Genomic DNA, 41,277 nt, shown 5'->3' with positions numbered 1-41,277 from the left:
CAGAAGTAATGGATCAGAGGTCTTGACGGGAAAACCGCCGGACTCCGCCTCCCGACGCCATCCTGCAAGCGTTCACAACCCTCAGGGCCTGTACGGCTGTATGCCTCCGCCGACGTAGATCTGGGTCACCGAACCGTCGGCGCCGGTCGAATAGCGCACCGACGCGTTGGCCGGAATGTCGGTCACCTTGGCGGCACGGCGTACGTTGCCGCGGCCGTCGTCGATGAAGATGACGGTCCGGGCATTCACCCGATAGCGCTTGCCGCCGATCGACACTGCGCCGGTGGCGCTATCGACCGGACCTGCAATACCCTGTTCTTCATACAGCGAAGGATTGGCGATCGGCGACAGCGGTTCCGCCGCCAGCGCCGGCCAGGCGGCCAACAGGCAGGCCGTGAAGAGTCCAGGATTCTTCATTGTGTGTTCCATCAGTCCCTGACAATTTCTTTCCACGATACCCGGCCGGAGCGCAGGCCGTCTGACACGATGCGCGTATGCGCGGTGCCGTCCGAACCGCCGACGACCTGCTGCTTGCCAATCTGCAGCGGACTGCCCGGAAGGCTGTCGGTGCTGTAACCGCTGCCCACCGTTTTGCGGCTGGTGCCGTCGCCGTTGGACAGATTGACCTGGTCGCCCGAATCGACGCTGCCGTCGCGGTTGAAATCGAATACGTCGAATTCCTGCCGCCCGCCGGTGAAGGGATTGACGCCCATCACCCACCCTCGCCCGCCCGGTACGCACGGATCGCTGCTCGGAATGAGCGAATTGACGAACAGCGTACTGCTCGCCAGCACCGGCGGATGGATGATGCGTTCGCCTTCGGCACCCGAGACCGGTGAGGTCAGATCGATGTACCAGCCGCGCTTGGTGCCCATGGCGGCACCGCCGGAACTGTCTCCGGGCTTGGACACGACCCGGTAGGAATCACCGGCGCCGGTCGGGCTTTCCTGCAGGATGAGGCGCTGGGCCAGATCGCTGCGGCTGGCAATCGCGCTGCCGGTGTCATTGAGGCCGTACCAGGTCTGGGTCGCGGTGGTCGACAGATCGGCGGTGGACAGATAGCGCCCGGTACCGAAGAACACCCACAGTTTGCGGTCCTTGGGATTGAAACCGACGCTGACGCCACCGGTGATCGGCTGCACCACGCCGCCGCTGCTGGTGGCGGAGAACAGCGGTGCCGGGGCGGCGGCGGTGCCGTAAGCCACTTTCCATTGCGCCGCCGTAGTGGCGCTCAGGTCGAACTTCCAGAGGTTGCCGAGCAGATCGCCGGCGTAGAAATAATCCATGTCGCCGTCCCGGTCGACGTCCACCCCTTCGGCCACCGCCATCCCGTTCGGCGTGGTGGATGATCCGCGCAGCGTGTCGATGCGCGCGATCAGCGCTCCAGTGGCCAGATTGATCACGAACAGTTCGGCGCGCTCGTTGCCGCTGTTGTAACCATTGCCGACGATGGCGGCCCAGTTGCCGTCATTCAGCCGGGCGATCACCGGCGGGCCGACGATCTGGCCTAGGCTGGCATGTGAAAACTCCCACATGATCTTGTTGGTCGCGAAACTGTCCGGATTGGTCACGTCCAGCGCGTACAGGCTCTTGCCGCCGCGGCCCTGGGCGCCGACCAGCAGCGTGCGCCAGGCGCCATTGACATAGGCCTCGGCCACCACCGGCGTGCCATCGTTGATGAATTTGTGAGCGTAGTCGCGGCTGGTCAGCGTTTTCATCGTGGCCAGCGCAGCGCTGGGTACGAAGGCGAAGCGCTCGTTGCCGCTGCGTGCATCGAAACCGTGCAGCATGCCGTCGTTCGCGGCCACATAGACCATTTCGCGGCGCGAGGCGACCGCGGTGCGATGGGTCTGATAAGTGTCGGCACCGGTCCAGCTGAAGCGGTCAAGGCGCAGGTCTGTGACCGGACCGACATAGACCGGGGACGAATTGACGATGTCACCGAGGATGGATGCGCGGTTGCGCAAGGTGCCGCCGTTGCGCAGTTCGCCGGAGGTGTCGCCCCGCAGGTAGGACAGCGTGGCGGAGCTGCCCAGCGTGGTCTGCTGGGCAGCGGTCAGATTGGCCCACTGGAAGGGAATGCCGGCGGTACCCGACCAGGTGTAGATGGCGCGGCTGGCCGCAACCGGAATCCGCTCGCCCGCCTTCCAGCTCGGCGTGGTGGCCAGCGTTCCGTCGCTATTGAAGCGGGTGGCCCACAGATCGCCGGTCCAGTCGTTGCCGACGAAGCGCGCCTGGAACAGCAGGGTGTTGGTACTGATCGACGTGCTGGTTGCCGCCACCGCCCCATTGGATGCGACCCGCTCGCCGATGTCGGCCAGCATGGACGAAAGACCGTCGACGAATTCGGTCGGATCGTTCGCGTTGACGAAGGCGCCGCGTCCGTTCAGCGAGGCATGCCAGAGATCGTCCAGCTTGGCCGGCGAACTGGCGGTCGGGTCCGGCCAGCTTTTGGTGCCCGCGGTGAGTGCGGCCAGATCAGTGTCCGGGTTCAGTGTGCCCTGGGTGCCGAGCGACAGGCCGAAAGTCACCATGTGCTGCCAGTTTGCGCTGTCCTTCGGCGAGGTGGGTACGTTGTTGGCGATGCCGGTACGCAGGTCGCGCTTGTAGTAGTACATCGCGACGTCGGCCAGCGTGTTGCTGTAAGTGTCACGATATGGGCGCGCAGCGGTGCCGTCAGCGTTCTGGTCGGCCGGCAGCACGAACACGTCACCCCAGTAGCCGTCAGTGGTCAGGATGGTGAAGGACTGGCGGCAGGCCAGCGGCTGGGCGTACGCACTGTCTCGCCACGGATCGTCGGTACCGCTCTTGGTTTCGTAGTAGTTGCCGGCCCAGGCCAGTGCGGTGCGCAAGGGCGTTCCGAGCGCCGGCACCGGCGTATTGAACAGCCGGTCGAACCAGGTCGAACGGTTGGTGCCGGTGAAGGTGCCGGTCGTCGGAATGAGCAGTTCTCCATTGCCGTTGATGGTCCTGAAACCGACCCGGTAATTGGTGCCCAGCTGACCGAAAGCGATGGAGGCCCCTGCCCTCGCCGCCAGCGTACGGCTGCGGTAGTAGCTGAACCAGTTGGCGAAGTTCTGGGTTTCCTGCGTCACGTTCCGGGTCGTGCCGTTCGGCCAGGCGAAACTGGTGATCTCGACTTCCGCAGCGGTGACCGGATCTCTCTTGTAGGCGCGCGTTCCGCGAATCTGGTACTTGACGTAGTTGGCGGCACTCAGGCGTGAGCCGGTGCCTTTGTAGACGAAATAGGTGATGGGCTGAAAGATCTGGTTGCAGGGCGGGATGCAGGCGTAGCTGGCGCTGTTCTGGTCGGTATTCGAGGTATTGGTGAACCAGAAGGCCGCCTGGGTCGCCGCGGCGGTCAGATTCAGCGTACCCCGGGTCGCATCGGCCGGATTGTAGGGGGCGGCCGTCGGCGACACGTCGCCGAACGATTCTCCGGTCGCGCGTATCCACGGCTTGTAGGTGTTCTGCGGATTGTAGAAAACCTGATTATTGGCCGACGAGCGCCCGTAGAAATTGTGGATGTTGTTGTCCTGGAAGGTCGGCACCTGCGAGGTGTAGACCCCCGCGCCATAGAGCAGCCCGGGAACCGGAAACAGGTAGTAGGAGTAATAGAGGTTTTCATCCGGCATCACCTCCCACTGCATCGAGCCGGAATCGTCCAGCAGGAACATGATGTTGGGTGCCACAGCGGTGCCGACCATGATGGGCGAATCGGATATATCGACCACCGCCCGGGCCGGCAGCACACACGCGGTGAGCTGGATGAGCAAGATTGCAAGCAGGCGCTTGTACATGGCGGACCTCAGGGGCGATAGGTTGTCTGCAGCAGCACCGTCGGCCGGCCGGCAACTTGCGCGCTGCGCGCGGTAATGCGGTAGCGCGGCTTGAGACAGTCAGACGTGATGGTGGTCACGGTGTCGCAGTCCGGCGTCGACGGCCACATTCCGAGATCCTCGATGATGTACTGCGGCGTTCCAGCGGCCCGGGCCCGGGTACCGGCATCGGCCGCCGCCCACCAGACCGTTGCACCTGCCCACACGGTCGCGCTGTTTTCCCAGCGGTTCTCGAAGCCGCTGCCGGACGGATTGGGTTTGCCGAACAGTCCGGTGATGCTGCCGTCGAAAGGCCCGGCCGTGCCCGAACTGAGCAGCGTTTCGGCTTCGCGCAGGGCGGACTCCGCAGCCTGAAAGGCGATCGCGCGGTCGTACAGGTTGGCGCTCATGCGCTCCTGCATGCCGGTGCCGCGCATGCTGGCCAGACCGAGCAGCGTAACCGCGATCAGCAGCATCAGGGCCACCACCAGCGTGACGCCCCGCTGGCGCTTCGGAGCGTGCCTGATCATGACATGCGGTTCCGCAGCGTGACCACGTGGGTCATGGTACGTCTCACCCGGTCGGTCACCGCGGCCGGGCGGTCCGGCTCCTCGATCTGCAGCCGGATGCGCACACCGGTGACCGCATTCCAGTTGGTGACCGACGCTGCCGCCACATAGGCAGTGGTGCCCTCGAGCAGATAGTCCAGCTGCAGGTCGATCACGCCTTCAAGTACCTCCTCCGCCACCAGCGTCAGCGTGCCGGCATTGTTCTGCGGCGCCACCCGGAACAGCGAACGGGCCGTGGTGCCGCTGCGACCGGTGTTCCCTACATACCAGGCCAGCGATTCGAGCTTCATCAGTACCGCATTGGCTTCGAAGCGGTAGGTCTGTCCGTTCGTGCTGCAATCGGGCGGATCGGCAAAGCCGAGGCCGCGACTGCAGTTGCCCGGTGTGCCGCCGGTGTCGTGCGACACCGTCGTGGCGTTTGCTGCCGACACCTGGAACAGGCTGGCCTGGCTGAAGTTGCAGGCAATGGCCAGATCGCCCGCCGCCAGCACGTCATTGCCCGGACTGAGGGTGAAGGTGCGGGTGCCGGTATCGTGCGCGGCCACCGTCTGCGGCTGGCTGCCGCTGCGCATCACGTGCAGCGCGGCGGTACCACTCACCCGCTGGCCGGCAGCGCTGCCGATGGGCGCACCGGAAAACACCTCGGTACCACCGTAACCACGCACGCCGCCATTCCACTGGGTCCACCAGAGCGAGGTCGGGTTGTTGAGCACATTGACGAACTGCAGCGCACCGCCACAGGAATTGAGACCGGCCTCGCGCACGTCGCGAGCGAGCAGTTCGAAGGCCATGCGCGCCGACTCCTGGATCCGCGAAAGCCCTTCTGTGGTGTCATAGGTCTGACGATTGCCGAGCATGAGACCGATGGCCGCGGCCGTGATGAACAGGCCGATGGCCAGCGCGATCATCAGTTCGACCAGCGTGCTGCCGGCCTGCCCCGGCCGCCTCACAGCCGCGCCTCGATCGAGAAGGTCTGATTGGTCAGGCCTCCGCGTACCCGGCTGTCGTCCCAGCGCACCCTGATGACGCAGGTCGCGGTCGCGCCGGCGGTACAGGTGACGCCACCGCACGCCGACGAGCCCATGCTGGTCTGCAGCTCGGTCAACCAGGCGGCCAGCTGGGTCGCCGGAAAAGTGCTCCCGGACGGCGTGGCGCAGGCGTTGTTCACCAGCGCAAGGTTGTAGCTGCCGGCACGTGCGGCAGTGGCGTCGGCCCGCAGACGGTCGATCATGGTGTACGCGGCGAGCACTGCTGCGCTGCGTTCATAGGAACTCTGGTTGGAACGCAGCGATGCCATCTGCAGGCCGGCCATGCCGAGAAGGCCAATGGCCAGCACGAATACCGCCACCATGACCTCGATCAGCGAAATGCCTGCCTGTGTGCGCTGCATCGCCATCAGCTGTCTCCCGGCACAGTGCAGGTTGCAGCGGTCATGCGGCTGACGCTGAGCCGGCTGCCGCCACCTATCCGGACATCTCTTGCGTTCTGCTGCATCGAAGTCGACGGCTCGCAGATGCGCAGGGTGGCGGTCTGCAGCGTGGTCTGGCCCGCCGCCCTCGCCAGCCCGTCCGGTCTGAATACGATGCGATTGCCCGCACCGGCAAAGCCTGCACTGGGGGTAATCCGCAACTGGGTACCGTTGAACACGTGGGCACGCACCATCACTTCTTCCGGATTGGTGGCGGCATTCGGGTTGTAGCTGCCGCTGTCGTCGGCATCGACGAAAACCATCCAGCCGGCCCAGCTGTCGCTGCCCGCCACGCAGCCACCGGCAGCGTTCACCTGGCCGGAAGCCACCGAAGCGCGGCACAGCACCGTACGGCGATTCAGACGGATGGCCTCGGTACGCGCCTGACCAAGGCCAGCAAGCAGTTCGTTGGCTTCGCTGGAGAGCCGGTTGAGCGAAATCAGTGACTGGAAGGACGGAACGGCAAAAGCCGCGATCACCGACAGGATGGCGACCACGATCATCAGTTCCAGCAGCGAGAAGCCCGCCAAGGTTCGAGGGCCGGTCATGAACAGCGCTTTCAGGGTGGATCAACGGTTTACGGCCGTACCACCTTGCAGCTTGAGCGCCCCCTCGGCTGCCCGGCGGGTGAAATAGTGTGTCGGATCAGGCACTGCGGACATCACTTCCAGCAGGCCGTGACTCCGGCTGCGCTGGCACAGCTGGCCGCACTTCCGCTCGCGCCCTTGGTACCGGCCTGATCCAGCGCAAGCGAACATCCGCATTTCCGGTCATTGCTCTGCTGTCTGCTTTGCGGTGCAGCGGTAATCGCGAACTGCCGGGGTGTGGCGTTGGCGATCACCACGCCAAACGTGTAGAAACCGGCCAGATCGGTCACGCACTGCAATTCGTTCAAATCACGGGTGCCGTTTGCGTTGGCGTCGCCGTCACCGCCGACGTAGGTCAGATTGGTGGTGAAGAAACGCTCGAGCATCTGCCCCTGCTGAGTCAGGCAGGCCGCAGCACTGGCCCGTCTGCTGTCGATGACGTACTGCGTGTAATTGGGATAGGCGATCGCGGACAGGATGCCGATGATGGCGACAACCACCAGCAGTTCGATCAGCGTGAAGCCCTGCTGCAGGCGCGCGGTGCGGGAGTGGTTCATGTGTGCTTTCCGTTACGGTCCGGGATCAGTCCGAAATCAGTTCGCGCCAGGAAATGCGGCCGAAGCGGTCCGGCAGGTTCAGGCGCTCGCGCAGGATACCGAGATCGGATGTATTGACCAACGCATCCGAACGGCCCACGACGCCGCCGGACGAATTGCTTCCGGTGCTGCCGCCGGTCGATCCACCGGTATCGGTGCCGGTGTTGCCCGAATTGCCGGTGCTGCCACCGGTGGTCGTACCGCCGGTGCCCTCGTTGCGCACAAGGATGGGGCTGGACGGCATGGAACCGGTACTGACCGCACTCACATAGTAACGACTGGACGTTTCACCCGAGGTGATCGTGACCTGCGCACGGTTGGCGAACAGATCGGCGCCCAGCCGGCCGCCGGTGTAGGGATTGATACCCATCAGCCAGCCTGAGCCGCCCGGCGTGCAGGGATCGTCCGCCGGGATGGCCGAGGTCGCGAACAGCGCACCACCGAAGGCCTGTACGCCGTAGATCATGCGCTCGCCGGCTGCGGTACGCGATTCGGGCAGCAGATCCAGATACCAGCCCTTGCGGATGTAGGCGCCATCGGCGTCAGTCACGGCCTGCCCGCCCACGTCGTCGCCCGGTGCCGAAATGACCCGCACGCTCACCGTGGTCGCGGTATCGCCAGTGCCGGTGGTCTGGGTCGTTTCCTTGATCACCCGACGTTCGGCGAGATTGGTCCGTCCGACCACGGGGCTGGTCGCAGCACCCGTCAGATAGTTGTCATACATGCCGTACCAGGACTGGACGGCGTGACTGGTACGGTCGGTGGTGCTCAGGAACTGGCCGGTGCCGAAGGACACCCAGCGCACACCGGTAGACGGATCCAGCATCACCTCGACGCGCGAAGTGATCGGCTGCGGCGTACCGGCAGAATCCACTGCGCGGAACAGCGGCAGCGGGCTGGCGGCGGTACCGAACGATGCCTTCCACTCGGACGGCACCGAGGACGTCATGTCGAACCGCCACAGATTGCCGCGCAGATCACCGGCATATACATAATCGACGTCGCCGTCGTCGTCGTCGTCCCAGGTCGTGATCTCGGCCAGCCCGTTGCTCAGGCAGGGCGAATCGGTGGTCGCGCAGGCGCCGGTATCTATGGTCGAAATCAGGGCGCCGGTCAGCGCGTTGATCACGAACAGATAACCCTTGTACTGGTCACTGTTGTAACCGTTGCCGACGATGACCGCCCATACGCCGTTGTTCATTCGCGCCACCACCGGCCGGCCGGTGAAGCGGCCAAAGTCGCTGTGCGAGAACTCCCACTTCACCCGCGCCCCGGCCGCTCCGCTGGCCGGCACCGTCGGATCGCTCACGTCGAGCGCATAAAGCTGACGCCCGCCCCGACCGGTGGAGCTGAACAGCAGGCTGCGCCAGACACCGGCGCTGCCGCTGGCGTCGTATACATCGGCCACATTGATGGAGCCGTCGTTGATGAACTGGTGGCTGTAGTTGGGCTGCGTCAGCGTATTCATCTGCGCCAGCGCCGACGACGGCACGTAGGCGAACACTTCGGCACCGGTATTGGCATTGAAGCCATGCGTCATGCCGTCATTGGCGTTCACGTACAGCATGGGCGTACGGTTGGCGCGCAGGGAGCGGAAATCCTGATAGGTCGAGGCGCCGTCCCAGGAGTAGCGCTCGTACCCGAAATTGTCCGGTGCACCGACGAACACCGGCGACGAATGCACGATGTCACCAATCAGCAGATTGCGGTTGCGGAAAGTGCCGCCTTCGGCAGCCTCGCCGGTACGCACGCCCCTCAGATAATCGAGCACCGCACTGCTGTTGCCGAGCGCGGCCTTCTGCGTGTCACTCAGGTTGCTCCAGGTGAAATCGACCGCAGTCGTACCGTTGCGGGTGTAGATATTGCGCGCCGACGGCCCCGGAATCTGTTCCGATGCCTTCCAGTTTGCGGTGCTCGCAATATTGCCATCGGAGCCGACCTGGAAAGCCCAAATGTCACCAGTCCACACCTCGCTGGTGAAGCGGGCCTGGTATACGCGGCTGCCCTGGCGCAGCTGGGCGGACGATACGCCGAGGTTGGACGACGACGCGGTGCGGGCAACGATGGTGTCGAGCGCCGCCTTCAGACCACTGGCGAATTCGGTCGGATCCGCCGCACTGACGAAGCGCCCGCGGCCGTTCACGGTGGCGTGCCAGAGATCATCGAGCTTCGCAGTATCGTTGGTGGTGGGATCAGGCCACGACTTCGTGCCCGCGGTCAGCGCCGGAAGATCGGTCGCCGGATCCAGCGTGCCCTTCAGGCCGAAAGCCACGGCGAAGGTATTCATGTGCTGGCGGTTGTTCGGGTCTTCGCCGCTGGTGGGCACCTTGTCCGGGATTGTGGACTGCAGATCGGTGTCGTAATAATGCATCGCGATATCGGCCAGCGTCAGCGAATAGGTGTCGGCGTAGGGCCGACCCTTGCTGCGGTCCGCGTTGCCGATCGCGCTGTTGACCGCCGTGATGTCTCTGTCACTGGTCGAGTTGTAGTACCCGTCCGTGGTCATGATGGTGAAGGCTTGACGGCAGCCGAGCGGAGCACCGGCCACGTCCGGTCCCCACGGAGCCGACGTCTTGAAATACTCACCCGCATCCAGCAGCGATTTGCGCAGCGGTGTCAACCCCGAAGGCGACGCTGCGAACAGCTTGTCGAAGAAGTTGGTGCGGTTGGTGTCGGAAAAGGTGCCGGTGGTTGGAATGCTGAGCCAGCCGGAAGTGCCATTGATGGTGCGGAAACCCACGCGGTAATTCTGCCCCAGCGTCGAGAAGGCCGAGCTCACCCCGCCCTTGGCCGAATTCATCCGGGTCCGGCCATAGGTGTACCAGTTCGCGAAGTTGCGCGTCTCCTGATCCACGGTACGAGTGATGCCATTGGACCAGGTCAGGCTGGAGACCGTCACTTCGGTACCGTCCGCAAGGTCTTTCCGGTAGGCGGTCGTGCCCTGGATGCGATAGCGGTAGTAATTGGCACGCGAGTAGATGGAACCCGTACCCTTGTGCACGAAATAGGTGATCGGCCAGAAGGTCATCGAACAGTTGTCCGCACCGCCTGCGCAGGCATTGTTGCGGGTAATCGCCGACGAACTGAATGAGAAGGTGGTGACCGAGGTGTTCTTGCGCCACTTGAAGCTGCGACTGATCTGGCTGGTCAGGTCGACCAGCGTGGTCGATCCGGGTGCGGCCGGTGCCGCGGTCGGCGTCGACGCCGGATAGGCGGTGCCGTCGGCCTTGGTCCAAGGTTTGTAAGTGACGGTGGGGTCGTAGTACACCCGGTTCAGCCAGGCCGAGCGCCCCGCCACGTTCAGGATGTTCAGATCGTCATAGTCCGGCACCACTTCGTTGGTATCGGACGCCGGCTTCAGCACGAAGTCGATCGAGAATTCGTTGAAGAAGTCATCGGGCAGGGTTTCCGACGCCATCGACCCGGAATTGTCCAGAATCATCAGCACGTTCGGTGCAGCGGTGACGTTCAGCACCAGAGGCTGATTCGATATGTCGGTCGCCGCCTGCACCGGCAGCGTTGTCGAGAATGCCACGAGCAGCGCGGCATGCAGCCGGCGGCGGGCACTGCCTGCGAATTTGCGTGTGTGCGTCATGCTGGTGTGCTCCGAAATGATCAGGGCCGGAAGCTGGTCTGAAGAACCACGTTGGGCAGGCCATCGACCGGCGGGATGCGGGCGGTCACCCGGTAGCGCGGTCCACGGCAGCTGGTTTCGTTGCGGCGGCCGCAGCCGGTGCCGTCTTCCGATTCGCCCATGTACTCGATGATGTATTCCGGCCGGCGGTTGGTGCCGCCCAGACGCGCTTTCATCGAACTGTCCACGCTGTTCCACCAGGTCGAGGCAGCAGCCCACTGCGTGGTGCCATCCTTCCAGCGTTCGACGAAGGTGACTTCGGGCGCACCGGTGGGCGAGGTCGCGCCCTCTGCCGGCGTGCTCTGGGTGGCTGACGGACCGGGTATCGCACATGAGGGCGGCACGCCATTGGGCGGGCAGTACAGCCCGCTCGCATTGGTTACGGCGGTGTTGATGGTGATCGTGCCCTCCGCCTCGCGCAGCGCCGACTCGACCGCCTGAAAAGCCAGGCTGCGATCATAGAGGTTGGCGCCCATGCGTTCCTGCATGCTGGTACTGCGTATGCTGGACAGGCCGAGCAGCGTCATCACCACCAGCAGCACCAGGGCGATCAGCAGCGTGGCGCCGCGCTGCCGGCTGAAGTGCGGGAAATGTTGGGCTTTCATGGCACCCGGTTCCTCAGATTGACCATGTGGATGAGCGTGCGGGTAAGCCGGTTTGTCGCCGCACCAGATGTGGTGCCGCTTTCCGGCGACTCGATCACCAGCTGTATCTCGACGCCGGTCACCAGTTCCCAGTTAGGAATCGAGGTGATCTGGTTGGCCGTCAGGTACTGCGTTCCAAGCACATAGGTCACCTGCATGTCGCGCACGCCTTCGACCACCTCTTCCACCACCGGAGCAGCAGTGCCAGTGCCATTGCCGCGCACGCTGATGCGGTAGAGGGAGGTTGGGCTGCTCTGCGTGCCGGTACGCCCGTTGTTGCCGACGAACCACGCGACCGGCTCGAAGCGCATGACCGACGAACCGGGTACGAAGGCCCGCACCGGTGCTGCGGCACAACTGCTGCCGAAGCCCATCTTGATGCCGCAGTTGCCGGGCGAACCGGTGTTTGCCGCGTGTGCGACCGAATTCGATGCCGCATCGATGGCCGACACCTGGAAAATCGTCGTGTCCTCGTAGTCGCACACCACCAGCAGATCGCCCGGCGCAAAGGCATGCGCCTGGCCATTCGGGCGCTCCAGCGCGATCGAGGTTGCCGGGACGCTCAGGCTGCCGATGGTGGCCGACGCGGCAGTCGAGTTATGGGCCCGCACCGGCAACGCATCCGATGCACCGCGCATGATCTGTATCACGTCGGTATTGTTTACGCGCTGCCCCACTGCAGTACCGATGGCGACCGCACCGGCGGCATCGGTGTCATTGAATCCGCGCAGGCCGCCGGTCCAGTCAGACCACCAGCGGGTGGTCGGCGTGTTCAGCAGATTCATCACCCGCACGCCACCGCTGCAGGCATTGATGCCGGCGGACCGCAGATCGCGCGACATCAGGTCGAAGGCGACACGGGTGGTTTCCTGCACCCGCGCCAGCGACTCGGTGGTCCGATAGGCCTGGCGGTTGCCCATCACGACAGAAATGGCGCCGACCGATATCACCAGTCCAAGCGCCAGTGCGACCAGCACTTCGACCAGCGACACGCCGGTCTGGCTGCGAACGGTACGCTTCATATCCGCACGTCCACTTCAAAGGTTTGCGAAGCGCCGCCGTTGGCCACCCGGCTGTCGTCCCAGCGCAAGGTGATGCGGCAGGCCGCCGGCGTTCCGGCGCAGTTGATGGCGCCGCAGGCGCCGCTGCCGGCCAGGTTCTGGTTCAGTTCGCCCAGCCATCTCTGGATATCCGTCGACACCCGGTCGGTGCCGGAGGGCGCGGTGCATGCACCGGTCGGCATGGTGCGGTTATAGCTGCCGCTGCGTGCTGCGGCCTGGTTGCTGCGCATGCGCTCGGCAATCGAATTGGCGGAAATGACCACCGCGTTGCGCTCGAACGCACTCTGGTTGGCTTTCATCGCCATGGTCTGCATGCCGGCGATGCCGAGCATGCCGAACGCCAGCACGAACAGCGCCACCAGTACCTCGATCAGCGAAACGCCCTGTTGCGTATCGCGCCCGCACTCGGTCCGCCCTGTCCTCATATCGTGCTCTCCGTCGATGACGTCGCCGGCTCGGGCACGACGCCGCAGTTGCTGATCGTCGCCCGCGTGACCGCCACCCGGCTGCCGGACTGCAGAGCCACCATGCGTGCGTTCTCGCCGGCCAGTACGCCACTGCTGTCGCACACCGTAATCTGGGCTGCCTGCAATGCCACGGCATCCACGGCCCTGGCCAGCCCGTCCGGTCTGAACACGATGCGGTTGCCGGCAGTGCCCAGGCCGGCGTCCGACGCAAATACCAACCCGTTCGCGGTAATCGTCTGCGTGCGCAGAATGGTTTCGCCGACGTCGTAAGCGCCGTCCGAATCGTTGTCCACGAACACCGCCCAGCCCTGCCAGGGCGCACCGTCCGCGGTGGTCACGCAGCCGGAGGTTGAGGTGAGACCCGCTGTGGCGACCCGGCACAGGATGACGCGCCGCTGGATGCGCACCGCTTCGGAGCGGGCCAGGTTGAGGCCGGCCAGCATTTCATTCGACTCAGCGGTCAGACGGTTCGACGCGATGAAACCCTGGAATGACGGCATGGCCATCGCGGCGAGGATGGCGAGCAGCGCAACCACGATGAGCAGTTCGATCAGCGAAAAGCCCTGCTGTGAGGTCCTAGCGTCTGTCATGGAAGTGAACGCGGTTCAGGGAATTATGTAAATCGAGGTTAAATCAATGCCCGTTCAATCTCGACCCATGCAGGACGAACGGCGGGCATCAGCCGGCGGACGGCAGCTGCAACCGGGCAGGGCGTGAATTCCGTCACGCCCGCTGTCGCAGTGCCCGAAGCACGCCTGCCTCCTGCACAATGAAGGTTCTTACTTTCATTCACCCGGTCGCTTCATGTCGTCGTCCACGCCCGCCCCCACGCACCGCCCGGTCGAACACCCGCTGCGCTACAAGCTGAACAACGAGGTGCACGCCCGGCCGCCGGTTCCGGTCAGCCATCCGCAACTGGTGTCCTATGTCGCGCTGATGCACGACGGTCTGAGCGAGGACGACGAACTGCGCCACCTGCAAGCGCTGGCCGACGCCTACGCGCGCCCGCTGCCGCAGTCCGACGGCGGGCACCTGCAGCTGGACGTGGGCGACTTCCGGCTCAAGTGGGAGCGCCACAACGAGTTCTCGAGCTACGCCTTCTTCCGCGCGCCGGCTGCAGACGAGGACTGCAGTCGTGGTGCGCTGGCCGCTGTACCCACCGTCTGGTTCGACGCCCTGCCCGGTCAGCTCATGGTGGCTACGCACATCGAACTGCGTTCGACCGCCGACCTGCCGCCGCGCGTGGTGATGGACCGTCTGGTCGCCAGCGGTCGCCAGGCGGTCGGTGCCCAGGTGTCCGACGGCGCAGCGTGGGTCTTCACCGACTTCGTGCTGACCGACGGCTGGTCGCGCTACACGGTGCTGGACGAGCGGCTCACGCCGCGTCAGGCCGGCCGTACCGTGCAGCGCCTGCTCGAAATCGAGACTTACCGCGTAATCGCCCTGCTCGCCTTCCCCGTAGCCAAGGACGTCGGCCGCCTGCTCGGCCGCGCCGAAGGCGAACTGGCCAACCTGATGGACGGCATGGGCAATGCATCGAGCGCCGAGGACGAGCGCAGCGTGCTGTCACACCTGACCCGCCTGGCCGCCGAAGTCGAACATTCGGTGGCGCGCACCACCTACCGCTTCGGCGCGGCCCAGGCCTATTACCGCCTGGTACGCAGTCGCATCGCCGAACTGCGCGAGCAGCGCATCGAAGGCTTTCCGACCATGGGTGAATTCATGGACCGGCGACTCACGCCAGCAATCTCGACCTGCGAGGCGATCGCCCGCCGACAGGAAGACCTGTCCGGCCGTGTGGCCCGTAATTCGCAGCTGCTGCGCACCCGGGTGGACATCGAACTGCAGCGGCAGAACCAGGAACTGCTGGCGCAGATGAACCGCCGCGCCAAACTGCAGCTGCGGCTGCAGGAAACGGTGGAAGGCCTGTCCATCGTCGCAATCACCTACTACGCTTCGCAACTGGTGCAGTACCTGGCCAAGGGCGCCAAGTACGCGCTGCCGCTGAATCCGGAAATACTGACGGCGGTGTCCATCCCGCTTATCGCCGGCCTGGCAGCGCTCGGCCTGCGCAGGATGCGGCACAAGCTGGCAGCGGAAGAAGGCGCCCACTGACGCGTGTAGGACGGCGCCGACAGCGACCCGGCGCTTCGCCTGTCATGATCCGCATCCAGAAGGGGAGTAGCTCCACGCCGCCTGTCGTCATTACGAAGCATCAGCTTCCGGCATGCGGGTCCGCACAATGCGGATGAGCAAGACCTTTGCCGTGACGGCAAGGTCGACTCCGGACAAAGGAAGGCCTTGTGTGCGCGCGGACACAAGGCCTTTTTTCTTTGATCCGACGGAGATTCGATCTGATGGAAACCGTTGCAACCGGCTGGATGTGGGCGGCCTTTTCGGCCGTCGTTCTGGGCATGCTGTTCATCGACCTCTTCCTGGTCGGCGGCGGCAAGAAACATGTGGTGAGCTTTCGCGAGGCCGGCGTCTGGTCCCTCATCTGGGTCAGCGTGGCCATGCTGTTTGCCACCTTCCTGTGGTGGACGCTGGACGGTCAGCTGGGTCGCGAAGCCGCCAATGAACGCACGCTTGAATTCATTACCGGCTACCTGATCGAGAAATCGCTGGCGGTCGATAACGTATTCGTGTGGCTGATGCTGTTCAGCTACTTCGCCATCCCGGCGGAGCTGCAGAAGCGGGTGCTCATCTACGGCGTGATCGGTGCCATCGTGATGCGGGCCGGCATGATTTTCGGCGGTGCCTGGCTGATCGAGCGCTTCCACTGGGTGCTCTACCTGTTCGGCGCCTTCCTGCTGGTGACCGGCATCAAGATGGCGTGGTTCGCCGATCACGCGCCTGATCTGGAAAAGAACCCGGTGCTGCGCTGGCTGCGCGGTCACATGAAAGTGACGCCGGAGCTTGAGGGCGAGCGCTTCTTCGTGCTGCGTGACGGTGTGCGCTACGCCACCCCGCTGTTCCTGGTGCTGGTGCTGGTTGAACTGTCGGACGTGGTGTTCGCGGTGGATTCGATTCCGGCCATCTTCGCCATCACCACCGACCCCTTCATCGTGCTCACGTCGAACGTGTTCGCGATACTGGGCCTGCGTGCGATGTACTTCCTGCTGTCCGGCATGGCTGACCGCTTCTCGCTGCTGAAATACGGTCTGGCCGCGGTGCTCGTCTTCATCGGCAGCAAGATGCTGCTGATCGATCTGGTGAAGATTCCGATCTGGCTGTCGCTGCTGGTGGTGGCTGCGCTGATCGGTGGCTCGGTGTGGCTGTCGCTGCGCAGAACAGCGCGTGCGGAGCACCCGGCGCCCAGGGGCTGATCTGAATGCGCGGCGGGCCCGAGCGGGCCTGCCGCAGCGGCCTCAGTCCAGTTCGCGCAGCCGCGCGAACGCTTCTTCGATGCGCTCGACCGGAATGACGGTAAGACCGTCGATCGCCTGTTTGGGCGCATTCGCCTTCGGGATCAGCGCGTGGGTGAAACCGAGCTTGGCGGCTTCCTTCAGTCTTTCCTGTCCGCGCGGTGCCGGACGGATTTCCCCGGCCAGACCGACTTCGCCGAAGGCCACCAGCTTGGCCGGCAGCGGCCGGTTCTTCAGCGAGGACACGATGGCCAGCAGCACCGCCAGATCACCGGCCGGCTCGCCGATCTTCACCCCGCCCACCGCATTGACGAACACGTCCTGATCGGCGCATGTCACGCCGGCGTGCCGGTGCAGCACCGCCAGCAGCATGGCCAGCCGCGCCGAATCCAGACCGACGGTGAGCCGGCGCGGATTACCGTGGGCGCTGTCGACCAGCGCCTGTATTTCCACCAGCAGCGGGCGTGTGCCTTCCTGAGTCACCAGCACGCAGGCACCGGGCACCGGCTGCGCATGCTGCGACAGGAACAGCGCCGACGGGTTGGACACGCCGCGCAGACCGCGCTCGGTCATCGCGAACACGCCCAGTTCATTGACCGCGCCGTAGCGGTTCTTGAATGCGCGCACCAGACGGAAGCTGGAGCCGGTTTCGCCCTCGAAATACAGCACGGTATCGACGATGTGTTCCAGCACACGCGGCCCGGCCAGCGTGCCTTCCTTGGTCACGTGGCCGACCAGGATGAGGCTGTGCCCGGCCTGCTTGGCGGCTCGCGTGAGCTGGGCCGCGCATTCGCGCACCTGGGCGACCGAACCGGGCGCCGAGGTGAGCTGTTCGGAATAGACGGTCTGGATGGAATCGATCACCACCACGCGCGGTCGCGTGTCGTTCAGCGCGGCACCGATCTTTTCCAGATTGATTTCGGCCAGCAGCTGCAGCCCGGCTGGGTCGAGCGCCAAACGCTGCGCGCGCAGCGCCACCTGTTCGCCCGATTCCTCGCCGGTGACGTAGAGCGCCGGTACCCGCGGCGCGAGCTGGGCCAGTGCCTGCAGCAGCAGCGTCGACTTGCCGATGCCCGGGTCGCCGCCTATGAGTACCACCCCGCCGGGCACCAGACCGCCGCCGAGCACGCGGTCAAATTCGTCCAGCCCGGTCGGCAGGCGCGGTTCCTCGCGCGGCCGGATGTCGGCCAGCGACTGCACCTTGGCGGTCCCGGCCAGCGAAGCGAAACGGTGGCCGCCACCGCCCTGCTCCGGCACGGTTTCGACCAGCGAATTCCAGGCCTTGCAGTCGGCGCACTGGCCAGCCCACTTCGGGCTGACCGCGCCGCACTCGTTGCAGACGTACTGGGTTTTCGCCTTCGCCACGTCAGCGTGCCAGAGCGACTGCCGGCTGCGGCTCGGCTTCGGACAGGTCGGCCACGCCCACCTCGACCGCCGGCACCCGCAGTGCCAGCGCGCACACCAGCTCGTAATTGACGGTGCCAGCGCGCTGCGCGACCTCGTCCAGCGACACGTGTTCGCCCCACAGTTCGACCACGCTGCCCAGGCCGGCCTGCGGAATATCGGTCAGGTCCACCGCGATCATGTCCATCGATACCCGGCCGACCAGCCGGCTGCGTACGCCATCCACCGCCACCGGCGTGCCGCTGGGCGCGTGCCGCGGATAACCGTCGGCATAACCGCAGGCCACGGTGCCGATGCGCATCGAGCGCTCGGCGGCGAACAGGCCGCCGTAGCCAACCCGGTCACCCGGCTGCAGCTGCTGCACCGCGATGACCCGGGCCTCGAAACGCATGACCGGCTTCAGACCGATGTCAGAGGCGGTCATGTGTGCGGTCGCCGGGCTGGCGCCGTACAGCAGGATGCCAGGCCGCACCCAGTCCGCATGAGTCTGCGGAAAGCGCAGCAGCGCGGCCGAATTGGCCATCGATACCGGGCCGTCGAACTGCGCGGCCAGCGGCGCGAAGCGCGCCAGCTGCGATTCCACGCCGCGCTCGCCGTCGGCGTCGGCGAAATGCGTCATCAGCCCGATCTGTCCGGCGTGCGGCCAGGCGCGCAATCGGGCCAGCGCAGCCGGCACCTGGGCCGGCGTAATGCCCAGCCGGTTCATGCCGGTATTCACTTTCAGGAACAGCGGTATGCGCGCGCCAGCCGGCAACTGCGCGGATTCCAGCCAGTCGAGCTGTTCCGCGGTGTGCACTACGGTCGAGAGATGGCGAGCCGCGATTTCCGGCAGGTCACGCGCACTGAAGAAACCTTCGAGCAGCAGGATGGGCTGGCTGATGCCGGCTTCACGCAGGCGGACCGCGTCTTCCAGATCGAGCAGCGCGAAGCCATCGGCCAGCGTGGCCAGTCCGCGCGCGATGCGCATGATGCCGTGACCGTAGGCATTGGCCTTGATCACTGCCCACATCTTCGCGCCACCGGCCAGATCGCGGGTGCGCAGGTAGTTGTGGCGCAGCGCATCGAAATCGATGCGTGCGTGGATGGGACGGAACAGCGGAAAGGATTCGGTGAAGGACGGGCGCGACATGAAGGGGCTTCGGGGGAACTGCTGGCTGCGAAGCCCCGGATTGTACTATCTGGGCTGCGACAGCCGCTCCGCGGCGAACTGTCCGAACTGTTTCGCCATGTAGGTACGGAAGCGTTCGGACGGGTACAGCAGCGTCATGTGCCGGATCAGCCGCGGCCGCAGCGGCACCGCGACCAGCAGGCCCAGACTGGTTTCATGACGAATGGCTGCTCGCGACAGGATGGCGTACGCCAGGCCACGCTCCAGTACACCTTTCACCGATGACAGCCGGTCCAGTTCGAACGCCAGCGGCAGCTTGGCCGGGTCGACGCCGCCGCGCGAAAGGTAGTTCTCCAGCAGAGCTCGCACGCTGCCGGCGTCGCGACCTGCACAGGGGTGCTGCAGCAGGTGTTCCGGCGTCACTTCCTTGTGCTGGGCCAGCGGGAAATCCGGCGAACACACCATCACCAGTTCGTCCTCGGCGCAGTGCTCCACCATCACCTGCGAACCACCGCGCCCCAGACCTTCGACGATACCGATGTCGAGCACCCGCTCGTCCACCATGTCCTCGATCACGTCCGGGTTATCGACCGTGAGCCGCGGTACCACGTTCGGATGCGCGATGCGGAATTCGGCCAGCACCGGCGGCAAGTGATACTCGGCCACGGTAGGCGTGGCACCGATCAGCAGGTGGCCGCGCAGGTCGGTGGCCATGGCCTGCAGTTCGTTCTCCAGGCTGGCGAACAGGTCGAGGATGCGCGTGGCGTAATCCTTCACCCTGTCGCCTTCGGGCGTCAGCGATACGCGGCCGTGGGCGCGCTCGAACAGGCGGGTGCCGAAATGCTCTTCCAGCTGCTTGATCTGGAAAGTGACCGCGGGCTGGGTCATCTGCAGCAGTTCGGCCGCGCGCGTGAACGACAGCTGGCTTGCCGCTGCGTGAAACACCTCCAGCCTCCGGTCGGGCATTTTTCCCTCTTTATAAGTGACACCTGCCCTCGTGGTTATAGACCAAGTCGGGCTTCAACGGTGAACGAAAATGCGGCGAGTCTAAGCCGCATTCCGCGTGTTTTCGCATGCTGCGGCGCGACAAGATACGCTTTGTCAAAGCCCGTCGGGCGCCTGACGGGGCGTCACGGGGTTCGTGGTATAAAAGCGGACTTTTTTCGCCCGGCCGGCTTGCAGCTCCGGCCGCAGACGTTCGATGCCTTTCGGCTTCTACATCATCATGGCGGCGCAGTTCTTCTCCGCGCTCGCCGACAATGCCCTGCTGGTCGTCGCCATCTACGTGCTGAAGGACATGCAGGCTCCGGGCTGGCAGATTCCGCTGCTCAAGCTGTTCTTCACGATTTCCTACGTGGTGCTGGCGGCCTTCGTCGGCGCTTTCGCCGATTCCATGCCCAAGCGGCGGGTCATGTTCATCAGCAACCTGATCAAGGTAGGCGGCTGTGCGCTGATGTTCGGCTGGGCTCATCCGCTGCTGGCCTACGCAGTGGTCGGGTTGGGTGCCGCTGCCTACTCGCCCGCGAAGTACGGCATTCTGACCGAATATCTGCCGCACAGGCTGCTGGTGGTGGCCAATGGCTGGATCGAAGGCCTGACTGTCGGCGCCATCATTCTCGGCGTGCTGATGGGCGGCCTGCTGATCGACCCGGCTATCAGCGCCCGCCTGCTGGCCATCGACCTGCCTGTGCTCGATACCGGCCTGGACACCACGGTGGAAGTCAGTCTGGTTATCGTCGGCGGGCTGTACGCGCTGGCTGCGCTGTTCAACCTCTACATTCCCGACACCGGCGTTCCGCTCCGGCCGATGAAAACCCGCCCGGGCGTGGTGCTGTCCGATTTCGGCCGCTGCTTCACCGGTCTGTGGAAAGACAAGCTGGGGCAGATTTCGCTGGCGGTGACCACGCTGTTCTGGGGGGCCGGTGCGACGCTGCAGTTCATCGTGATCGACTGGGCCGACCGTGCGTTGGGCATGGGCCTGTCCCAGGCATCCAAGCTTCAGGGCGTGGTCGCGGTCGGTATCGCGATCGGCGCCATCATGGCGGCACGCCGCATTTCACTGCGGGCGTCGGTGCGGGTGATTCCGCTGGGCATCGCGATGGGGGTGCTGGTGCCGCTGATGGTGCTGGTGGGCAATCTGTGGCTGGCGGTGCCGCTGCTGGTGCTGATCGGCGCCTGTGCCGGCTTCTTCGTGGTGCCGATGAATGCGCTGCTGCAGCACCGAGGCCACATGCTGATGGGTGCCGGCAATTCGATCGCGGTGCAGAACTTCAACGAGAACCTGTCCATCCTCATCATGACCGGTCTGTACGCGGCACTGCTGGCGGCCGGTCTGTCGGTCTATGCGGTGATGGTCATGTTCGGCCTGTTCGTCGCCGGCACGATGTGGCTGGTGCGACGCTGGCACCTGGCCAACCAGCGCCGGCATGACGACGTCGCCCAGCTGGACGACGGCGCCATCCACTGATCAGCCGCGCGGCACCCAGGCGCCGTCGTCACGGCGGCAGGCGGTGCCCTTCGTGCTGTCACTGCGGCCATTCGCTTCGCCGCGCAGCGTGTAACTGCGGCAGCTGCTGCCCTTGGTCTTGCCCGGAATGACGGTGTAGGTCACGCCGTCGGACACCCATTTCACCTGCCGGCCGCCTTCAGCCAGCTCCAGCGCATGGCCTATGCAGGCGCGGTCGGTTTCATCCAGATCGCGCCCGATCTTGGCACCGATCAGCGCGCCGATGGCTGAACCGAGCACGATGGCCACCGTGCGGTTGTCACCGTCGCTCACCGCCGAACCGGCCAGTCCGCCCACCACACCGCCCAGCGCCGCCCCAACCGCTTCGCGGTTGCAGCGCCCGGCCCGTATGCCGAAGTCGTCCTGCCATGTGCGGCCGGTGTAACCGACGTAGTACGGATCGTTTTTTTTGCGCCAGCCGTGCGCCGGCGCGTGTGCGGGTGGGTCGGCCAGCAGCGGGGCCGACATCGCAGCCAGACTGGCGGCGATCACCAGCTTCTTGACGAAATTCAACTCGGGACTCCGGAACAGGGACGCGCGATGCTAGCGCCGGTCACCGGCGCCCGCTGTCAGACGATGCTGGCACGCGCAAAGCACAGATCTTCCCATGCCTTGGCCTTGTCCTGCGGGTTGCGCAGCAGATAGGCCGGGTGATAGGTCACCACCACCGGAATACCATTGCGGTCGAACAGACGGCCGCGCGCCGCGGCGATCTTCACCTCGCCGCCGAGCAGGGTCTGCGCCGCCGGCCGGCCGAGCGCGACGATGATGCGCGGCTGTATTAGCGCGATCTGGCGTTCCAGATAGGGCTGGCAGGTCGCCATTTCATCGGCTTCAGGCGTACGGTTGCCAGGCGGGCGGCACTTGACCGCGTTGGCGATATAGACGTTCTGACCGCGTTTCAATCCGATCGCCGCCAGCATGGCATCCAGCAGCTTGCCGGCCTGACCGACGAAAGGCTCGCCGCGCTGGTCCTCTTCCGCACCCGGGCCTTCGCCAACGATCAGCCAGTCCGCCTCTCGATCACCCACGCCGGGTACCGCCTGGGTACGCCGTTCGCACAGCACGCAGGCCCGGCAGTCGCGGATCTGCCGTTCCAGTGCCTCCCAGCCCAGTCCGGATACGTCGGGCACCGCCTGTACGGGTGCCGCAGGCGCAGCCGCAGCAGATACAGCGGCCGGTCTTGGCCGGGCAGCCGTGACGGCGGGGCGTAAATCCGGCGCGGCGGGCTGTGCCGGTGCCGGCGGAGATTCCGCCGGCTGCCCGACCACGGGCGCCTCGGCGTGTTCGGCCGGATTAGCCGACGCGCGCAGCCGCCACAGCGGCGCCAGCCCCATTTCCCGCAGCAGCGACGTGTGGCGGCTCATTTCAGCCACTCCGCATCGATGTCGGCACTCATCACGATGGCGTCCTCGCGGCCGTCCAGCGCCGGATAGTAGGCCGGACGGCGCCCGATCGCCAGAAAGCCGGCCCGCTGGTACATCGCACGACCAGCCTCGTTGCTCGGTCGCACTTCGAGAAACATGCGGGCCGCGCCGTGGCCGGCGGCCTCACGTCCGAGATGACCGAGCAGCCGCCAGCCCAGTCCGCGCCGCTGAAACGCCCCGGCCACGCTGATGTTCAGCAGATGAGCTTCATCGAGCACGCACATCATGACCGCGTAGCCGGCCAGTGCCCTGCCCTGCCACAGCACCCGGCACAGATAGCCCGCAGCCAGAGAATCGGAAAAATTGGTGCGGGTCCAGGGAAAGTCGAACAGCGTGCGTTCGATGCGCGCCACCTCATCCAGATCCTGCTCGCGCATCGGCGCGAACGCAGTCACCGCCGTCGTGGCCAGGCCGGCATCGGTCACGCGCGGCCTCCCGCGGCCAGCCTTTCGGCGGTGGTCTGGGCCACCTTGTCGCGGACGTAAAGCGGCGCCGCCAGCGCGGCATCCACCGTGCGCCCGGCGTCAAGCATGCGGGCACCGAGCCGCGCCACGTCACGCGCATGCGGTGCGGCCGATGCATCGACTGCGGCCAGGGCCTGCAGCCAGGGCAGCGCCTGTGCATCGGGCAGTGCAAAGCCGCTGCCGCAGGCCTGCCAGGCCGACAGTTCTCCCGGTGGTGGCGGCAGTGCGCCCGGAGCGCCGACCCGCGCCTCGCCGCGTACGATCACCGTGCCGCCGCTCACCTCGCAGGCTTGGCTGTAAACCTCGCTCATGCGTGCGTCCATGCAGCACAGGTGCAGACCGTCTCCGCGGCCATAAGCCAGCGCCTCCAGCGTCGGTACCGCGATCAGCGGGATGCCGGTGGCTACCGCCAGCCCCTGTGCGACCGACACCGCCAGCCTCAAGCCGGTAAAGCTGCCGGGGCCGGCGCTGAAGGCGATGCCGTCGACGTCGTTCAGTGAGCACCCAGCCTCGGCCAGCAGAGCCTCGACCCAGCCAAGCACGAAGCAGGCGTGGGTACCGGGCGTGCCGCCCTCGCGGTGCAGCAGATGGCCACCGGTCAGCAGGGCGACCGAGGCGGTTTCGGCGGATGTTTCGAGCGCAAGCAGCTTCATGCGGCGGAAAGATGGCGGTTCAGGCCGGGATTGTAGGGGCTTACGTGATCCGGTGGTTCGGAAGGACACTTCAAGTTCACCGGCGGATGCGCCGTTAGACCGCTCTGTTTCTCTCATCCAAGGTGCTTCCCTGCCCATGTTCCTGCCGACCGAAGTCCTCGACAAGATGCGCGTGGTCATTGCGGACGCCAATCAGGTGGTCCGCACCTGGGTGCGCACGCAGCTGTCGCAGGCCGGGGTCAAGCATGTGGCGATGGCCGGCACATCTGCCGATCTGCTGCGCCAGTGTTCCGCGGTCACACCCGACGTAGTGCTGTGCGACTACAACTTCGGCGAGAAGCAGGACGGCCTGCGGGTACTTGAAGAACTTCGGCTGAACGACATCCTGCCGCTGTCATCGGTATTCATGATCGTGACCGGTGAGCGGGTGCGCAAACGTGTGGTGTCGGCTGCCGAATTCGCCCCCGACGACTACCTGCTCAAACCCTTCACCTCAGGTCAGCTGGGCGAGCGTCTGGTGAAGGCGGTGGAAAAAAAGCATGCGCTCAAGTCCATCTACGAACAGATGGCGGCCCGCAATCTGGAAGGCGTGCTGGTCGAATGCGACCGCGTACTCAGCAGCGTGCCACGCTACTCGATGGACGCGCTGCGCATCCGCGCCGAAGCGCTGATCGCGCTCACCCGGCTGGACGAGGCGGCGGAAATCTACAAGGCAGTGATGGCGCGCAACACCGTGCCCTGGGCACGCATCGGCTACGCCATGGTGCTGCGCGAACGCGGCGAAACGTCGGAAGCCGTCCGCCACGCAGCCGAGATCAATCAGGAATTCCCTGAATTCATGGGTGTGTACGACTTTCTCGGCGAGCTTCACGAGAAGGCCGGCGAGCTGGATCAGGCACGCAGCTACTACGAACGTGCCGATTCGATCGCGCCAGACAATCTGCGCCGTCTGCGCAATATCGGCGAAATCTGTCTCGAAGCCGGCGATGCGGAAGAAGCGGCCAAGGTGATGCGGCGCGTGCTCGAACGCACCGAAGGTACGTCGCTGGCCAGCGCGGAAGACCACCTCACGCTGATCAAGAGCCTGATCGAACTGCCCGACGCCGGCAGCGAACTGAATCAGCGGCTGAACGAAATGAAGCCGCTGCTGCAGGGCAGCGCGTCAGCCACAGTGCTGGCCGACGCGCTGGAAGCGCGGGTAAAGGCTCAGCAGGGCGACGAAAACGGCGCACGCGCAGCGATCGAACGTGCGCTCAAAGCGCACTCGGAACTGCAGAAGCAGGACGCACTGGCCACGACCGAACTGGCCGACGCCTGTTTCAGGACGAATAACGACGAGGCGGCCACTGGGCTGGTCGAGCAGCTTGAAGCCAGCGGCACTGCACCGAACCGCCTGAAACGGCAGAACGCACGTTCAGCCCGCGAACGCGCTCAGGCCGCGGCCGCCCAGCTGGAAGCCGAAACCGGATCCGGCCCTGACCTCGACCATATTGAAGCCGAACTGAGCCGGCTGGCCGATGTGATCAAGCGGCTCGATCCGAAGTGGAACGATGCACTGGCCGAAGAGGCGCGCAACATTCTGATCGACGTATTCACGCTGGCGCCGCGCGAACGCCGGGTGATCGACGCGCACATCCATTACAACCGCGTGGCCCAGAAACACGGCTACGACCGGCACAAGCCGACCGCTCGCTCGAGCGGCGAAGACTGAACCCAGTCAGCGCTAGGCAGTCAGCGCAAACGGCAGCACCGGCAGATCTGAGCCCAGCGCGGCCGCACTGACTCCCAGCCACTGCTCGGCAAGTGCCGAGTGAAGCGAGCGGAAATCCAGCGTGGCCGGCAATCCGCCCCGCGCATCCAGCGCTTCGAGATCGGCGGCCGCGCCGCGCAGCCCGCCCGCCACCCGGCCACCGGCGATCAGCTGCACGCTGGCGTTGCCGTGATCGGTGCCGGCACTGAGATTTTCGTTGGCCAGCCGGCCGAATTCGCTGCGCGTCAGCACCAGCGTGTCCTGCCAGCGCCCCATCGCGGTCAGCGCATTGCGCAGCGCAGCCAGCGAACGGGCGAGCGAATCAAGCAGTCGCGCGTGGGTGGTTGGCTGGTCTTCGTGGGTATCGAAACCGTCGAGCGCCACCCGAATCACCGTGGCGTCGGAACCTGCGGCCAGTTCGGCACAGGCACGCGCCAGCGCATCACCCAGCGCATCTGCCGGAAAACCGAAGCGCGCGGTCAGCGCCTCGCCATCGGCGCAGGCCAGGCTGCGACAGCGCGGCAGGCCGTGCAGCGGCCCGGGCAGATCAGAGGTGACCACCAGTGCCTGCGTGGCAGCCCGGCGGCTCGGCTCATGCATTGCCAGGCAGCGGGCCAGCCAGCCCGGCTGCAGCGGGCTGTCGTCAAGCCGGCCGCTGTCCATGATTTCGGTGGCGCGGTGATGCGACAGACTGCCGTCGGCGCAGCCCACACCCTGCAGCAATGCGAGCTGGCCGTCCTGCCACAGCGGCATCAGCGGACGCAGTGCCGGATGCAGCCCCTGCCCGTCCGCCACCGGCAACAGCGCCCGGCGGTCCAGCGCGATGGTCGGGCGAAGCCGGTAGTAGGCGGCCTGACCGTAGGGCACCAGCGTGTTGAGACCGTCGTTGCCGCCGACCATATCCACCAGCACCAGCAGACGGCCGGCGGGGGCTGCTGCGACCTGGCCGAGGGGCGCCAGCGCAAGCGAGGCGCTGCCGGCTGTGAGCAAGAAATGCCTGCGGTCCATTCAGACTCCGTCAGGGAAGAAAGCGCCGCTGCAACGCGACAGCGGCACGGGGACGAGCGGAATGCTGCGGGAAATCAGGGGCCGGGCGCGTCGCGGTACAGTTCGCGTGCCGCGTCACGGATGTCACGCCGCAGCTGGCGGCGCTCTTCGGGCGTCATGCGGTTGCTGCGCGTATCGCCGTAATCAAGGCGGCGCACCGGGCCGGCTTCATCATCGAAGCGACGCATCGGCTGCATCGTCGCGCCAGCCGGAATCACACGTTCGAGGCGCTGCGGCTCGGCAAAGTCGCGACGACCGCCCGGCTCACCTGCCAGCACCGGTACCGACGCAAACAGGGCAGCCCCGACGCACGAGCCGGCGATCAGGCCGTACAGTCGCGAACCGGCAAGCTCTGCACACTTCATCCGCTGTTGCTCCTTCACTGCGCCACGTGTCCGAGGGTGTCCGCCTCTGCGGGAACGCCGGCCATGAGCAGCCCGGCGGCCGGATTGTAGAGTGAGCGACTGGCCCGGTGTAGTAAGTACTGCAGCTGTAGATGCGTATCCGCAACACTTTCGGAATCCGCTGGGGCCGTCACCTTGCCGCCGTCGAATGGATGCATTGCCCTCGGCGCTTCGGCCGGTGCCCCGGCCGCGCCGACTGGCGAAGGTGCTGCCATCAGGCTGCCGGACAGCGCAAGAAGGGATACGAGCAGGCTTGTTCTCATCGACGTTTTCATCGGCGACTCCGCGGTCAGCAGACCGTAAATGCACCGCAAACCGGTACTGGACCGATGCTGAGCGGCCGCTGTAAGCGTTCTGTGTAGCCTGCCCCGGGCTTTGTAAGCATGGGTAACCAGGGCACCGCCGGGTAACATCCGCTCACGGCGCAATTGAACTGGCCGGAGCCGCTCGGGTAGCATCGCCGCATGGAAGAAAAAAAACGCAAGATCCTTGTCGTCGATGACGACGCCCGCCTGCGCGCTCTGCTGGAGCGCTACCTCGGCGAACAGGGCTTCACCGTCAAGTCAGTGGCCGACAGCGGCCAGATGGACAGGGCGCTGGCACGCGAACTGTACGACCTGATGGTGCTCGACCTGATGCTGCCGGGCGAAGACGGTCTGGCGATCTGTCGCCGGCTGCGCGCCCAGGACAACGCGATTCCGGTGGTCATGCTGACCGCCAAGGGCGACGAGGTCGACCGCATCGTCGGTCTGGAAATGGGTGCTGACGACTACCTGCCCAAGCCCTTCAACCCGCGCGAACTGGTGGCCCGCATCAATGCGGTGCTGCGCCGGCAGGCGCCCAAGCCGCCACCGGGCGCCCCCACGCTGGACGAACGCGTGGTGCACTTCGGTCAGGTCGAGGTCAATCTGGCGGCCCGCACGCTGACCCGCGACGGTCAGGAACAGGTGCTGACCACCGGCGAATTTTCGCTGCTCAAGGTGCTGCTCGAATCGCCACGCGTACCGCTGTCGCGCGACAAGCTGATGGAGCTGGCGCGCGGCCGCGAATACGACGCTTTCGACCGCTCGATTGACGTGCAGATGTCCCGCCTGCGCAAGCTGGTCGAGGACGATCCGGCCAAGCCGCGCTACCTGCAGACGGTATGGGGCTTCGGTTACGTGTTCGTGCCGGACGGCACCCGGCATGGCTGACACCCGCTGGCGGTTCGCCTTCTCGTGGTGAAACGCAGCCGCCGGCGCGGCAGTCTTGCGCGCTGGACAGGCCAGACCCTCGCCCGCCCGATGCGCCGCTTCACGCTGCTGCCGCGCTCGCTGCTCGCCCGCACCTTCCTGCTGCTGGCTGCGCTGCTCACTGCTTCGGTGCTCGCCTGGTCCGGCATCTACAGCTGGCTGGAACAGGGCCCGCGCGCGCAGCAGGCGGCGCAGATCATCATCAGCGTGATCAACCTCACCCGCGCGTCGCTGGTGAGCGCTGACCCGCAGCGCCGGCTTGAGCTGCTGACCGAACTGTCGATGCGCGAAGGCCTGCGCATCTACCCGGACGGCGACATTCCCGGCTTCGAACCGATGGCCGGCGACCGCTCGCTGGCCACCATCGAGCAGGAACTGCGCCGCCGGCTCGACCCGCGCACCCGCATCGTCGTGTCCAAGGGGCTGCAGAGCGGCCTGTTCGTCAGTTTCAGCATTGCTGACGAAGAAGGCGTGGATGATTACTGGCTCATGCTGCCGCGCAGCCGGATCGAGCGACCGCTGGCGCTGGAAGTGATCGGCTGGGGCACGGCCGCGCTCATTCTGGCGCTGGGCGGCGCCTATCTGATCGTGCGTCGGGTGACTCGCCCGCTGGCAGCGATGAAACGCGCCGCGCGCGCCATTGGTCGTGGCGAGCGCCCTGCCCCGCTGCCGGTTCAGGGCGCTGAAGAACTGGCCGAAGTCGCCAGCGCCTTCAACCAGATGGCCGACGATCTCGCACGCAACGAGGACGAACGCGCGCTCATTCTGGCCGGCATTTCACACGATCTGCGTACGCCGCTCACCCGGCTGCGGCTGGACATGGAACTGGCCGGACTGGACCCGGACACGGTGCGCGACATGAGTGCCGACATCGACGACATGGACAAGATCATCGGCCAGTTCCTCGATTTCGCACGCATCACGACCGGCGAGGAGCCGGTCGAAGGCGATCTGGCCAGTCTGGTGCTGGAAGCCTCTCAGGCCTACGCCCGGCACGACAAGCCGGTGCAGCTCGGCCGGGTCGACCCGCTGCCGGCACTGCGCTTCCGGCCGCTGGCGATACGCCGCTGCCTGAACAACCTGATCGACAATGCGCTGCGCCACGCTGGCGAAGACAGGCCGATCGATCTGCTGTGCCGGCTTGAGGGCGGGGAGGCGTGGATAGAGGTGTGTGACCGCGGGCCGGGCATACCGCCGGAGCAGGTCGATCGGCTCAAGCGGCCCTTCACCCGGCTCGATTCGTCGCGCACCGGCCAGAGCGGCGCCGGGCTCGGCCTGGCCATCGTCGACCGCACGCTGCGCGCGCACGGCGGCCGCTTCGACCTGCTGCCGCGCGAGGGCGGCGGCCTGATCGCGCGGCTGAGCCTGCCGCTGCCGGCAGGCTCGCCCGTGAAACACTGATCAGTGCTTCGTCGCCTCGACGGCTTCTTCCGCCGGCGGGGTTTCGGCTGCGCCGCGGGTTGCGGTCCGGTCCAGCAGAATGCGCAGGTGACCCAGCGACAGCAGCTGGGCATAGACCAGCCCCATCCAGCCGCGGCGGAACAGGTCGACCGCCGCCGCTGCGGACAGTGCCTGCAGCTTGGCTTCGTCGATCACCCACAGGCCATCGAGGCGGAACTTGCGGCCGTCGTTCAGTTCGGCCATTGCGCTCATTTCGTTGAGCAGGCCCAGCTGTTCGATCTCACGGCAGAATTCTGCGGTGCGCTGCGCCTCGTTCTGGTAGCCCTGCACGAAAGCCAGTGCATTCTTCAGGTAGTCGGTTTCCGCGCCGTTCTCGTCGAACAGGCGCTCGCCCTCTTCCGCATTGAAGCCCGGGAACTTGTCGTCCATGCACACCAGCAGTTTGTCCGGTGCGTTGTTGTCCTGCACCGCGACGAAGGGGTAGCGGCGCACGAAGGCCGGCACATAGCGCGCGTCCCATTTGCCTTCCGGCGTGACATAGAGGTTTTCCGCGTCGCGCAGGCCGAGCAGCGCCACCGGCACCAGGCCGCCGGGCAGGCGGGCGAACACGATGGGGTACTCGCGGGCAACATCGCCGAACTCGACCAGGGCCAGCGGCACGCAGTTGGTTTCCGCGGCGAACTTCAGGTTGTCCTGGGGCTTCAGGCGCAGGTCGCGGTGGGTGTCGCGGTTGAGCACGACCACATTGTCGTAGAACAGCAGGGTTTTCATGGCACTCCTCGGTTCGGTGTAAGCGTGCAGCGCCCGGATTCTATGCTGCGGGCGATGACGGCCCTGCGAAAAAGGTCCGCCGCCGGTGCAATGAAGAAGCCCGCCTGCACGATAAAATCACGGATTCACGCAGGACATTACCGATATGAGCACCCCAACCTTTTACGACTACATCGGTGGCGAAGACACCGTCCGCCGCCTGGTCGACCGCTTCTACGACCTGATGGACACGCTGCCGGAGGCCTACGGCATCCGCAAGCTGCACCCGGCCGACCTGTCCGGTTCGAACCAGAAACTGTTCATGTACCTGTCCGGCTGGCTGGGCGGCCCGCAGCTGTTCGTGCAGGCCTACGGTCACCCGCGACTGCGCGCCCGTCACCTGCCCTTCGCCATCGGAGAAGCCGAGCGCGACCAGTGGCTGATGTGCATGCGACTGGCGGTGGATGAGGTGTTGCCGCCGGACGAGGCGAACGCACAGCTGCTGAAAGCGATCGAGGATCTGGCCGACCACATGCGCAACCGGGAAGGCTGACGCCGCCGATTCAGCCCAGATCGCGGGTGACCGACTGCAGGCGCAGCTGACGTGCGTGGGCGTGGCGTGCGCGCAGCCTAGGGTCGGCGGCGACGATGCTGGCAGTTTCGCCGATCACCATCACCACGCCCAGCACCGGAAGCACCAGCAGCAGGCCGGCCACGCCGGCCACCGCGCCGCCGACGAAAATCATCAGTACGGTGACCAGCGGGTGCATCTTCAGGCTGCGGCCTATGGTCAGCGGCATGAACACGAAGTCATCCAGCAGCCGTACGAATACGAACAGCCCGACTGCAGCGTAGGCCACGCCGGGCGATCCGGGGAAGTCGGTCGCCGCCACCATCACCACGACCGCACAGCCCAGAATGGAGCCGACATAGGGCACCCAGGCCAGCACGGCGGTGATCAGGCCCAGCATGAGCGGCGACGACAGCCCGATCAGCCACAGGCCGAAAGCCAGACACAGTGCATCGAGAACGGTGAGCTTGATCAGGCCCTGGAAGTAGGCGCGCGCAGTGCGGTCAACCTCGTACAGCAGATGCAGCGTGCGCTCGAAATAGGCGTTGGGCATCGCCCGTGCGAGAAAACGCTGGAAGCGGCGCCCATCGCGCAGGAAAAAATAGGCGAGAAAGGGCGCCAGCAGGAAGGACGGCAACCAGGCCGCCACGCCCATCATCAGCCCAGGCAGGCGCTCCTGTGCAAACCCTTCGCCAGCTGCCGCGATATGGGAGGACACCGCATCGGCCACATGGGCATCACGCATGAAACGGGACTGGGTTTCCAGCGCGCGCAATGTTTCATCGAGCAGGGCCAGCCCGCCCTGCAGATAGCGCTGGCCGGTGTCCTGCACGCTGACCGCATGGGCAGCGAACCAGGGCAGCATCAGCGCGAAGCATGCGATCAGCAGCACCGCGAAGGCACCGACCGTGATGTTGGCGGCCGCCTCCTGCGAAAAGCCGGCGAACACCAGACGCTGCACCGGCGGATACAGGAAGTAGTAGGCGATCAGCCCGAACAGGAAAGGCAGCACCAGCCACAGCAGGTGCTGGAACAGGAACAGTGCCAGCGTGGTGGCGAGCAGGATGCCGCACCAGGCCAGCGGCCCGGCGCCGGACGGCTGCAGCCGCCTCACAGATGACCTTCCTGGCGGGCGCCGGCATTGGCCTGGCGCAGCCGCCCTCCGAGATGGCGGGCCAGAGACAGCGCGATCTTGGACGCGATCTTGGGGTGGGTTTCCAGCAGGCTCATGAAATCCGCGCGAAAAAACACCACCAGCCGGCAGTCGCTGTGCGCGCGGGCCTGGGCTGCGCGCGGGGCCTGATCCAGCAGCGCCAGTTCGCCGAACACCTCGCCCGGCGCCAGCAGCGCCAGCCGGTGCGGGCTTCCGCCGTCCGCGCGCAGGATTTCCACCTCGCCCTCGACGATGGCGTAGATCGCCTGGCCTTCATCGCCCTGGTCGAACACGATTTCGCCCGCCAGATACTGACGTTCGTGGCGCAGCCCGTGCACCACCTTCAGTTCGCGCGCGCTCAGCGACGAAAAAAGCTTGATCTGGCGCAGCGGCTGCAGCGCGGCAGGTTCATCGTCGCGGCCGAAAAAACGCACGTGGTGCTCCGGTGGGCGTGGGGTGAGGGTCAGCGCGCAAGCATACCGGCTTTCGCCGCCCGCTTTTGCGGCGCATTTGTTGAATTCCCCCTATCCTTGCCGGTCACAGGCGCGATCGCCACAACAAGAACAGACCATGACATCACGACTGCTGCGCTGGATCGATCAGAACATCCTGTCCCTCGGGCGCGAAATGCGCCTTTCCTACCTGCCGCCGCTGATGGTCTATATGGCGGCTGGCATTCAGGGCCTGACCGGCATCGTCGGCACTTTCTTCGTCAAGGACTATCTCGGGCTGTCGGCCGAATTCCTGGCCGCACTCGGTTTCTGGGTAGGCATACCGTGGGCGCTGAAAATGCCGATCGGCCATCTGGTCGATCTGCTGTGGCGTTTCAAGAGCCTGCTCATCTATCTGGGCGCCACGCTGATCGCCGCCAGCCTGCTCATCATGGCCGGCCTGATCGCCGAGCGCGAGGCGATGGCGGCGCTGCTGCCGGTCAATACCTGGTTCGTGATCAGCACGCTGCTCAGCCCCATCGGCTACGTGCTGCAGGACGCGGTGGCCGACGCGATGACGGTCGAGGCGGTCCCGCAGATCGATGAGCAGGGCCGGCCGGTGCCGCCGGAACAGCTCAAGCTGATGCACACCACGATGCAGACGCTGGGCCGGGTCGCCATCATCGGCGGCAGCGTGCTGGTGGCACTGATCAACCTGTATGTGTTCGCTGGCACCGAAAAGCTGCCGGAAGCGCAGAAGGTGCTGATCTACCGTGACATCTACCTGATGGCGCTGGTCATTCCGCTGGTGTCGGTGGCCGGCGTGGCCTTCGCCGCCTGGCTCCGGCGCGGCGCCCTCTCCGCCCACATGTCGCGCGGCCTGTCGCGTGCCGAGGCGGCCGCCCTGCTGCGCGACCCGGACAGCCATACCGCCCCCAACTGGTGGATTCTCGGCGGCAGCCTGGTGTTCGTGGTGTTCACGCTGGGCATGGGCCTGTCCGACCTGAAGTGGAACCAGGAAATCATTTTCGCCGGTTCGTTCGCCATCATCGCCTTCCTGATGACCAAGCTCACCCGCGAACTGGAACCCGCCGCGCGCAACACGCTGATCGGTACCGCGCTGGTCATCTTCATGTTCCGCGCCACCCCGGGCACCGGCCCCGGCGTGTCGTGGTGGACCATAGACGTGCTCGGTTTCGACCAGGCCTTCTTTTCGGTGCTGTCGCTGATCGGCAGCGCGCTGACGCTGGCCGGCATGTTCATGTTCCGCCGTTTCATGGCGGAACGCTCGATCACCTATGTGGTGGGCTGGCTCACCGCGGCCGGCTTCATCCTGTCGATGCCGACGCTGGGCATGAGCCTGGGCCTGCACGAATGGACCGCCCGCATGACCGGCGGCGTGGTGGACGCCCGCTTCATCGCGGTAATCGACACCGCGCTGGAATCGCCGCTGGGCCAGATTTCGATGATTCCGATGCTGGCCTGGATCGCCAATTCGGCACCGGCCCACCTGAAAGCCACCTTCTTCGCGGTGATGGCCTCCTTCACCAACCTCGCGCTGTCGGCCAGCCAGCTCGGCACCAAGTACCTGAACCAGATCTACGTGCTGTCACGCGAGGTGAAGGACCCGGCGACCGGCGCGGTCATGACCGCCGCGCACTACGGCGACCTGACCCCGCTGCTGCTCACCGTGGTGGCCATCGCGGTCATCATGCCGGTCGGCGCCATCCTGATCGCACGCGCGCTCGGCCTGCGCAGCGCCTGAACCCGGCTGCGGGGAGCGCCGTCCCCGCAGCGTCCTGCTAGGCCAGCCAGCGCTCGACCAGCCGCGTCCAGTAGGTCACGCCCAGCGGGATGATGCGGTCGTTGAAGTCGTAGCGCGGGTTGTGCAGCATGCAGCCGCCGCCCTCGGCATGCGCCGGGTCGGACGCCGCGTCCGGGCCCCCGCCGTTGCCCAGCCAGACATAGCAGCCCGGCCGTTCCTGCAGCATGTAGGCGAAATCCTCTGCGCCCATGCTGGGCGGATAGTTCACATGAACCTTGCTGTCGCCGAACACCTCGCGTGCGACCGCAGCGCAGAAGTCCGCCTCGCTTGCGGTATTGATGGTCGGCGGGTAGCCACGGCGATAGGTCGCCTTCGCGCTCACGCCGTGTGCGGCCGCCACCCCCTGCACCACGCGCTGGATGCCGCTTTCCAGCTGGTCGCGCACTTCCGGCGTGAACGCGCGCGCGGTGCCGCCCAGCCGGGCCGACTCGGGAATCACGTTGTAGGCCTCGCCGGCGTGAAACTGGGTCACGCTCACCACGCCGCATTCGACCGGCGGCAGGTTGCGCGACACGATGGACTGCAGCGCCTGCACCATGGCCGCGCCCGCCAGCACCGGATCGGCGCCCAGATGAGGCATGGCCGCGTGGGCGCCGCGGCCCGCGATGTCGATGTCGATCGAATCACTGCACGCCATCGCAGGGCCGGTATGCACCGCCATCTGTCCCACCGGCAGGCCGGGCCAGTTGTGCAGGCCGAACACTGCCTGCATCGGGAAACGTTCGAACAGGCCGTCGGCAATCATGGCCGGCGCACCACCCGCGCCCTCCTCTGCCGGCTGGAAGATGAAATACACGGTGCCGTCGAAGCCGCGGGTTTCCGCCAGATATTCGGCGGCGGCCAGCAGCATCGCGGTGTGGCCGTCGTGGCCGCAACCGTGCATGCGCCCGGGGTGGGTGGAACGATGGGCGAAGGTGTTCTGCTCGGTCATCGGCAGCGCGTCCATGTCGGCGCGCAGGCCGATGGCTCCGCTGCCGTTTCCGTTGCGCAGCACGCCCACCACACCGGTGCGGCCGATGCCCTCATGTACCTCGATGCCGGCTTCGCGCAGCACGCGCGCCACCACCTTCGCGGTCCGGTTTTCCTCGAACGCCAGTTCGGGATGCGCATGCAGGTCGCGCCGCAGTGCGGTCCAGCGCGCGACGCGGGCATCCAGCGCGTCGACCAGCGGATGCAGTGCGTTCATGAAAGCTCCTCGATATCCGAAAACAGGGCCGCCTGCCCGCGCAGCACGCCGGCCTCGTCGATCACGTTCCACACGGTGGCGCGGCGGATGCGGAACAGCCGGCCGTCCGCCCTCACCCGCACCCCGCTGTAATCCGGAATGTAGCCGTCGCGGCTCACCTGCTCCAGCAGCCGGGCGCGCTCGTCGCGCTCCGGTGCGCGGGCCGACAGGCGGGAGGGCAGCGTGACGAAGGTGGCCCAGTCGTAGCCGAACACCTGCTGTGCGTGCCGGTTGGCGTAGTTGAACACCGGATCCGCTTCGGTGCCGTGCGACACCAGCGCGAACGGCGCGTCGTAAAGGGCGTCCGGCGGGACGCCAAGGTCATGGCCCACCAGGCGGCGGTGACTGTCGGCAAGCAGCGCGCCGTGTGCGCGCAAGAACTTCGGGTCGGGCATTGCGGTCATGCTCCCGAAGATACCATCGTCCCCATGCGCACCGACCTGATCACGCTGCGACCGGAAGGCCTGTACTGCGCCGCCGGCGACTTCCATATCGACCCCTGGCGTCCGGTGGCACGCGCGGTCATCACGCACGCCCACTCGGACCATGCGCGCACCGGTCACGCGGCCTATCTGGCCAGCCGCGAAGGCGAGCGGGTGCTGCGCGCCCGCCTCGGCGACATCGCGCTGCAGACCCTGGACTACGGCGAGCGGCTGCGCATCGGCGACGCCACCGTGTCGCTGCACCCGGCCGGCCACGTGCTCGGCTCGGCGCAGGTGCGGGTCGAGGTCGAGGGTGAGGTGTGGGTGGCCTCCGGCGACTACAAACTGGAGGCCGACGGCACCTGCAGTGCATTCGAGCCGGTGCGCGCGCACACCTTCATCAGCGAATCGACCTTCGGTCTGCCGGTGTATCGCTGGCGTCCTCAGGCTGAACTGCTGGCCGAACTGAACCGCTGGTGGGCGGCCAATGCCGACGCCGGCCGCAGCAGCGTGGTGTTCGCCTACGCCTTCGGCAAGGCGCAGCGCATCCTGGCCGGCCTCGATACGCGGATCGGCGCGGTGATCTGTCACGGCGCGGTCGAGGCAATGAACCGCGCCTACCGCGACAGCGGCGTCGCGCTGCCGGCAACGCGCGCGGTGTCCGAAGGGCTCGACGCCGACCTGCTGCGCCGCGCCCTGGTGATCGCCCCGCCTTCGGCCCAGGGTTCGCCGTGGATGAAACGCTTCGGCGATTACGCCGACTGCTTCGCCTCCGGCTGGATGCAGGTGCGCGGCGCACGGCGGCGGCGCGCGGTGGACCGCGGGCTGGTCATGTCCGACCACGCCGACTGGCCTGCGCTGATGCGCGCGATCGGCGAAACCGGTGCCCAGCGCGTCATCGTCACCCACGGTCAGGTCGCGCCCATGGTGCGCTGGCTGAACGAACAAGGGCTGGAAGCCGGCGCCTTCCGCACCGAATTCGGCGACGAACGCGACGATGCGGACAGCGCACTGCAGACGGCCACCGGCGACGCGGACGCACCGCCCGCATGAAGCGCTTCGCCACCCTGTACGACGCGCTGGACGCCAGCACCTCGACCCGGGCCAAGGTGGAGGCGATGCGCGCCTACTTCGCCGCCACGCCGGCTGAAGATGCGGCGTGGGCGGTCTACGTGCTGGCCGGCGGCAAGCTGCGTCAGGCCGCCCCCAGCCGTCTGCTGCGCGAAACCGGGGCCCGCGTCGCCGGCCTGCCCGACTGGCTGTTCGACGAATGCTACGAAGCGGTCGGCGATCTGGCCGAAACGCTGGCGCTCATCCTGCCGCCGCCCGAAGCGGACGGCGACGTACCGCTGCACCGCTGGGTGGACCGCCTGGGCGCCCTGCGCGCGGCGGGCGCCGGTGACAAGCCGGCGCTGCTGGAATCCGCCTGGCGCGCACTCGACGCGCGCAGCCGTTTCCTGTTCAACAAGCTCATCACCGGCGGATTGCGGGTCGGCGTGTCACGGCTGCTGGTGACGCGCGCGCTGTCCTCAGTGGCCGGCGTGCCCGCCGAAACCATCGCCCAGCGACTCATCGGGTATCTCGCGTCCGACCCTTCTCGCGCCGGCATGAGCGGTGCGCGCTACGAGGCGCTGATCGCCCCGCCGGGCGACGGTGAACTGGGTCTGCAGCCCTATCCCTTCTTCCTCGCCCACCCGCTGCAGCAGGCACCGGCGGAGGTGCTGGGCGCTGCGGAGGACTGGCTGGCGGAATGGAAATGGGACGGCATACGCGGCCAGTTGGTGCGCCGGGCCGGCGAGGCGGCACTGTGGTCGCGCGGCGAGGAGCTGGTAAGCGAACGCTTTCCGGAACTGATCGAAGCCGCGCTCACCCTGCCCGAGGGCTGCGTGCTCGACGGCGAGGTGCTGGCCTGGCAGGACGGCGCGCCGCTGCCCTTTGCCCGGCTGCAGACCCGCATCACCCGCAAGACCGTGAGCCGCCGGCTGATCGCCGACGTGCCGGTCGTGTTCATGGCGTACGACCTGCTGGAACAGGACGGGCAGGATCTGCGTCCGCAGCCCCAGTGGACGCGCCGCCAGAAGCTGGAGCAGCTGCTCGCCACCCGCCCTCATCCGCGCCTGATGAGTTCGCCACTGATCGGCGGCGACTGGCCAACGCTGGCCGGGCAGCGCGCGCAGGCCCGCGATCGCGGGGTCGAGGGCCTGATGCTGAAACGGCGCGACGCGGCATACGGCGTGGGACGGGTGAAATCGGACGCGCGCGGCCAGTGGTGGAAGTGGAAGATCGATCCCTGGACGGTCGATGCGGTACTGCTGTACGCCCAGCGCGGGCACGGCCGCCGCGCCGGGCTGTACAGCGACTACACCTTTGCGGTGTGGTCCGAGGCGGCCGACGGCACGCGCACGCTGATGCCCTTCGCCAAGGCCTATTCCGGCCTGACCGACGCCGAAATGCGTGCGGTCGATGCTTTCATCAAGGCCAATACGATCGAGCGCTTCGGCCCGGTCTGTTCGGTGCGGCCTGAACTGGTGTTCGAACTGGGCTTCGAAGGTCTGCAGGCCTCACCCCGGCACAAGTCGGGCATCGCGGTCCGCTTTCCGCGCATGCTGCGCTGGCGTCAGGACAAGCCGGCCGCCGAAGCCGATACGCTGGAGGCGCTGAAAGCCCTGCTTTCAGCGGGCACTGCAATCCGGAATGAATAATCCGTTCGGCTGATCGACGCTGGCATCGGCATGCGACGGACTGCAGCGGTTTTCATGCCGGGTTCATGTCATGCGCGCTCGTATGCGGGTTGTTTCTGTTCTTCCCTGGCTGGCCGTCCATGCCCTGCCCGCAGCCGCGGCGATCTCCGGCAGCGTGAGCTGTTCCGGTGCGATGACCACGCTGACCGGCGAAGGCATCCACATCCAGTGTGCCGGGGCGCTGTCGCTGAGCGACGCGGTGGTGAACGATCCGCTGCGTGTCGTGCTGGAGGCATCCGGCGCGCTCAGCCTGACGCGCAGCGTACTGCAGGCCCCCGTGCTGGAGTTGGTATCGCCCCGGATCGACCTCGACAACCGATCCAGCCTGAACGGAAGGGAGGTCCAGATACTGTCCTCGCCTTCCATACCGCCGGCTCCGCTTGCACCGCGCACCGGCTCGCTGCCGATCGGCGGGAGCACGCTCGGGGTCAGTCCCGTTACGGGTGGATCTGTTGGACTCACCGGCGCGGTCCGTTTTCAGGCCCGCGCTCGCCAACATTGCCCCGCAGCGGCGGTACGCTGCAGCTGGGCGGCGGTACGCACACGTTGACGGTCAGCACTCAGGGCGGCAACGTCGGCAATGCGCCCGGGGTGATGGCTTCCACCGTTCCAGAGCCCTCGCAGGCGCTGCTTTTCGCGGCCGGTCTGGCGGCGCTCATGCTGCGCCGCACACGGAAATCCGGGCAGCGATAGTTTCGAATCACCGCCGCGGCGTATGCTGCGCCTCATGAGCACGCTGTACGGCATCGATTTCACCTCCGCCCCGTCGGCCCGCAAGCCGATCACTGTCGCGTCCGGTGACCTGGCCCAGGACGGCACAGTGCACCTGCGACGGGTCGAGCGCTTTCCGTCCTGGGCAGGCTTCGAAGCCTTCCTGCGCCGGCCCGGCCCGTGGCTGGGCGCGTTCGACTTCCCCTTCGGCCTGCCGCGCGAATCGGTGCTGGAGCACGGCTGGCCTACAGAATGGGCCGGTCTCGTGCGTACCGTTACCGCGCTGTCGCGCGCCGAATTCAAGGCGCTGGGCGATGCCGAACGTGCGCAGAGACCGGTGGGCGACAAATACACCCACCGCGCGACCGACCGGCCGGCCGGCTCGCACAGCCCGATGAAATGCGTCAACCCGCCGGTCGGCTGGATGTTTCTCGAAGGCGCGCGCCGGCTGCTCGACGCCGGCGTGCACATTCCAGGCATGCACGGTGGCGACGGCCAGCGCGTCACGCTTGAAGCCTATCCGGGCTGGCTGGCGCGCAGCATCGTGGCAGGGTCGTACAAGAGCGAATCGGCCTCCGGGCAGACACGCGAACGGCTGGCCAACCGCATGCTGCTGTCCGAAGCGCTGCTGCGCGGCCAGCATCCGCTCGGCGTGGCGCTGCGCTGCGACGACAACGCCCTGATGGAAGCGATGATCAGCGACGGTACCGGCGACACGCTGGATTGCGTGCTCTGTCTGGTGGAAGCCGCCTGGGCCTGGCTGCGACGCGACGCGGGCTATGGGCTGCCGCTGCACATCGATCCGGTCGAAGGCTGGATCGTCGGTGTCCCGCGACCAGACGCGACCGCCCCTCTCAGGCACTGAACACATCGGTGCGGCGGCCGGCCAGCACCTTCTGAACCAGCGGATGCTGCACCCGCCGCTCGGCGGAAATCGCGTAGAAGTGCTCGACCACTTCGGTGCAGCGCCCGACCAGCGTCAGCGCGCGGTGCCCGGTCAGTTCCTCGTGTGACCATTCTGTCGCCGGAAAGGCGCCCAGCCCGCTTTCGCCGAAGATGGCGAGCAGCGCACTGTCCTCGAATTCACCGGCCACCTGCGGTCGCAGACCGCGCCGCTCGAACCAGTCCTCGATGCGCGCACGCACGGCTGCATGGCGGGTGGGCAGCAGCAGCGGCATGCGCTCCAGACAGGCCGGAAAGCCGATGTCCGCAGCGGCCGCCAGGGCGGCCGGCGCATACCATTCAAGCGCCGCGTCGCCGACCGGATGGCTGTACACCCTGAGGTTGGGATTGGCCGGCGCCGGCCGGTCGGCCAGCACCACGTCCAGCCGGTGCAGTGCCAGGTCGGCCAGCAGGTCGTCGAATTCGTCCTCCACGCACACCAGGTGCAGGCCGGGTGTTTCGGTCGCCGGTTCGAGGATGTGGCGCACCGCCGCCTTGGGCAGGCCGTCGGAAATGCCCACCGACAGCCGCACGCCCTGTGACTGCGCCGCCTCCCTGACCGCCAGCGGCAGCTGTTCACCCAGCTGGAAAATCTGTTCGGCCAGACGCACCGCAGCCGCGCCGGCCGCGGTCAGCTCGACGCTGCGACCGGCCGGTTTGAACAGCGCGTGGCCCAGCGCGCGCTCGAGTTCGCGTATCTGGGTACTTACCGTCTGCACCGCCATGTCCAGCCGTTCGGCTGCGCGTGCAATGCCCCCTTCCTTGCTGGCGACCCAGAAGTAATACAGATGACGATAGTTGAGCATGGCGGGCTCTAATTTCTGTTTTTACGAAGTAAAACTACCATCAACATCCATTTTTAGGAAATCCGTCTCTGCGTACAGTGGCGTCTCCCATCCAC

The 41,277-nt window shown here is 66.3% G+C and carries 41 protein-coding genes; 13 read left to right on the top strand and 28 right to left on the bottom strand.

Annotation, left to right across the window (positions count from 1 at the left end):
• Nucleotides 1–81: 81 nt before the first annotated feature.
• From METUNV2_RS0109630 to METUNV2_RS0109575, 12 genes are all read right to left on the bottom strand, one after another.
• Nucleotides 82–417 (bottom strand): hypothetical protein, encoded by a 336-nt coding sequence (locus METUNV2_RS0109630; RefSeq protein ID WP_018229262.1) that lies wholly within the window; start codon nucleotides 415–417, stop codon nucleotides 82–84.
• Nucleotides 418–428: 11 nt separating this feature from the next.
• Nucleotides 429–3,800 carry a pilus assembly protein gene (locus METUNV2_RS0109625; RefSeq protein ID WP_018229261.1) on the bottom strand — a complete coding sequence of 1,124 codons (3,372 nt, stop codon included), beginning with the start codon at nucleotides 3,798–3,800 and terminating at the stop codon, nucleotides 429–431.
• An 8-nt stretch (nucleotides 3,801–3,808) separates the two neighbouring features.
• A complete protein-coding gene (locus METUNV2_RS0109620; protein ID WP_018229260.1) occupies nucleotides 3,809–4,348 on the bottom strand; it encodes a pilus assembly PilX family protein in 540 nt (179 codons plus the stop codon).
• Nucleotides 4,345–5,337: a prepilin-type N-terminal cleavage/methylation domain-containing protein gene (locus METUNV2_RS0109615; protein ID WP_018229259.1), complete on the bottom strand. Its 993-nt coding sequence runs from the start codon at nucleotides 5,335–5,337 to the stop codon at nucleotides 4,345–4,347. The genes METUNV2_RS0109620 and METUNV2_RS0109615 overlap by 4 nt, the downstream gene beginning before the upstream one ends.
• Nucleotides 5,334–5,783: a type IV pilus modification protein PilV gene (gene pilV, locus METUNV2_RS0109610; RefSeq protein WP_018229258.1), complete on the bottom strand. Its 450-nt coding sequence runs from the start codon at nucleotides 5,781–5,783 to the stop codon at nucleotides 5,334–5,336. Before pilV (METUNV2_RS0109610) ends, METUNV2_RS0109615 begins: the two co-directional genes overlap by 4 nt.
• Nucleotides 5,783–6,403 (bottom strand): GspH/FimT family pseudopilin, encoded by a 621-nt coding sequence (locus tag METUNV2_RS0109605; RefSeq protein WP_026188037.1) that lies wholly within the window; start codon nucleotides 6,401–6,403, stop codon nucleotides 5,783–5,785. Before METUNV2_RS0109605 ends, pilV (METUNV2_RS0109610) begins: the two co-directional genes overlap by 1 nt.
• 113 nt (nucleotides 6,404–6,516) lie before the next feature.
• Complete coding sequence (locus tag METUNV2_RS0109600) at nucleotides 6,517–6,999, bottom strand: type IV pilin protein (protein ID WP_018229256.1); 483 nt, start codon at nucleotides 6,997–6,999, stop codon at nucleotides 6,517–6,519.
• A 25-nt stretch (nucleotides 7,000–7,024) separates the two neighbouring features.
• Nucleotides 7,025–10,633, bottom strand: coding sequence for a pilus assembly protein (locus METUNV2_RS0109595; RefSeq protein WP_018229255.1), 3,609 nt, complete (start codon nucleotides 10,631–10,633; stop codon nucleotides 7,025–7,027).
• 20 nt (nucleotides 10,634–10,653) lie between these two features.
• Nucleotides 10,654–11,277 carry a pilus assembly PilX family protein gene (locus METUNV2_RS0109590; RefSeq protein ID WP_018229254.1) on the bottom strand — a complete coding sequence of 208 codons (624 nt, stop codon included), beginning with the start codon at nucleotides 11,275–11,277 and terminating at the stop codon, nucleotides 10,654–10,656.
• Nucleotides 11,274–12,338, bottom strand: coding sequence for a PilW family protein (locus METUNV2_RS0109585; protein ID WP_018229253.1), 1,065 nt, complete (start codon nucleotides 12,336–12,338; stop codon nucleotides 11,274–11,276). The genes METUNV2_RS0109590 and METUNV2_RS0109585 overlap by 4 nt, the downstream gene beginning before the upstream one ends.
• Nucleotides 12,335–12,802, bottom strand: coding sequence for a type IV pilus modification protein PilV (gene pilV / locus METUNV2_RS0109580; protein WP_018229252.1), 468 nt, complete (start codon nucleotides 12,800–12,802; stop codon nucleotides 12,335–12,337). The genes METUNV2_RS0109585 and pilV (METUNV2_RS0109580) overlap by 4 nt, the downstream gene beginning before the upstream one ends.
• A complete protein-coding gene (locus METUNV2_RS0109575; protein ID WP_018229251.1) occupies nucleotides 12,799–13,434 on the bottom strand; it encodes a GspH/FimT family pseudopilin in 636 nt (211 codons plus the stop codon). The genes pilV (METUNV2_RS0109580) and METUNV2_RS0109575 overlap by 4 nt, the downstream gene beginning before the upstream one ends.
• Before the next feature lie 214 nt (nucleotides 13,435–13,648).
• Here METUNV2_RS0109575 and METUNV2_RS0109570 point away from each other — a divergent pair, with 214 nt between their 5' ends.
• Nucleotides 13,649–14,959: a DUF3422 family protein gene (locus tag METUNV2_RS0109570; protein ID WP_018229250.1), complete on the top strand. Its 1,311-nt coding sequence runs from the start codon at nucleotides 13,649–13,651 to the stop codon at nucleotides 14,957–14,959.
• A 242-nt stretch (nucleotides 14,960–15,201) separates the two neighbouring features.
• Complete coding sequence (locus METUNV2_RS0109565; RefSeq protein WP_018229249.1) at nucleotides 15,202–16,170, top strand: TerC family protein; 969 nt, start codon at nucleotides 15,202–15,204, stop codon at nucleotides 16,168–16,170.
• 42 nt (nucleotides 16,171–16,212) lie between these two features.
• Here the strand turns inward: METUNV2_RS0109565 and radA are convergent, their stop codons facing one another.
• From radA to METUNV2_RS0109550, 3 genes are read right to left on the bottom strand one after another with little or no spacing between them, the layout of a single operon-like run.
• A complete protein-coding gene (radA, locus tag METUNV2_RS0109560; RefSeq protein ID WP_018229248.1) occupies nucleotides 16,213–17,574 on the bottom strand; it encodes a DNA repair protein RadA in 1,362 nt (453 codons plus the stop codon).
• Between the two features lies 1 nt (nucleotide 17,575).
• Complete coding sequence (gene alr, locus METUNV2_RS0109555) at nucleotides 17,576–18,742, bottom strand: alanine racemase (protein ID WP_018229247.1); 1,167 nt, start codon at nucleotides 18,740–18,742, stop codon at nucleotides 17,576–17,578.
• A gap of 45 nt (nucleotides 18,743–18,787) precedes the next feature.
• Nucleotides 18,788–19,666, bottom strand: a complete 879-nt coding sequence (locus METUNV2_RS0109550) for a LysR family transcriptional regulator (protein WP_018229246.1) — start codon at nucleotides 19,664–19,666, stop codon at nucleotides 18,788–18,790.
• Between the two features lie 256 nt (nucleotides 19,667–19,922).
• Here METUNV2_RS0109550 and lplT point away from each other — a divergent pair, with 256 nt between their 5' ends.
• The gene (gene lplT / locus METUNV2_RS0109545) at nucleotides 19,923–21,188 is read left to right on the top strand and encodes a lysophospholipid transporter LplT (protein WP_018229245.1); all 1,266 of its coding nucleotides are present in this window, start codon (nucleotides 19,923–19,925) and stop codon (nucleotides 21,186–21,188) included.
• Here the strand turns inward: lplT and METUNV2_RS0109540 are convergent, their stop codons facing one another.
• Genes METUNV2_RS0109540 through tsaB form a run of 4 tightly spaced genes read right to left on the bottom strand, consistent with a single transcriptional unit; the run spans nucleotide 21,189 to nucleotide 23,771 of the window.
• Complete coding sequence (locus METUNV2_RS0109540; RefSeq protein WP_018229244.1) at nucleotides 21,189–21,740, bottom strand: glycine zipper 2TM domain-containing protein; 552 nt, start codon at nucleotides 21,738–21,740, stop codon at nucleotides 21,189–21,191.
• Nucleotides 21,741–21,796: 56 nt separating this feature from the next.
• On the bottom strand, nucleotides 21,797–22,594 hold the full coding sequence (locus tag METUNV2_RS0109535) for a uracil-DNA glycosylase (protein ID WP_018229243.1): 798 nt from the start codon (nucleotides 22,592–22,594) through the stop codon (nucleotides 21,797–21,799).
• Nucleotides 22,591–23,079, bottom strand: a complete 489-nt coding sequence (gene rimI, locus METUNV2_RS0109530; protein WP_018229242.1) for a ribosomal protein S18-alanine N-acetyltransferase — start codon at nucleotides 23,077–23,079, stop codon at nucleotides 22,591–22,593. Before rimI ends, METUNV2_RS0109535 begins: the two co-directional genes overlap by 4 nt.
• Nucleotides 23,076–23,771, bottom strand: coding sequence for a tRNA (adenosine(37)-N6)-threonylcarbamoyltransferase complex dimerization subunit type 1 TsaB (tsaB, locus tag METUNV2_RS0109525; RefSeq protein WP_018229241.1), 696 nt, complete (start codon nucleotides 23,769–23,771; stop codon nucleotides 23,076–23,078). The genes rimI and tsaB overlap by 4 nt, the downstream gene beginning before the upstream one ends.
• 136 nt (nucleotides 23,772–23,907) lie before the next feature.
• Between tsaB and METUNV2_RS0109520 the strand changes: the two genes are divergently transcribed.
• On the top strand, nucleotides 23,908–25,482 hold the full coding sequence (locus tag METUNV2_RS0109520; protein WP_018229240.1) for a response regulator: 1,575 nt from the start codon (nucleotides 23,908–23,910) through the stop codon (nucleotides 25,480–25,482).
• Nucleotides 25,483–25,494: 12 nt separating this feature from the next.
• Here the strand turns inward: METUNV2_RS0109520 and METUNV2_RS0109515 are convergent, their stop codons facing one another.
• The 3 genes from METUNV2_RS0109515 to METUNV2_RS0109505 all read right to left on the bottom strand — a co-directional run bounded on the left by METUNV2_RS0109515 (nucleotide 25,495) and on the right by METUNV2_RS0109505 (nucleotide 27,247).
• Nucleotides 25,495–26,529, bottom strand: a complete 1,035-nt coding sequence (locus tag METUNV2_RS0109515) for a DUF1501 domain-containing protein (RefSeq protein WP_018229239.1) — start codon at nucleotides 26,527–26,529, stop codon at nucleotides 25,495–25,497.
• A gap of 74 nt (nucleotides 26,530–26,603) precedes the next feature.
• Nucleotides 26,604–26,933, bottom strand: a complete 330-nt coding sequence (locus METUNV2_RS0109510; protein ID WP_018229238.1) for a hypothetical protein — start codon at nucleotides 26,931–26,933, stop codon at nucleotides 26,604–26,606.
• Nucleotides 26,934–26,947: 14 nt separating this feature from the next.
• Nucleotides 26,948–27,247, bottom strand: coding sequence for a hypothetical protein (locus METUNV2_RS0109505; protein ID WP_018229237.1), 300 nt, complete (start codon nucleotides 27,245–27,247; stop codon nucleotides 26,948–26,950).
• Between the two features lie 189 nt (nucleotides 27,248–27,436).
• On the opposite strand from METUNV2_RS0109505, the gene ompR reads away from it, so the two are divergent.
• Together ompR and METUNV2_RS0109495 are read left to right on the top strand one after the other, a co-directional pair.
• Nucleotides 27,437–28,165: an osmolarity response regulator transcription factor OmpR gene (ompR, locus tag METUNV2_RS0109500; RefSeq protein ID WP_018229236.1), complete on the top strand. Its 729-nt coding sequence runs from the start codon at nucleotides 27,437–27,439 to the stop codon at nucleotides 28,163–28,165.
• A 24-nt stretch (nucleotides 28,166–28,189) separates the two neighbouring features.
• Nucleotides 28,190–29,605 (top strand): ATP-binding protein, encoded by a 1,416-nt coding sequence (locus METUNV2_RS0109495; protein WP_051081904.1) that lies wholly within the window; start codon nucleotides 28,190–28,192, stop codon nucleotides 29,603–29,605.
• On the opposite strand, the gene METUNV2_RS0109490 is transcribed toward METUNV2_RS0109495, so the two are convergent.
• A complete protein-coding gene (locus METUNV2_RS0109490) occupies nucleotides 29,606–30,376 on the bottom strand; it encodes a SapC family protein (RefSeq protein ID WP_018229234.1) in 771 nt (256 codons plus the stop codon).
• Between the two features lie 145 nt (nucleotides 30,377–30,521).
• Between METUNV2_RS0109490 and METUNV2_RS0109485 the strand changes: the two genes are divergently transcribed.
• Nucleotides 30,522–30,908 (top strand): group II truncated hemoglobin, encoded by a 387-nt coding sequence (locus METUNV2_RS0109485; protein ID WP_018229233.1) that lies wholly within the window; start codon nucleotides 30,522–30,524, stop codon nucleotides 30,906–30,908.
• 10 nt (nucleotides 30,909–30,918) lie between these two features.
• Here METUNV2_RS0109485 and METUNV2_RS0109480 read toward each other — a convergent pair whose 3' ends face one another.
• Complete coding sequence (locus tag METUNV2_RS0109480) at nucleotides 30,919–32,040, bottom strand: AI-2E family transporter (protein WP_018229232.1); 1,122 nt, start codon at nucleotides 32,038–32,040, stop codon at nucleotides 30,919–30,921.
• Nucleotides 32,037–32,513, bottom strand: a complete 477-nt coding sequence (locus METUNV2_RS0109475) for a cyclic nucleotide-binding domain-containing protein (protein ID WP_018229231.1) — start codon at nucleotides 32,511–32,513, stop codon at nucleotides 32,037–32,039. The genes METUNV2_RS0109480 and METUNV2_RS0109475 overlap by 4 nt, the downstream gene beginning before the upstream one ends.
• Before the next feature lie 136 nt (nucleotides 32,514–32,649).
• Between METUNV2_RS0109475 and METUNV2_RS0109470 the strand changes: the two genes are divergently transcribed.
• Complete coding sequence (locus METUNV2_RS0109470) at nucleotides 32,650–34,275, top strand: membrane protein (RefSeq protein ID WP_018229230.1); 1,626 nt, start codon at nucleotides 32,650–32,652, stop codon at nucleotides 34,273–34,275.
• 37 nt (nucleotides 34,276–34,312) lie between these two features.
• Here METUNV2_RS0109470 and METUNV2_RS0109465 read toward each other — a convergent pair whose 3' ends face one another.
• A complete protein-coding gene (locus METUNV2_RS0109465; protein ID WP_018229229.1) occupies nucleotides 34,313–35,521 on the bottom strand; it encodes a M20 aminoacylase family protein in 1,209 nt (402 codons plus the stop codon).
• Nucleotides 35,518–35,964: an MEKHLA domain-containing protein gene (locus METUNV2_RS0109460; RefSeq protein ID WP_026188031.1), complete on the bottom strand. Its 447-nt coding sequence runs from the start codon at nucleotides 35,962–35,964 to the stop codon at nucleotides 35,518–35,520. The genes METUNV2_RS0109465 and METUNV2_RS0109460 overlap by 4 nt, the downstream gene beginning before the upstream one ends.
• Nucleotides 35,965–35,988: 24 nt before the next feature.
• Between METUNV2_RS0109460 and METUNV2_RS0109455 the strand changes: the two genes are divergently transcribed.
• The 5 genes from METUNV2_RS0109455 to METUNV2_RS0109440 all read left to right on the top strand — a co-directional run bounded on the left by METUNV2_RS0109455 (nucleotide 35,989) and on the right by METUNV2_RS0109440 (nucleotide 40,299).
• Nucleotides 35,989–37,035, top strand: coding sequence for a ligase-associated DNA damage response exonuclease (locus tag METUNV2_RS0109455; protein ID WP_018229227.1), 1,047 nt, complete (start codon nucleotides 35,989–35,991; stop codon nucleotides 37,033–37,035).
• A complete protein-coding gene (locus METUNV2_RS0109450; protein ID WP_018229226.1) occupies nucleotides 37,032–38,684 on the top strand; it encodes an ATP-dependent DNA ligase in 1,653 nt (550 codons plus the stop codon). The genes METUNV2_RS0109455 and METUNV2_RS0109450 overlap by 4 nt, the downstream gene beginning before the upstream one ends.
• Nucleotides 38,685–38,754: 70 nt before the next feature.
• Complete coding sequence (locus METUNV2_RS0109445; protein ID WP_157281368.1) at nucleotides 38,755–39,273, top strand: hypothetical protein; 519 nt, start codon at nucleotides 38,755–38,757, stop codon at nucleotides 39,271–39,273.
• A 44-nt stretch (nucleotides 39,274–39,317) separates the two neighbouring features.
• Nucleotides 39,318–39,416, top strand: coding sequence for a PEP-CTERM sorting domain-containing protein (locus METUNV2_RS20340; protein WP_420038389.1), 99 nt, complete (start codon nucleotides 39,318–39,320; stop codon nucleotides 39,414–39,416).
• Nucleotides 39,417–39,450: 34 nt separating this feature from the next.
• Nucleotides 39,451–40,299 carry a DUF429 domain-containing protein gene (locus METUNV2_RS0109440; RefSeq protein ID WP_232415653.1) on the top strand — a complete coding sequence of 283 codons (849 nt, stop codon included), beginning with the start codon at nucleotides 39,451–39,453 and terminating at the stop codon, nucleotides 40,297–40,299.
• On the opposite strand, the gene METUNV2_RS0109435 is transcribed toward METUNV2_RS0109440, so the two are convergent.
• Complete coding sequence (locus METUNV2_RS0109435; RefSeq protein ID WP_018229223.1) at nucleotides 40,289–41,182, bottom strand: LysR family transcriptional regulator; 894 nt, start codon at nucleotides 41,180–41,182, stop codon at nucleotides 40,289–40,291. The genes METUNV2_RS0109440 and METUNV2_RS0109435 overlap by 11 nt on opposite strands.
• Nucleotides 41,183–41,277: the final 95 nt, after the last annotated feature.

The sequence above is a fragment of the Methyloversatilis universalis EHg5 genome (assembly GCF_000378945.1).
GTDB lineage: Bacteria > Pseudomonadota > Gammaproteobacteria > Burkholderiales > Rhodocyclaceae > Methyloversatilis > Methyloversatilis universalis_A.
The sequence above is the reverse complement of the archived record's forward strand: the minus strand, read 5'-3'. Positions and strand labels throughout refer to the sequence as shown.

Bases quoted from the DNA above. Each gene is read 5' to 3' on its own strand.
- METUNV2_RS0109630 (WP_018229262.1), bottom strand. From the start codon at position 417: ATGAAGAATCCTGGACTCTTCACGGCCTGCCTGTTGGCCGCCTGGCCG.
- METUNV2_RS0109625 (WP_018229261.1), bottom strand. From the start codon at position 3,800: ATGTACAAGCGCCTGCTTGCAATCTTGCTCATCCAGCTCACCGCGTGT.
- METUNV2_RS0109620 (WP_018229260.1), bottom strand. From the start codon at position 4,348: ATGATCAGGCACGCTCCGAAGCGCCAGCGGGGCGTCACGCTGGTGGTG.
- pilV (WP_018229258.1), bottom strand. From the start codon at position 5,783: ATGGCGATGCAGCGCACACAGGCAGGCATTTCGCTGATCGAGGTCATG.
- METUNV2_RS0109605 (WP_026188037.1), bottom strand. From the start codon at position 6,403: ATGACCGGCCCTCGAACCTTGGCGGGCTTCTCGCTGCTGGAACTGATG.
- METUNV2_RS0109600 (WP_018229256.1), bottom strand. From the start codon at position 6,999: ATGAACCACTCCCGCACCGCGCGCCTGCAGCAGGGCTTCACGCTGATC.
- METUNV2_RS0109595 (WP_018229255.1), bottom strand. From the start codon at position 10,633: ATGACGCACACACGCAAATTCGCAGGCAGTGCCCGCCGCCGGCTGCAT.
- METUNV2_RS0109590 (WP_018229254.1), bottom strand. From the start codon at position 11,277: ATGAAAGCCCAACATTTCCCGCACTTCAGCCGGCAGCGCGGCGCCACG.
- METUNV2_RS0109585 (WP_018229253.1), bottom strand. From the start codon at position 12,338: ATGAAGCGTACCGTTCGCAGCCAGACCGGCGTGTCGCTGGTCGAAGTG.
- pilV (WP_018229252.1), bottom strand. From the start codon at position 12,802: ATGAGGACAGGGCGGACCGAGTGCGGGCGCGATACGCAACAGGGCGTT.
- METUNV2_RS0109575 (WP_018229251.1), bottom strand. From the start codon at position 13,434: ATGACAGACGCTAGGACCTCACAGCAGGGCTTTTCGCTGATCGAACTG.
- METUNV2_RS0109570 (WP_018229250.1), top strand. From the start codon at position 13,649: ATGTCGTCGTCCACGCCCGCCCCCACGCACCGCCCGGTCGAACACCCG.
- METUNV2_RS0109565 (WP_018229249.1), top strand. From the start codon at position 15,202: ATGGAAACCGTTGCAACCGGCTGGATGTGGGCGGCCTTTTCGGCCGTC.
- alr (WP_018229247.1), bottom strand. From the start codon at position 18,742: ATGTCGCGCCCGTCCTTCACCGAATCCTTTCCGCTGTTCCGTCCCATC.
- lplT (WP_018229245.1), top strand. From the start codon at position 19,923: ATGCCTTTCGGCTTCTACATCATCATGGCGGCGCAGTTCTTCTCCGCG.
- METUNV2_RS0109535 (WP_018229243.1), bottom strand. From the start codon at position 22,594: ATGAGCCGCCACACGTCGCTGCTGCGGGAAATGGGGCTGGCGCCGCTG.
- tsaB (WP_018229241.1), bottom strand. From the start codon at position 23,771: ATGAAGCTGCTTGCGCTCGAAACATCCGCCGAAACCGCCTCGGTCGCC.
- METUNV2_RS0109520 (WP_018229240.1), top strand. From the start codon at position 23,908: ATGTTCCTGCCGACCGAAGTCCTCGACAAGATGCGCGTGGTCATTGCG.
- METUNV2_RS0109515 (WP_018229239.1), bottom strand. From the start codon at position 26,529: ATGGACCGCAGGCATTTCTTGCTCACAGCCGGCAGCGCCTCGCTTGCG.
- METUNV2_RS0109510 (WP_018229238.1), bottom strand. From the start codon at position 26,933: ATGAAGTGTGCAGAGCTTGCCGGTTCGCGACTGTACGGCCTGATCGCC.
- METUNV2_RS0109505 (WP_018229237.1), bottom strand. From the start codon at position 27,247: ATGAAAACGTCGATGAGAACAAGCCTGCTCGTATCCCTTCTTGCGCTG.
- ompR (WP_018229236.1), top strand. From the start codon at position 27,437: ATGGAAGAAAAAAAACGCAAGATCCTTGTCGTCGATGACGACGCCCGC.
- METUNV2_RS0109490 (WP_018229234.1), bottom strand. From the start codon at position 30,376: ATGAAAACCCTGCTGTTCTACGACAATGTGGTCGTGCTCAACCGCGAC.
- METUNV2_RS0109485 (WP_018229233.1), top strand. From the start codon at position 30,522: ATGAGCACCCCAACCTTTTACGACTACATCGGTGGCGAAGACACCGTC.
- METUNV2_RS0109470 (WP_018229230.1), top strand. From the start codon at position 32,650: ATGACATCACGACTGCTGCGCTGGATCGATCAGAACATCCTGTCCCTC.
- METUNV2_RS0109465 (WP_018229229.1), bottom strand. From the start codon at position 35,521: ATGAACGCACTGCATCCGCTGGTCGACGCGCTGGATGCCCGCGTCGCG.
- METUNV2_RS0109460 (WP_026188031.1), bottom strand. From the start codon at position 35,964: ATGACCGCAATGCCCGACCCGAAGTTCTTGCGCGCACACGGCGCGCTG.
- METUNV2_RS0109455 (WP_018229227.1), top strand. From the start codon at position 35,989: ATGCGCACCGACCTGATCACGCTGCGACCGGAAGGCCTGTACTGCGCC.
- METUNV2_RS0109450 (WP_018229226.1), top strand. From the start codon at position 37,032: ATGAAGCGCTTCGCCACCCTGTACGACGCGCTGGACGCCAGCACCTCG.
- METUNV2_RS0109445 (WP_157281368.1), top strand. From the start codon at position 38,755: ATGCGCGCTCGTATGCGGGTTGTTTCTGTTCTTCCCTGGCTGGCCGTC.
- METUNV2_RS20340 (WP_420038389.1), top strand. From the start codon at position 39,318: ATGGCTTCCACCGTTCCAGAGCCCTCGCAGGCGCTGCTTTTCGCGGCC.
- METUNV2_RS0109440 (WP_232415653.1), top strand. From the start codon at position 39,451: ATGAGCACGCTGTACGGCATCGATTTCACCTCCGCCCCGTCGGCCCGC.
- METUNV2_RS0109435 (WP_018229223.1), bottom strand. From the start codon at position 41,182: ATGCTCAACTATCGTCATCTGTATTACTTCTGGGTCGCCAGCAAGGAA.